The 54,751-nt window shown below is 72.4% G+C and carries 56 protein-coding genes and 1 pseudogene (1 of these 57 cut by a window edge); 26 read left to right on the top strand and 31 right to left on the bottom strand.

The features are described from left to right. A protein-coding gene (locus QSK22_RS19355; RefSeq protein ID WP_285495638.1) for a sensor histidine kinase crosses the window boundary here: on the top strand, window positions 1-395 show its end. Its footprint begins 1,000 nt before the window's first position; the window shows 395 of its 1,395 coding nt (coding positions 1,001-1,395); the start codon falls outside the window, past its left edge; its stop codon occupies window positions 393-395. Window positions 396-419: 24 nt separating this feature from the next. Here QSK22_RS19355 and QSK22_RS19350 read toward each other — a convergent pair whose 3' ends face one another. Both QSK22_RS19350 and sigE read right to left on the bottom strand, forming a co-directional pair. Beyond that, window positions 420-971 carry a YceI family protein gene (locus tag QSK22_RS19350; protein WP_285495637.1) on the bottom strand — a complete coding sequence of 184 codons (552 nt, stop codon included), beginning with the start codon at window positions 969-971 and terminating at the stop codon, window positions 420-422. A gap of 355 nt (window positions 972-1,326) precedes the next feature. Continuing rightward, complete coding sequence (gene sigE, locus QSK22_RS19345; protein ID WP_502872332.1) at window positions 1,327-1,872, bottom strand: RNA polymerase sigma factor SigE; 546 nt, start codon at window positions 1,870-1,872, stop codon at window positions 1,327-1,329. 313 nt (window positions 1,873-2,185) lie between these two features. Between sigE and QSK22_RS19340 the strand changes: the two genes are divergently transcribed. Beyond that, a complete protein-coding gene (locus QSK22_RS19340) occupies window positions 2,186-3,769 on the top strand; it encodes an acyl-CoA synthetase (RefSeq protein ID WP_285495636.1) in 1,584 nt (527 codons plus the stop codon). Window positions 3,770-3,933: 164 nt separating this feature from the next. Continuing rightward, window positions 3,934-5,442 (top strand): serine/threonine-protein kinase, encoded by a 1,509-nt coding sequence (locus tag QSK22_RS19335; RefSeq protein ID WP_285495635.1) that lies wholly within the window; start codon window positions 3,934-3,936, stop codon window positions 5,440-5,442. An 11-nt stretch (window positions 5,443-5,453) separates the two neighbouring features. Here the strand turns inward: QSK22_RS19335 and rho are convergent. Further along, window positions 5,454-6,632, bottom strand: a pseudogene (rho, locus tag QSK22_RS19330) (transcription termination factor Rho); the annotation flags it as partial. A gap of 400 nt (window positions 6,633-7,032) precedes the next feature. Here rho and QSK22_RS19325 point away from each other — a divergent pair. Next, on the top strand, window positions 7,033-7,530 hold the full coding sequence (locus QSK22_RS19325; RefSeq protein ID WP_285495634.1) for an enoyl-CoA hydratase/isomerase family protein: 498 nt from the start codon (window positions 7,033-7,035) through the stop codon (window positions 7,528-7,530). A gap of 12 nt (window positions 7,531-7,542) precedes the next feature. On the opposite strand, the gene QSK22_RS19320 is transcribed toward QSK22_RS19325, so the two are convergent. Both QSK22_RS19320 and QSK22_RS19315 read right to left on the bottom strand, forming a co-directional pair. Beyond that, window positions 7,543-8,712 carry a site-specific integrase gene (locus tag QSK22_RS19320; RefSeq protein WP_285495633.1) on the bottom strand — a complete coding sequence of 390 codons (1,170 nt, stop codon included), beginning with the start codon at window positions 8,710-8,712 and terminating at the stop codon, window positions 7,543-7,545. A 3-nt stretch (window positions 8,713-8,715) separates the two neighbouring features. Continuing rightward, the gene (locus QSK22_RS19315) at window positions 8,716-9,372 is read right to left on the bottom strand and encodes a helix-turn-helix domain-containing protein (RefSeq protein ID WP_285495632.1); all 657 of its coding nucleotides are present in this window, start codon (window positions 9,370-9,372) and stop codon (window positions 8,716-8,718) included. 104 nt (window positions 9,373-9,476) lie between these two features. Between QSK22_RS19315 and QSK22_RS19310 the strand changes: the two genes are divergently transcribed. The 7 genes from QSK22_RS19310 to QSK22_RS19280 all read left to right on the top strand — a co-directional run bounded on the left by QSK22_RS19310 (window position 9,477) and on the right by QSK22_RS19280 (window position 14,326). Continuing rightward, window positions 9,477-9,686, top strand: a complete 210-nt coding sequence (locus QSK22_RS19310) for a helix-turn-helix transcriptional regulator (RefSeq protein ID WP_285495631.1) — start codon at window positions 9,477-9,479, stop codon at window positions 9,684-9,686. Between the two features lie 71 nt (window positions 9,687-9,757). Then, window positions 9,758-10,513: a bifunctional DNA primase/polymerase gene (locus QSK22_RS19305; protein ID WP_285495630.1), complete on the top strand. Its 756-nt coding sequence runs from the start codon at window positions 9,758-9,760 to the stop codon at window positions 10,511-10,513. Further along, window positions 10,510-11,904, top strand: coding sequence for a DUF3631 domain-containing protein (locus QSK22_RS19300; protein WP_285495629.1), 1,395 nt, complete (start codon window positions 10,510-10,512; stop codon window positions 11,902-11,904). Before QSK22_RS19305 ends, QSK22_RS19300 begins: the two co-directional genes overlap by 4 nt. Then, complete coding sequence (locus tag QSK22_RS19295) at window positions 11,901-12,158, top strand: hypothetical protein (RefSeq protein ID WP_285495628.1); 258 nt, start codon at window positions 11,901-11,903, stop codon at window positions 12,156-12,158. The genes QSK22_RS19300 and QSK22_RS19295 overlap by 4 nt, the downstream gene beginning before the upstream one ends. A 228-nt stretch (window positions 12,159-12,386) precedes the next feature. Then, a complete protein-coding gene (locus tag QSK22_RS19290; protein ID WP_285495627.1) occupies window positions 12,387-13,661 on the top strand; it encodes a phage major capsid protein in 1,275 nt (424 codons plus the stop codon). Between the two features lie 145 nt (window positions 13,662-13,806). After that, window positions 13,807-14,061, top strand: coding sequence for a hypothetical protein (locus QSK22_RS19285; RefSeq protein ID WP_285495626.1), 255 nt, complete (start codon window positions 13,807-13,809; stop codon window positions 14,059-14,061). A 55-nt stretch (window positions 14,062-14,116) separates the two neighbouring features. Further along, window positions 14,117-14,326: a hypothetical protein gene (locus tag QSK22_RS19280; RefSeq protein ID WP_285495625.1), complete on the top strand. Its 210-nt coding sequence runs from the start codon at window positions 14,117-14,119 to the stop codon at window positions 14,324-14,326. Between the two features lie 50 nt (window positions 14,327-14,376). On the opposite strand, the gene QSK22_RS19275 is transcribed toward QSK22_RS19280, so the two are convergent. Continuing rightward, window positions 14,377-14,646, bottom strand: coding sequence for a hypothetical protein (locus tag QSK22_RS19275; RefSeq protein WP_285495624.1), 270 nt, complete (start codon window positions 14,644-14,646; stop codon window positions 14,377-14,379). Between the two features lie 176 nt (window positions 14,647-14,822). Here QSK22_RS19275 and QSK22_RS19270 point away from each other — a divergent pair, with 176 nt between their 5' ends. Beyond that, a complete protein-coding gene (locus QSK22_RS19270) occupies window positions 14,823-15,077 on the top strand; it encodes a GntR family transcriptional regulator (RefSeq protein ID WP_285495623.1) in 255 nt (84 codons plus the stop codon). Between the two features lie 244 nt (window positions 15,078-15,321). Here the strand turns inward: QSK22_RS19270 and QSK22_RS19265 are convergent, their stop codons facing one another. Continuing rightward, a complete protein-coding gene (locus QSK22_RS19265) occupies window positions 15,322-16,428 on the bottom strand; it encodes a DUF2637 domain-containing protein (protein ID WP_285495622.1) in 1,107 nt (368 codons plus the stop codon). 319 nt (window positions 16,429-16,747) lie between these two features. Here QSK22_RS19265 and QSK22_RS19260 point away from each other — a divergent pair, with 319 nt between their 5' ends. Beyond that, the gene (locus tag QSK22_RS19260; RefSeq protein ID WP_285495621.1) at window positions 16,748-16,972 is read left to right on the top strand and encodes a Clp protease/crotonase-like domain-containing protein; all 225 of its coding nucleotides are present in this window, start codon (window positions 16,748-16,750) and stop codon (window positions 16,970-16,972) included. A gap of 175 nt (window positions 16,973-17,147) precedes the next feature. Here the strand turns inward: QSK22_RS19260 and QSK22_RS19255 are convergent, their stop codons facing one another. The 4 genes from QSK22_RS19255 to QSK22_RS19240 all read right to left on the bottom strand — a co-directional run bounded on the left by QSK22_RS19255 (window position 17,148) and on the right by QSK22_RS19240 (window position 21,661). Next, a complete protein-coding gene (locus QSK22_RS19255; RefSeq protein WP_285495620.1) occupies window positions 17,148-18,041 on the bottom strand; it encodes a coiled-coil domain-containing protein in 894 nt (297 codons plus the stop codon). Window positions 18,042-18,180: 139 nt separating this feature from the next. Next, window positions 18,181-18,828: a LuxR C-terminal-related transcriptional regulator gene (locus tag QSK22_RS19250; protein WP_285495619.1), complete on the bottom strand. Its 648-nt coding sequence runs from the start codon at window positions 18,826-18,828 to the stop codon at window positions 18,181-18,183. A gap of 13 nt (window positions 18,829-18,841) precedes the next feature. Further along, complete coding sequence (locus tag QSK22_RS19245; RefSeq protein ID WP_502872335.1) at window positions 18,842-20,212, bottom strand: sensor histidine kinase; 1,371 nt, start codon at window positions 20,210-20,212, stop codon at window positions 18,842-18,844. A 171-nt stretch (window positions 20,213-20,383) separates the two neighbouring features. Beyond that, entirely contained in the window at window positions 20,384-21,661 is a 1,278-nt protein-coding gene (locus QSK22_RS19240; protein WP_285495617.1) for an MFS transporter, read from the bottom strand. Between the two features lie 88 nt (window positions 21,662-21,749). Between QSK22_RS19240 and QSK22_RS19235 the strand changes: the two genes are divergently transcribed. Then, window positions 21,750-22,127: an ArsR/SmtB family transcription factor gene (locus QSK22_RS19235; protein ID WP_285495616.1), complete on the top strand. Its 378-nt coding sequence runs from the start codon at window positions 21,750-21,752 to the stop codon at window positions 22,125-22,127. Window positions 22,128-22,352: 225 nt separating this feature from the next. Here QSK22_RS19235 and QSK22_RS19230 read toward each other — a convergent pair whose 3' ends face one another. Further along, window positions 22,353-23,027, bottom strand: a complete 675-nt coding sequence (locus QSK22_RS19230; protein WP_285495615.1) for a polysaccharide deacetylase family protein — start codon at window positions 23,025-23,027, stop codon at window positions 22,353-22,355. Window positions 23,028-23,306: 279 nt separating this feature from the next. Between QSK22_RS19230 and QSK22_RS19225 the strand changes: the two genes are divergently transcribed. Together QSK22_RS19225 and QSK22_RS19220 are read left to right on the top strand one after the other, a co-directional pair. Beyond that, complete coding sequence (locus QSK22_RS19225; RefSeq protein ID WP_285495614.1) at window positions 23,307-24,083, top strand: ABC transporter permease; 777 nt, start codon at window positions 23,307-23,309, stop codon at window positions 24,081-24,083. Between the two features lie 31 nt (window positions 24,084-24,114). After that, the gene (locus QSK22_RS19220) at window positions 24,115-25,449 is read left to right on the top strand and encodes an alanine racemase (RefSeq protein ID WP_285495613.1); all 1,335 of its coding nucleotides are present in this window, start codon (window positions 24,115-24,117) and stop codon (window positions 25,447-25,449) included. A gap of 283 nt (window positions 25,450-25,732) precedes the next feature. Here QSK22_RS19220 and QSK22_RS19215 read toward each other — a convergent pair whose 3' ends face one another. From QSK22_RS19215 to QSK22_RS19200, 4 genes are all read right to left on the bottom strand, one after another. After that, on the bottom strand, window positions 25,733-26,581 hold the full coding sequence (locus QSK22_RS19215) for a helix-turn-helix transcriptional regulator (protein WP_285495612.1): 849 nt from the start codon (window positions 26,579-26,581) through the stop codon (window positions 25,733-25,735). A 41-nt stretch (window positions 26,582-26,622) separates the two neighbouring features. After that, window positions 26,623-28,281: an AMP-binding protein gene (locus QSK22_RS19210; RefSeq protein WP_285495611.1), complete on the bottom strand. Its 1,659-nt coding sequence runs from the start codon at window positions 28,279-28,281 to the stop codon at window positions 26,623-26,625. Next, entirely contained in the window at window positions 28,278-29,963 is a 1,686-nt protein-coding gene (locus tag QSK22_RS19205; protein WP_285495610.1) for an AMP-binding protein, read from the bottom strand. Before QSK22_RS19205 ends, QSK22_RS19210 begins: the two co-directional genes overlap by 4 nt. Window positions 29,964-30,070: 107 nt before the next feature. After that, the gene (locus QSK22_RS19200) at window positions 30,071-30,682 is read right to left on the bottom strand and encodes a TetR/AcrR family transcriptional regulator (protein ID WP_285495609.1); all 612 of its coding nucleotides are present in this window, start codon (window positions 30,680-30,682) and stop codon (window positions 30,071-30,073) included. Window positions 30,683-30,748: 66 nt separating this feature from the next. On the opposite strand from QSK22_RS19200, the gene QSK22_RS19195 reads away from it, so the two are divergent. Next, the gene (locus QSK22_RS19195; RefSeq protein ID WP_285495608.1) at window positions 30,749-32,170 is read left to right on the top strand and encodes an MFS transporter; all 1,422 of its coding nucleotides are present in this window, start codon (window positions 30,749-30,751) and stop codon (window positions 32,168-32,170) included. On the opposite strand, the gene QSK22_RS19190 is transcribed toward QSK22_RS19195, so the two are convergent. The 4 genes from QSK22_RS19190 to QSK22_RS19175 form a co-directional block, all read right to left on the bottom strand. Beyond that, complete coding sequence (locus tag QSK22_RS19190) at window positions 32,167-32,616, bottom strand: hypothetical protein (RefSeq protein WP_285495607.1); 450 nt, start codon at window positions 32,614-32,616, stop codon at window positions 32,167-32,169. The genes QSK22_RS19195 and QSK22_RS19190 overlap by 4 nt on opposite strands. A gap of 275 nt (window positions 32,617-32,891) precedes the next feature. Continuing rightward, window positions 32,892-33,452 (bottom strand): copper resistance CopC family protein, encoded by a 561-nt coding sequence (locus tag QSK22_RS19185; protein WP_285495606.1) that lies wholly within the window; start codon window positions 33,450-33,452, stop codon window positions 32,892-32,894. Continuing rightward, on the bottom strand, window positions 33,449-34,165 hold the full coding sequence (locus QSK22_RS19180; RefSeq protein WP_285495605.1) for a YcnI family copper-binding membrane protein: 717 nt from the start codon (window positions 34,163-34,165) through the stop codon (window positions 33,449-33,451). The genes QSK22_RS19185 and QSK22_RS19180 overlap by 4 nt, the downstream gene beginning before the upstream one ends. A gap of 107 nt (window positions 34,166-34,272) precedes the next feature. Then, window positions 34,273-34,872 (bottom strand): MFS transporter, encoded by a 600-nt coding sequence (locus QSK22_RS19175; RefSeq protein WP_285495604.1) that lies wholly within the window; start codon window positions 34,870-34,872, stop codon window positions 34,273-34,275. Window positions 34,873-35,180: 308 nt separating this feature from the next. Here QSK22_RS19175 and QSK22_RS19170 point away from each other — a divergent pair, with 308 nt between their 5' ends. From QSK22_RS19170 to QSK22_RS19160, 3 genes are all read left to right on the top strand, one after another. Beyond that, a complete protein-coding gene (locus QSK22_RS19170) occupies window positions 35,181-35,327 on the top strand; it encodes a hypothetical protein (RefSeq protein WP_285495603.1) in 147 nt (48 codons plus the stop codon). A gap of 103 nt (window positions 35,328-35,430) precedes the next feature. After that, entirely contained in the window at window positions 35,431-35,583 is a 153-nt protein-coding gene (locus QSK22_RS19165; protein WP_285495602.1) for a hypothetical protein, read from the top strand. Between the two features lie 181 nt (window positions 35,584-35,764). Continuing rightward, window positions 35,765-36,181 (top strand): acyl-CoA thioesterase, encoded by a 417-nt coding sequence (locus tag QSK22_RS19160; protein WP_285495601.1) that lies wholly within the window; start codon window positions 35,765-35,767, stop codon window positions 36,179-36,181. Window positions 36,182-36,200: 19 nt separating this feature from the next. Here the strand turns inward: QSK22_RS19160 and QSK22_RS19155 are convergent, their stop codons facing one another. Together QSK22_RS19155 and QSK22_RS19150 are read right to left on the bottom strand one after the other, a co-directional pair. Continuing rightward, window positions 36,201-37,658, bottom strand: a complete 1,458-nt coding sequence (locus tag QSK22_RS19155; protein WP_285495599.1) for an amino acid permease — start codon at window positions 37,656-37,658, stop codon at window positions 36,201-36,203. 93 nt (window positions 37,659-37,751) lie between these two features. After that, a complete protein-coding gene (locus QSK22_RS19150; protein ID WP_285495598.1) occupies window positions 37,752-38,531 on the bottom strand; it encodes a PaaX family transcriptional regulator C-terminal domain-containing protein in 780 nt (259 codons plus the stop codon). Window positions 38,532-38,652: 121 nt separating this feature from the next. On the opposite strand from QSK22_RS19150, the gene QSK22_RS19145 reads away from it, so the two are divergent. Both QSK22_RS19145 and QSK22_RS19140 read left to right on the top strand, forming a co-directional pair. Then, entirely contained in the window at window positions 38,653-39,420 is a 768-nt protein-coding gene (locus QSK22_RS19145) for a crotonase/enoyl-CoA hydratase family protein (RefSeq protein ID WP_285495597.1), read from the top strand. Between the two features lie 74 nt (window positions 39,421-39,494). Continuing rightward, window positions 39,495-40,748 (top strand): cytochrome P450, encoded by a 1,254-nt coding sequence (locus tag QSK22_RS19140; RefSeq protein WP_285495596.1) that lies wholly within the window; start codon window positions 39,495-39,497, stop codon window positions 40,746-40,748. Window positions 40,749-41,138: 390 nt separating this feature from the next. Here the strand turns inward: QSK22_RS19140 and QSK22_RS19135 are convergent, their stop codons facing one another. Further along, window positions 41,139-42,221 carry a YihY/virulence factor BrkB family protein gene (locus QSK22_RS19135; protein WP_285495595.1) on the bottom strand — a complete coding sequence of 361 codons (1,083 nt, stop codon included), beginning with the start codon at window positions 42,219-42,221 and terminating at the stop codon, window positions 41,139-41,141. Window positions 42,222-42,414: 193 nt separating this feature from the next. Here QSK22_RS19135 and QSK22_RS19130 point away from each other — a divergent pair, with 193 nt between their 5' ends. Next, on the top strand, window positions 42,415-44,544 hold the full coding sequence (locus QSK22_RS19130; RefSeq protein ID WP_285495594.1) for a catalase: 2,130 nt from the start codon (window positions 42,415-42,417) through the stop codon (window positions 44,542-44,544). Window positions 44,545-44,970: 426 nt separating this feature from the next. On the opposite strand, the gene QSK22_RS19125 is transcribed toward QSK22_RS19130, so the two are convergent. The 3 genes from QSK22_RS19125 to QSK22_RS19115 all read right to left on the bottom strand — a co-directional run bounded on the left by QSK22_RS19125 (window position 44,971) and on the right by QSK22_RS19115 (window position 49,594). Next, the gene (locus tag QSK22_RS19125) at window positions 44,971-45,165 is read right to left on the bottom strand and encodes a hypothetical protein (RefSeq protein WP_285495593.1); all 195 of its coding nucleotides are present in this window, start codon (window positions 45,163-45,165) and stop codon (window positions 44,971-44,973) included. A 449-nt stretch (window positions 45,166-45,614) separates the two neighbouring features. Next, complete coding sequence (locus QSK22_RS19120) at window positions 45,615-46,484, bottom strand: arylamine N-acetyltransferase family protein (protein ID WP_285495592.1); 870 nt, start codon at window positions 46,482-46,484, stop codon at window positions 45,615-45,617. Then, a complete protein-coding gene (locus QSK22_RS19115) occupies window positions 46,481-49,594 on the bottom strand; it encodes an AfsR/SARP family transcriptional regulator (protein WP_285495591.1) in 3,114 nt (1,037 codons plus the stop codon). Before QSK22_RS19115 ends, QSK22_RS19120 begins: the two co-directional genes overlap by 4 nt. Before the next feature lie 118 nt (window positions 49,595-49,712). Between QSK22_RS19115 and QSK22_RS19110 the strand changes: the two genes are divergently transcribed. Beyond that, entirely contained in the window at window positions 49,713-50,561 is an 849-nt protein-coding gene (locus tag QSK22_RS19110) for an imine reductase family protein (protein ID WP_285495590.1), read from the top strand. Window positions 50,562-50,626: 65 nt separating this feature from the next. On the opposite strand, the gene QSK22_RS19105 is transcribed toward QSK22_RS19110, so the two are convergent. The 3 genes from QSK22_RS19105 to QSK22_RS19095 form a co-directional block, all read right to left on the bottom strand. After that, window positions 50,627-50,863 (bottom strand): hypothetical protein, encoded by a 237-nt coding sequence (locus QSK22_RS19105; RefSeq protein ID WP_285495589.1) that lies wholly within the window; start codon window positions 50,861-50,863, stop codon window positions 50,627-50,629. Window positions 50,864-51,167: 304 nt separating this feature from the next. Next, window positions 51,168-51,365, bottom strand: coding sequence for a ferredoxin (locus tag QSK22_RS19100; protein ID WP_285495588.1), 198 nt, complete (start codon window positions 51,363-51,365; stop codon window positions 51,168-51,170). A gap of 8 nt (window positions 51,366-51,373) precedes the next feature. Next, window positions 51,374-52,573, bottom strand: a complete 1,200-nt coding sequence (locus QSK22_RS19095) for a cytochrome P450 (protein WP_285495587.1) — start codon at window positions 52,571-52,573, stop codon at window positions 51,374-51,376. Between the two features lie 407 nt (window positions 52,574-52,980). Here QSK22_RS19095 and QSK22_RS19090 point away from each other — a divergent pair, with 407 nt between their 5' ends. Both QSK22_RS19090 and QSK22_RS19085 read left to right on the top strand, forming a co-directional pair. Beyond that, entirely contained in the window at window positions 52,981-53,271 is a 291-nt protein-coding gene (locus QSK22_RS19090; RefSeq protein ID WP_285495586.1) for a hypothetical protein, read from the top strand. A gap of 1 nt (window position 53,272) precedes the next feature. Further along, window positions 53,273-53,758 carry a hypothetical protein gene (locus tag QSK22_RS19085; protein WP_285495585.1) on the top strand — a complete coding sequence of 162 codons (486 nt, stop codon included), beginning with the start codon at window positions 53,273-53,275 and terminating at the stop codon, window positions 53,756-53,758. Here QSK22_RS19085 and QSK22_RS19080 read toward each other — a convergent pair. Beyond that, window positions 53,723-54,319: a hypothetical protein gene (locus QSK22_RS19080; RefSeq protein WP_285495584.1), complete on the bottom strand. Its 597-nt coding sequence runs from the start codon at window positions 54,317-54,319 to the stop codon at window positions 53,723-53,725. The two genes, QSK22_RS19085 and QSK22_RS19080, sit on opposite strands and share 36 nt — an antisense overlap. After that, window positions 54,319-54,564: a hypothetical protein gene (locus tag QSK22_RS19075; protein ID WP_285495583.1), complete on the bottom strand. Its 246-nt coding sequence runs from the start codon at window positions 54,562-54,564 to the stop codon at window positions 54,319-54,321. The genes QSK22_RS19080 and QSK22_RS19075 overlap by 1 nt, the downstream gene beginning before the upstream one ends. Window positions 54,565-54,751 lie beyond the last annotated feature (187 nt).

Raw genomic sequence — 54,751 nt, 5'->3', positions numbered from 1 at the left:
TGCGGGTGCGCGGAGTGCGGATGCAGTTGGAGCGGCTGCTGGGCAACCTGCTGGACAACGCCGAGCGCTACGCCGCGTCCCGCGTGCACGTGGAGGTGGCCCGCCGGGGGACGACGGCGCTGCTGCGGGTCACCGACGACGGTTCGGGCATCCCCGACGTCGACCGCGAACGGATCTTCGAGCGGTTCACCCGGCTGGACAGCGCCCGCAGCCGCGGCACCGGCGGCACCGGCCTCGGCCTGGCGATCGCCCGCGAGATCGCCCAGGCGCACGGCGGGTCGCTGCGCGTGGAGGACTGGCCCCGCGGCGCCCGCTTCGCCCTGCTCATGCCGCTGGACCCGCGCCGGCCCTCCGAAACGGAGCCAGGGCCGTCCGCGGAGCGCGGACGGCCCTGAGAAACGTCGCGGCGACGGGCCGCGTCAGGCGCGGACGGCCTGGATCTCCAGCTGGATGTCGACCTTGTCGCCGAGCAGCGCGCCCTCGCCCTTCAGCGGCACGTTGAACTCGATGCCCCAGTCCTTGCGGTTGATCGTGGTGGTGGCGGAGAAGCCGGCGCGGGTGCCGCCCCAGGGGTCCTCGCCGACGCCGTGGAACTCGACCTTCAGGGTGACCGGACGGGTGACGCCGCGGATGGTCAGGTCGCCGTCGAGCAGGTACTCGCCGTCCTCGGCCCGCACGCCCTTGGTGGCGAACGTCATCGTCGGGTGGTTCTCGACGTCCAGCACGTCGGAGGAGCGCACGTGCGCGTCGCGGTCGGCGTTTCGGGTGTCCAGCGAGGCCATCTTGATCTCGGCGGTGGCGGTGGAGTCGGCCAGCTCCTCGGCGATCTGGATGGCGCCGGAGAACTCGGTGAAGCTGCCGCGCACCTTGGTCATCAGGTGCCGGATGCTGAAGGTGACCTCGGAGTGGACGGGGTCGATGTTCCAGGTCCCGGCGGTCAGGCCGGGGGCGACGGTGGCGATGCTGCCCATGGCGGACTCCCTAAATGCTTGAAGATTCAACGACCGTGGCAGACATTAGTTGAGCCTTCAAGCGATGTCAAACGACGCCGGCGCCCCCTGCCGTCATCTCACCCGTGCCCGGCGTGTTCGCGGGAGGCGACATGCACGCCCTGAACCTGGGAGGGGCGGACGCCGGCACCTGCGCACGCTGGGGGCGACCCCTGCGCGGCGACCTCCACAGGGGCTGTCGAAGCTCGCGCGCCTCGTGCCGCGCCACGGGGTCCCCGCGCCCGACACGGCGCCCCTGCGCACGCCCGCCCCTGTGCACGCCTTTCGTATGGCGCGGTCCCCTCTCGCCCGCCGCGCGCCCCTGCCGGGGAACCGGTCAAGAGGAGGTGACGGCGGGGACGGAGGCTTCGGCGGGGCGGCGGTGCTCCAGCGCGGCGCGCAACTGGGCGCGGCCCCGGTGGATCCGGCTGCGGACGGTGCCGATCTTCACGCCCAGGGTGACCGCGATCTCCTCGTACGTCAGGCCCTCGATGTCGCAGAGCACCACGGCGGCGCGGTACTCGGGGGCCAGCGAGTCCAGCGCCTTCTGGATGTCGGCGTCCAGGTGCCGCTCGTCGTAGGACTGGGCGGGGCTCGGCTCGCGGCCCTGCAGCCGCTCGGCCGCGTCGTCGCTGAGCGAGTCGAAGCGGATGCGCTGCCTGCGGCGGGCGCGGTCGAGGAACAGGTTGGTCGTGATGCGGTGCAGCCAGCCCTCGAACGTGCCGGGGGTGTAGGAGGACAGCGACCGGAAGACCCGCACGAACACGTCCTGGGTCAGGTCCTCGGCGTCGTGCCGGTTGCCGGTCAGCCGGTACGCCAGCCGGAACACCCGCGTGGAGTGCTCGTTGACGATCTCCTCCCACGTCGGAGGCGTCCAAGCCATCGCGCCTGCGCTCACCACTACCCCCGTCTGATGCCAAATCGTTACGGTCAAGAATGCCGATGCCCAGATAAGAGCCGCGTAAGGACGCCGGGGGTGGCCGGATGCGGCAGCGCGCGTGCGGGCCCGCTGAACTGGGGCGTTGACGAGGCGGGATGCCGATCGCCGCGGACGCCGGTGTGACGGATCGTACATCCCCCCGCCCTGTGACCGATGTCATTGGACGAGTTGTCAGCAAGTATTGAGCGTCCCGGTGCCGCCAACGATGATCGAAACACAAGGAGCTCGTCCACCCCCGAGTCCGCGAGGTAGTGCCATGGCGCGCAGCTACAACCTGGCCGATCTGCTGGAAATCCTGGCGCAGGCGGGGCCGGACCGCCCGGCCCTGGTGGCGGGGCGGGCCCGCCTGACCTACGGCGAGTTGGACCAGCGGGCGTCCCGCGTCGGCCGGCACCTGGCGGCGGCGGGGGTGCAGCCGGGCGAACACGTGGCGATCCTGTCCTACAACCGGGCCGAATGGCTGGAGAGCATGTTCGGCGCCTTCAAGATCCGGGCCGTGCCGATCCCGGTGAACTACCGGTACGTCGCGGCCGAGCTGCGGCACGTGCTCGCCGACTCCCGGTCCGTCGCGCTGATCGGGGAGCGCTCCCTGCTGGCCCGGGTCGAGGAGATCCGCGCCGACCTGCCCGAGCTGCGGCACGTGGTGGTGCTGGAGGACGGCTCCGCCGACGAGGTGGTCGGCGCCGTGGAGTACGAGAAGGCGCTGGCCGACGCGCCCGACACCGCCTTCCCCGAACGGTCCAGCGACGACCGCTACATCATGTACACGGGCGGCACCACCGGCTACCCCAAGGGCGTCGAGTGGCGCTGCGAGGACATCTTCTTCGGCGCGCTCGGCGGCGGGAACGTCCTGGGCGACCCCGTGGGCAGCCCCGAGGAGCTCGCCGCCAACGCCGAGCAGCCGCCCATGGCCGTGCTGGACTGCGCGCCCGTCATGCACGGCGCCGGGCAGTGGGTGGCGCTCATGGGGCTGTTCAGCGGCGCCAAGACCGTGCTGTACACCGACCGCGCCTTCGACCCGGAGAAGGCGCTGCGGCTGCTGGCCGAGGAGCAGGCCAACGTGCTGATGGTCGTCGGCGACGTGATGGCGCGTCCGGTCGCGCGGGAACTGGCCACCGGTCGCCATGACACCTCCTCGCTGTTCGCGATCGCCTCCGGAGGTGCGCCGCTGACCGAGGCCGCCCGGCAGGAGCTCACCGCGCAGCTGCCGAACATCGTGTTCCTCGACAACTACGGCGCGTCCGAGACCGGCGCGTGCGGGCCGTCGGTCGGGTCCAAGGAAGGCACGGCCCGGTTCCAGATGAAGCCGGACATCACCGTGCTCGGCGACGACCTGCGGCCCGTGCGGCCGGGCCAGGTCGGTCGGCTGGCGCGCAGCGGCCACATCCCGATCGGCTACTACAACGACCCGAAGAAGACGGCGGAGACGTTCCACACCGATCCCGACGGCGTGCGCTGGTCGGTGCCGGGCGACTACGCGGTCCTGGAGGAGGACGGCACCATCACGCTGCTCGGCCGCGGCTCGCTCGTCATCAACACCGGCGGCGAGAAGGTGTACCCGGAGGAGGTCGAGGTCGCGCTGAAGGACCACCCCGACGTGTACGACGCGGTGGTGGTGGGGGTGCCGGACGAGCGGTTCGGGCAGCGGGTGGCGGCGGTGGTCGCGCCGCGTCCGGGCGCCTCGCCCACGCTGGAGGAGCTGGCCGAGCACTGCCGAGGCCGGCTGGCCGGGTACAAGCTGCCGCGCAGCCTCACGCTGGTGGACGAGGTGCGGCGCACCGCGGTCGGCAAATCGGACTACAAGTGGGCGCGGAGCGTACTCGCCGACAAGGCTTCCTAGCCGTTCGAACCGCCGCCTTGTATGTCGCATTTGCGTGGATCGTCCGTTGTAAGGGACGGCAATGATAACGGCAATGGCGGCGGTTCTCCCGGTAGGACACCGGTCAAAAAATCCTTCCGGCGCGGGGGGAATGCCTTGGTGCGGTTCGCGCGCATAACCACCCCATGGGGGGAGATCGGTGGATTCCGCTCGCGCAGCGGTATCACCTGCTCTCGGTGGTGGGCCGGGGCGGCATGGGCACGGTGTGGCGCGCCTACGACGAGATGCTCGACCGGGACGTGGCCGTCAAGGAAGTGCGCCTGCCCGAGGGGCTGACGCTTGGCGAACGCCGCGTGCTGTGCCGGCGGCTCATCGACGAGGCGCGCGCCACGGCGGCACTGCGGCATCCCGGGGTGGTCGTGGTGCACGACGTCGTCATCGAGGACGGCCGCCCCTGGATCATCATGGAGTACCTGCGGGCCCGGTCGCTGCACCACGTCATCGCCGAGGACGGGCCGCTCAGCCCGCGCCGCGCCGCCGAGGTCGGCTACGCCGTGCTGTCGGTGCTGCGCGCCGCGCACGACGCCGGCATCCTGCACTGCGACGTCAAGCCCAGCAACGTGCTGCTGTGCGACGACGGCCGGATCCTGCTCGCCGACTTCGGCCTGGCCGTCTACCTGCACGGGGGCCGCGACGCCGACACGCTGGTGTCGGGCATCCAGGGGTCGCCCGCGTACCTGTCGCCCGAGCGGGTGCGGGGGGACCGCGGCAGCGAGGCGTCGGACATGTGGTCGCTGGGCGCGACGCTGTACGCGGCGGTCGAGGGCGATTCGCCGTTCCTGCGCTGCCACGCGCTGGCGTCCATGGTGGCGGTCCTGCTGGGCGAGTACGAGCCGCCCCGGCGCGCCGGCCCGCTGGCACCCGTCATCGAAGGACTGCTGCGCCAGAACCCGGAGGAACGCCTCTCCCCGGCGGAGACGGCATGGCTGCTGCGATGCGCGCGCAGCCCGGACGCAAACGCGGTGACATTGCGCGTGGGAAGAAACCTGTGGACCGCCCTGCGGGAGGCGTTGGCCGGTTGGAGCGCCGCCGCCGTCATCGGCACCCGGCCGCGCATCGGGCTGGTGACGGCATGTGCGGTCGCGATGGTGACGCTGGGTGTGCTGGCGACCCGGTGGCACACCGTGGAGAAGACCGATGCCGCCGTGATGGCCGGGCACGACACCGCCGCGGTGCGTGCGGCGCCCGTGGCGCCCTTCCGGGGGGCCGCGTCGGCCGTGACCCCGCCACGCACCGTCCGCTACCACGAGAGCGACGGATACAGCCTCGCGGTGCCCAAAGACTGGAAACGCCAACGCAATGGGGCCGCCGTGCAGTGGACCGACCCTCTCGCCCAGCGCGGCCTGAGCATCACCCCCGTTTCCGGGGAGCCGCTCAGCGGTCTGCGTGCCGCGGAGCACCTCGCCCTGGCGGCGGACGAGTTCCCCGGCTACCGCAGGCTTCGCCTGGAAAAGGCGCGTGACGTCGCAGGGCACGCCGCGGAATGGGAGTTCACCTGGGGGAAGACGGCCGCGATGCACGTGCTGCGCACCCGCACGGCCGGTTTCGAGTTCTCCTTCTTCGCCCCCGCCTCGCACTGGGCGCCGAGCCGGCGCCTCTACGGAGACATCCTCGCAACGTTCCAGACGGAGTGAACGCCCGCGCTTCAGGCGGCGTCGGCCTGCTGCCGCATGCGCAGCAGGAACTCGGCGTTGGACGAGGTGCCCTTCATCCGCTCCATGAGCACCTCGACGGCCTGCTGCCGGTCGAGCCCCTGCAACGCCCGCCGCAGCCGCCACGACAGCTCCAGCTCCTCGGGGGACATCAGCAGCTCCTCGCGCCGCGTACCGGACGCCTCCACGTCCACGGCGGGGAACACGCGCTTGTCGGCCAGGCCCCGGTCCAGCTTGAGCTCCATGTTGCCGGTGCCCTTGTACTCCTCGAAGAACACCTCGTCCATACGGGAGCCGGTCTCGACCAGCGCGGTCGCCAGGATCGTCAGGGAACCGCCGTTCTCGATGTTGCGCGCGGCCCCGAAGAACTTCTTGGGCGGGTACAGGGCGCTCGTCGCCACACCGCCCGCCAGAACGCGCCCGTTGGACGGGGCCAGCAGGTTGTAGGCGCGTCCCAGGCGCGTGATGGAGTCCAGCATCACCACCACGTCCAGGCCCTGCTCGACGAGCCGCTTGGCCCGCTCGACGGCCAGTTCGGCCAGGGCCACATGCTCCTCGACGGGGCTGTCGAACGTGGAGTGCAGTACCTCGCCGCGGACGGACCGCCGCATGTCGGTGACCTCTTCGGGCCGCTCGTCGATCAGCAGCACCATCAGATGGCACTCGGGGTTGTTGGCGGAGATGGCGTGCGCGAGCGCCTGCAGGATCATCGTCTTGCCGACCTTGGGCGGCGACACGATGAGGCCGCGCTGCCCCTTGCCGATCGGCGCGACCAGGTCGATGACGCGGGTGGCCATGGCGCCGGTGTCCAGGCGCAGCCGCTCGTTCGGGAACAGCGGCGTCAGCTCGGCGAACTTGGGACGCCGCGCTGCCTCCCGGGGGGACAGGCCGTTGACGGTGTGCACCTCCACCAGGGTCGGGTGCTTGTCGCGGCCCTCCTGCCGGAGCGGCCGCGCCGTGCCGGACACGATGTCGCCGGGGCGCAGGTGGTGGGCCTTGACCTGCGCGAGCTGGACGTGCACGTCGCCGGGGCCGGGCGTGTAGCCGGCGACCCGCACGAACGCGTGCTTGTCGCGCACGTCCAGAACGCCCTGGAACGGGACGCTCGGCTGATTTTCGGTCTGCCGGGGGACGCGGGTCCGCCTCGCCGCACGGGAGGTCGGACGCCGTTCGGCGGCAGACGTGCTTTCGGAAGTGAGGGTTGCGGTAGCGGGCATGAAATTCCCTTCTGGGTGCATGTCGGCGCACAGGCCGCGTCACCCGGAGACGGCTCCCGTCATCTCGGTCCTACGCATCTTCGGGAGCGCAAGGAGGAACCGACCCGTCAGATCGGGCCGTTCGACGCGAACACCGGACACTCAGATGGCCCGGGCGGGGAAAATAGCTGGGTGGCCGCCGGTCGAACTCCGGGCGGAAATGCACGTCGTCTCCTCCATTAAAACACACGCCGTCCCACCAGCATTCCCTGCGAGCGGGCGGGATGTCTCGCCCACAGCGAGACGGCTCGTCCCGGAGGCGGCGCCGGCCACCGGGATCCGTACGATTGCCCGGGGTCGACACGGAAGGTGAGGGATGGGACTGCGGTATGCCGTCGACGCCGCCGCGGGCGTCGGCACGATCATCATCGACCGTCCGGACAAGCGCAACGCCATGACGCGCGCCATGTGGCTGGAGCTGCCCCGCCTGCTGGACGAGCCGGCCGCCGACCCGGCCGTGCGCGCCGTCGTGGTCACCGGCGCGGGCGGCGACTTCTGCGCGGGCGCCGACATCTCCGAGCTGACCGACGCCCGGCACCGCGGCCACCCGTCCACGGTGGCCGAAACGGCGCTGGCCGCCTTCCCCAAACCCACGATCGCCGCGATCGAGGGCTTCTGCGTCGGCGGCGGCTGCCAGCTCGCCGCCGCCTGCGACCTGCGCTTCGCCGCCTCGTCCGCCAGGTTCGGCATCACCCCGGCCCGGCTCGGCCTGGTCTACCCGGCCTCGGCCACCGCCCGCCTCGTCCGTCTGATCGGCCCGTCCGCCGCCAAATACCTTCTCTACTCGGCGCGGCATGTCCCGCAGGCCGCCTGACCTCGCGCTTCATCACCGCGCCCCCGCCTGGTTCCGTCTCTGTTCCGCGCGCTCGACGAGGACCGCCTCGACGGCCGCCCTCGTCGACTCGTCCCGGTCGGGCCACAAGTGCGCGTAGGTGTCGAGCGTGGTCTTGGCCGACGCGTGCCGTAGCCGAGCCTGGACGGTCTTCACGTCGGCGCCGGACGCGATCAGCAGCGACGCGTAGTAGTGCCGTAGGTCGTGGTACCGGAACCCGTCCGGGAGCCCCGCTACCTTGTCGCGCGCCGCAGCGAACGCGTCATTGAGCGTCCGGGGCGCGAGCTGACCGCCGCGTGCGCTCGTCAGGATCGTCGCGGCCGGGTACGCGGCCACCTGCGCCGACAGATGCTCGGCGAGCAGGCGCGGTATGGGGATGGGCGTCCGGGCCGCCTCCGTCTTGAGTTCGTCGGCCGGGTACTGGACGGCCGGGGAGATCACGCCCCGCAGGAAGTCGACATCGGCGACCCGCAGGCCGCACGCCTCGGCCGCCCGCAGGCCGGCGAACGCGGCGAGGAGGATGGCCACCCGGTACCGCTCCCCCATCGCGTCATAGAGCGCCCACACCTGCGCCGTGGTGGCGACGTACGGCCGTTGCTTCCCGGCGCCCGGGGACGTCCGCCGGGAGCATGGGGACCGCACGAGTAGCCCGTCGTGAACGGCGTCGCCCATGATCTGCGACAGCCGCGCGTGCAGGGCGTACACGTAGGAGTCCGCCGCGCCCTCGTCCTTGAGCCGGGCGCACCATGACCGCACGTGGGACGGCCGGACGGCCGACAGCGGCAGATCGCCGAACTCGGCGGTGATCTGTGCGATGTGGACTTCGGCCTGGCGGACGGTGGACGCCCGCCGGGTGCGGTACCCGGCGAGCCACGTGGCGCACCACTCCCTCACCGTCATCCGCGCCGACCTGGGGTCGATGTAGGCCCCGCGGCGGGCGTCGCTCTCCTGGTCGTCGGCGTACCGCTTGGCGTGCGCTTTGACCGCGAACGCCTTCGTGCGCTCCCGGCCGGACGGGTCGAGCCAGACCGCGAGCCAGCGTTTGGCGTCCTTGCTGCCGCCGTTGTCCGGGTGCCGCTTCGTCTTGACCTTGATCTTCCGCTTGCCCTCGGGGTCGTCCGGGTCCGTGACCTCGGAGAACCAGAGATCCCTAACCCTGGCCACCGCTCAGCCCTGCTCGCCGTCGCCGGGAAGCTCCACAGCCCGGATGCCATCCGGGTGCCGCGTCCAGCGGCGTCGGATCATCATGCGGGCATACCCGGCGTTGATCGCCGGGACGTCGCTGCCGGCCTCGAGCATCGCGTCCAAGATCCCGGCCAGCTCTTGAAGGTGGCGATCCCGCTCCTGCAAGTACTCGTCTGCCTCTTGCTCCTCGCCGTCCTTGCGCGCAAGCCGCGCGCTTCGGTCGGCTTGGTTGGCACGTTGTTCGGCGTCATAGGCCGCCCGGTGCCAGCGCGCCCGGACAACGCTCCGTTCGAACCGCACCGTGGGCAGGCCCTCGGCCGGACGCTCGCCAGCGAGCCACAGCACGAGGCGCCGGGGGTCGATGGACAGTTCGGGGGTCACGGCCAGTTCGTCGCCAGGGTCGGGCATCAGCAGCGTCACCGGTGACGTGTCGAGCGCGTGGGCGAGCACGAGCAGCTCCTCGACCGTGACCATGGCCCGGCGCCCGGTCTCCAAGTTCGCGATCGCCTGACGTTTCAGGCTCGGCATCCCGAGCTCGGCGCACCGGTCGGCCAGCGCTTGCGCGCTCATCCCGCCTCGCCGTTCCCGCAGCTCGCGCACCCGCTTGCTGATCACCGCCGTGGGCGTGACTTGTTCCATGGATGCACAGCTTAGGCGACTGGTTGACAAACGGCCACCGCTGTTGGGAATCTTTCAGCGTCGATCTCTCGCACTAACTGTGCATGAGATGAACAAGGAGAGCTATGCCCGAGACGTACCTCACCCCGAAGGACCTCGCCGAGCGGTACGGCGTGCCGCTCAAGACTGTCTACGCGTGGAACAGCGGGGGGGCCGGCCCCCGGTACATGAAGATCGGACGCCACGTCCGCTACCGGCTCGCCGACGTCATCGCGTGGGAGAACGAGCGCTACGCCGAGACCGGTTACGCCGAGAACGGTGGGGGCGCCGCATGACGACCGGCAACGGAAACGCCCCCAGCGTGCGGGCTGGGGGCGCACACGACGAGCACGGCGGTGCCTACGTCATGTCGAGTGTACGTGTGCGCGCCGCACTCGACTACGCCGCACGAGGATGGCCGGTGTTCCCCTGCAAGCCGGGCAGCAAGGAACCGGCGACCGCGCACGGGTTCCACGACGCCACCACCGACCCGGAGGTGATCCGGTGGTGGTGGCAGCGGATACCCGCTGCCAACGTCGCGATCGCCACCGGCGCCCCGGCCGTCGACGTCCTTGACGTCGACGTGAAGGCCGGCGGCACCGGGTACGCCGCGTTCAACCGGCTCAAGCGCGCCGGGATGCTCGCGGGCGCGCTGGCACTCGTCCAGACGCCGTCCGGCGGGCTGCACACCTACTTCGCGGGGACCGGGCAGAGGTGCGGCGCGCTCAAGCGCCACTTCCTGGACTTCAAGGCCACCGGCGGCTACGTCCTCGCCCCGCCCTCGACCGTGGGCGGCCGGGCGTACGAACTGCTCGACCGGCGCGACGCGTCCGGCGTCCTCGACTGGCCGAGCGTCACCCGGCTGCTCGACCCGCCGCGCCCGGCCGCACCCCGACCCCGCCGCCGTAGCGGCGACATCGCGCGACTAGCCGCCTGGATGGCCCGGCAGCCGGAAGGCAACCGGAACAGCGCCCTGTTCTGGGCCGCGTGCCGCGCCGCCGAGGAGGGGCAGCAGCACGCCCTTGATGAGCTGGTGAACGCCGCCGTGCACGCGGGCCTGGACGAGCGGGAGGCGCGCCGCACCGTCCAGTCGGCGCAGCGACGCATCGGGGGTGCGGCGTGAACCTGAACGACCTAGACGCCCCGCTCAAGCTCAACGGCGCGCAGCTGCTCGATGAACTGCGCGCAGCGTTCGTCCGGTACGTCATCCTCCCGTCCGACGAGGCATACGACGCGGTCACGCTGTGGACCGCCGCCACGCACGCACAACCCGCGTGGCAGCACGCCACCCGGCTAGTGATCACCGCGCCGGAAAAGCGGTGCGGCAAGTCCAGGTTGATGGACGTCATCACCGAGACGTGCCACGACCCGCTGATAACGGTGAACATCAGCCCGGCCGCGCTGGTCCGGTCGATTGACGACGACCCGCCGACACTGCTGCTAGACGAGGCCGACACCGTGTTCGGCAAGAAGGCCGCCGACGCCCACGAGGACCTGCGCGGGCTGATCAACGCCGGGCACCAGCGGGGCCGCCCGTACGTCCGGTGGGACGCCACACTGCGGCAGCCCGAGCACTGCCCCACGTTCGCCATGGCGGCCCTGGCCGGTATCGGATCGCTGCCCGACACAATCGAGGACCGGGCCGTCATCGTGAAGATGCGTCGTCGCGCGCCCGGTGAGCGCGTCCGGCCGTTCCGGACGCGCCGGGACGCCCCGGCCCTGCACGACCTGCGCGACCGCATCACCGCGTGGATACGGGGCCGCCTGGACGCGCTCACCGACGCCGAGCCCGACATGCCAGTGGAGGACCGGGCGGCTGACAACTGGGAGCCGCTCATCGCCGTCGCCGACGAGGCCGGCGGTGACTGGCCCGAGCGGGCGAGGAAGGCATGCAAGACGTTGACCGGGCAGGCCGAGGAAGACACCTCGGTCGGTGTGCGGCTCCTGGCCGACCTGCGCGAGGTGTTCGGCGACGCCGAAGCGCTGCACGTGGGCACGATCCTCAACGCGCTCCACAAGCTCGACGAATCGCCGTGGGCCGACTGGTACGGGCGCCCGTTCACCCCCCGCGACCTGGCCAAGATGCTCAAGCCCTACGGGGTCTCATCCAGGAAGGTGAAGATCAACGGCGTGGCGTTGCAGGGGTACCGGCGGGAGCACCTGCACGACGCATGGAGCCGCTACCTGCCGCCGCGTGACGACTCGCCAGACGGCCCCGGCGCTACGCAGAGTGACACCGACCCGCCGGGCCAGGAGGGAACTGGAACCTCCGGAACCTCCGGAACCTCGCAGGTCAACGGGGGTGCCACCGGTTCCGGTTCCGGATACGCAAACGGAACCGGAACCGGGGACCCCCACTCTGACCAGGGAAGTTCCGGAGGTTCCGGAGGTTCCGGATACCCCCCGCCCGGCGGGGAGTGCGCGGTGCCCGGTTGCACACAGTCACCGCGCCGGGCCTGCTGGACGTGCGCCGACCACATGACCCGCGAGCAGGACTACGGGAGCGCCGCGTGACCGAGGGAAACCTGTTCGACCGGCCTGTCGCCGAGTGGACCGACACCGAGATCGCCGTCGGCCTGGCCGTGCTCGGCTGCGAGATCGAAAAGGCCAAGGCGGCCGGTGACACCGCGCTCGCCGGCGTGTGGACCGCGTTGGCGATCGTGCTCGCCGAGCATCGGGACGCGCGGCGGGCGCTCGCACGGGCCGTCGACAGCGCCATGAGCCCCGTGCGGGTGCTGTGGGCTGACCTGCCAGACGACCCCGCGTAACCGCCTATGCTGGTGTCGTACGCGTTCATGGTCTGTTCCTTGCCGCGCCCGGCGGGCAGGGCGAACCCCACCCGCCCGGGCGTGACACGTGGAAGCGAACGAACGGCCGCTGGCAGCGCGCACCGCACCGGCCGTAGGAGCGGAAGCTCGGCCGCCGTGACCCTCCCGTCGAAGTGACGCATCCGCGCACACACGCATGCCTAAGAACGGGAGATACGGAGATACATCGTGATCATCACCAGCACCTACGAACGGCTGCTCCTCGACCAGCGTCAACGCCTCTGGGAGCAGATGAAGGCGCTGGCGGACCGCGCCAGCGCCGAGAGACGGGACCTGACCGCCGAGGAAGATCAGACGTGGGGCCGCCTGAGCCGCGACATGGACGACATCGACGAGCGGCTTCAGGCCGAGCAGCGGCGTGCCATGCGCGACCGCGACTCACAGGAGACCATCGCACGCATCCAGGGCCAGCCCGCCACGCGCGGTGTCCCCAGCCTCGCCGACGCGGGCCTAGTCGAGGAGTTCCGCCACCGGATCCGCACCCGCAGCCGTGAGCCCATCGACATCCGCTGGGACAGCCCGCGGTCCGGGTATCAGCCCGGCATCGAGCGGCGCGACCTGCTCACCACCACCGGCAGCGGCCTGACCGGGACAACGTTCTACGGCACGCTGCTGGAGCACATGGTCGAGGGGTCGGCCATCCTCGCCGCAGGCGCGACCCTGATCACCACTGGCACCGGCGAGCGGCTGGCCGTGCCCCGCACCACCGCCATGAGCACGGCATCGATCGTCGCCGAGGGCGCCCAGATCCCCGAGTCGGATCCGACCCTGGGGTCGGTGGTTCTGGAAGCCTACAAGTACGGGTTCACCGTTCAGATATCCAACGAGCTGGCCAACGATGCCACGTTCGACCTGCTCGGCTACCTGGCGCGCGAGGCTGGGACCGCCATCGCCAACGGGGCCGGCGCGCACTTCGTCGCCGGTACCGGCACCGGCCAGCCCAACGGCGTCGTCGGCGCGGCCACGACCGGCAAGACCGGCGCCACCGGTGTCAACGGCGCGTTCACCGCCGAGGACCTGATCGATCTGTACCACTCCGTCGCCGAGCCCTACGCGCGCTCGTCGGCCGCCGCATGGCTGATGAACAACAGCACGCTCGGTGCCGTGCGAAAGCTGCGCGACGACTCCGGAGGGACGGCGGGTACCGGCGGGTTCCTGTTCGACATCACGCCCCCGCCCGGGTCCGGAGCCGTGGGCACCCTGCTCGGCCGGCCCGTGTACGTGGACCCCAACGTCCCCGCTGTCGCTCCCGGTGCCAAGGCGATCCTGTTCGGCGACTTCTCCCGCTACTGGGTCCGGCAGGTCGGCGCTGTGCGCTTCGAGCGCAGCGACGATTACGCCTTCGACCGGGACTTGGTGACCTTCCGGGCACTGTGGCGTGCCGACGGCGACCTGATCGACACAACCGGCGCGGTCAAAGCGTTCGTCGGCGGCGCGTCCTGAGACCCGGGCTCGGGGCGCCGCAGTGCCGATGGAACGTGCGACGCCCCGAGCCCGACCAGCGTCGCGATTCTTTGAATCGGGAGGCCGCGACCCTGGCTCGCACTCAGCTTTCTCTCTCTGCGCTCGGCAAAAACGAGGAGGACCGGTGATCAGGGCTGCCGTTGACCGGCTGATCGGCACGCTCGGCGAGCTGGACGCCGAGCAGGTGGTGTATGCGGCGACGGCGCGGCGCTTGGCAGACCTGCTTGACGGCGATGACGCGCCCGGGTATGCAATGCCGCCGCTGGCGCGTGAGCTGCGGGCAGCAGTGGCCGCGCTCACGGAGGGGCGGAGAGCTGATCAGGGCGTCTCTGAGAACGATCTAGACCGTTTGTTCGTGGGGGCGTCGGATGAGCGCTGAGAGGCGCGTACGGGCGCGCGTGGCGCGTCTGGTGTGGCCGTCCAACCCTCACAGCGTGTCGCTCGCTCAGACGGCCGTCGGGCTGGCGTGTCTGATGGACGCGGGGGTTCCGGCGGAGCTGCTGCCGAGCACGCTGAGGGTGACCATGAGCCACTTGAGCGAGTGCGGCCGGGAGCCTGACGCGCTGGACCGGATCCGCGCGGACTACTGCCGTAAGGTGTTGGAGGTGTTCCGGCAGCAGGCGGGGCGGGCCGTCTGTGCATGACCCGCCCCACCGTCTGGTATCGCGGCCCTTGTGAGTCCCGTTACCGGGGTCTATGTGGTCGCCTCGTCGTCGGCGCGGCGTTTGAGATCGGCCTCGACCATGCCGCGGGCCAGCTCCTCGGCCGCGGCGACGATGGTCGCCTTGATGCGCTCGGCGGTGACCGCGAGCTCCAGCTCCCCGAAGGTGCTGGCGCCGACGAGCAGGCGGCATCCGTACTCGAGCTGATAGCGGGACAGGCCGCCGCGTCGCCGGGCCAGCCACCGGCCGTCGTCGTCGCAGGACACGTCCCACTCCGGTAGCTCAGGCAGTCCGTCTGCCATGTCGTCCTCCCATCGGTGCCGGCGGCGCGCGGGCCCCCGCCATGGAGATGCCTAGGACCTGCCAGAGGACGGGCAGCCCGCGCGCCGTGATGGCGAGACTACGTCACTTAGCAGCGCCTGTCAGCACGTAGCAGCACCTAATAAGCATTGACGCAGGTCAACTACTGTTTTTGATCGTGGGGATTGAGCTGGACGCGCCCGAGCCGCTGTACGCGCAACTCGCAGCGGTGATCCGGCAGCGCATCCAGGACGGCACGTACGCCCGGCGCATCCCGTCCGGACCCGCGCTCGCCGACGAGTTCGACCTGTCCATACCGACGGTTCAGCGGGCGCTCGGACTGCTCAAGGACGAGGGACTGATTGTCTCCGTGAAGGGTCGCGGGACGTTCGTGAAGCCCCAGCCGGGCGACCAGGCCGAGGACGGCGAGTAGGCCGGCCGTCTCTGCCGTGACGCTCAGCTCAATACCCTCCCGCAGGGTATTGCCTCTGAGCTCGCGGCCTGCACCGGTGCCCACTGTCTGCCTGCTCGACCAGGCGATGGGGCGTAAGGAGAGGGCGGACAAGATCACCGCTAATGATGACAATGTACACAATGAGAATGATCATGAGAGGCCGTCCGGCAATAGCAGAGAGCCCGCCCCCGGCATCGACCGGGTGGCGGGCTCTCCTTATGCGTCACGCGGTCGCGAGCACGCTCTCAAGGCCGGTCGCGCTCTCGCGACCGGACACGCCCCCCTCGGGGGTGCTCTCGCGAGCGGTCGCGACCGGCTCACGAGCGCTCTCGCGAGCGCTCTCGGCCTCCAGGGCGGCACGGACGCGAACGGCCCTCGGATGCCCGACCCGCAGCTCCCGGCGCAGCGCCCGGACCGAGGGCAGACCACCGGTCGCGAGCACCTCGGCGAACCGGTCCCGGGCGGTCGCGAGCACCTCGGCGAGATCATCCGGCCCCGCGACCGCGGTCGCGACCGGTGCGGGGTCGGTCTCGCGGGTGGTCGCGACCGGTGCGGGGTCGGTCTCGCGGGTGGTCGCGACCGGTGCGGGGTCGGCCTCGCGGGTGGTCGCGACCGGTGCGGGGTCGGCCTCGCGGGTGGTCGCGACCGGTGCGGGGTCGGCCTCGCGGGTGGTCGCGACCGGTGCGGGGTCGGCCTCGCGGGTGGTCGCGACCGGTGCGGGAGCGGTCCCGGTGGTCGCGGGCGGCTCGGGACCGGTCTCGCGGGTGGTCGCGACCGGTCCGGGAGCGGTCCCGGTGGTCGCGACCGGTGCGGGGTCGGTCTCGCGGGTGGTCGCGACCGCCGGGAGCACGTCCCACCACTCCATGCCCACTGGGCCGTCGGGCCACGGCTCGGGCTCGACCGCCTCCGCCTCTGCCGGCATCGCCATCGCCTCGGCGGGCCGGATGCCCTGCCGGGCCCTGATGAGCCCCATGAGCAGTTCGACGGTGAGGACGAGGGTCACAGCGGGCCACGCGGCCACCAGGGCGCCCACGACGCCGTGAGCCAGCCCGTGGGCCAGGTTCGCCGCGATGGTCGCCATGATGCCGAGCGCGAGCGCCAGGCGCGCCAGAGCGGGCGCCGGCACGCCTCGGCGGGCCGAGTCGAGCAGCACGAGGCCGGCGACGAGGAGCAGCCCGTCGGCGGTCACGGGGACGAGCAGGGCGGTCGTGCCGGTCTCGCCATGCTGGACGGCGAGCGTGTAGACGTGCCGGTAGGAGACCACGGCCGCGATGGCGGCGACCGTGACCACGACGAGCGCGGCGGTCGCTCGGATGAGATGATCGGACATAGTCAGCACTCCGTTCGCTGATCAGGCCCCGGCCGGCGGTGAGGGCGCTTGGTCGGGGCCGTTTCATGTCTGGCGCGGGGGGCGTGCCCGCGCGGCGGACCGCGCGCCCTCAGTTCCGTCTCAGTTCCGCTAGAGGTCTGGGAAAGGCGGGAAACGGTCGGAGGCGGTCGGAGTAGAAAAGCCTGGTCAGACGGCATACCGGCCGCCCGGCCCCTGGGCAGAGACCCGGGGTGGATAGTTCCTTCTCTACTCGGCGGACCTGGTCGACGCCGCCCACGCCCTGCGCATCGGCTTCGTCAACGAGGTCGTCGCGGGCGACGTGCACGCCCGCGTGGCCGAGTTCGCCGCCACTCTGGCGTCCCGCTCCCTGCTCACCCAGCACGCCGCCAAGCAGATCGTCGACGCCGCAGCCGTCGGCGAACCCATCGACGACCTGACGCGGACCTGGCAGGCGGAGGCCGCCGCCTCCGGCGAAGCGGACGAGGGCGTCACCGCCTTCCTCGACAACCGCTCACCTCACTTCACCTGGACCCCCACCCCCTGAGCACACGGCCACGGGCGCGCAGCGGCCGGCACATGGCCTGGGCCGCCTTCCGCGGCGCGGCTCCAGCGACGGTTTGAGCGCATCGGCAGGCGTGACGGTCATCCCGAAGTTCCTCCGGCGCGGTGGGGGCTCGCCCTTCCGTCTAGGCGGCCGGTGGCCGGTTCGCTGCGTCGTGTCAGGGGGCGGGCAGGCGGCAGAAGCGGCCCTGCGGGAGTTTCCGCAGTTGGGCGGCCGCCTCGGGAAGGTCGTGCAGCGTGTCGACGACCATGCCGTGCCGCAGCTCGGCCAGCGAGAGCACACCGCACAGCAGGCCGTCCCGGTCCCGCACGACGACCAGCGGCCCCAACTGCACACCCCCGGACTCCGCCGAGCCCAGGCAGGCCAGCAACCGCCGGGCGGTCTCAAGGAGCGGCTCTAGGGCATGCGGGCTTTCGTCCTCTGCGCCGTGGTCGCGGCCATGGCGCCGCGCGGCCTCGTCGCGGAGCGTGTTGAGGAGATCGAAGAAGTCGCGTTCCAGGGCGCGGGGGCTGCGGCCTGACAGGTAGTAGCGGGCGCCGTCGTCCAGCGGAGACCGCAGCTCGACGCCCAGGCCGAGGTGGCGGGCGAACCGCTCGTAGGTGTCGGCGAGGTCGGGGAGCGACGGGATGACGGTGCCCGCGACGGTGTCCACCGGGTCGGCGCCGAGGGAGGCGGCCACCGCCTGGTCGAGGCGGGCCACCAGGTGGCCGCGCAGGCGGGCGACCTCGCCCGCGAGCCGGTCGACGGTCTCGCGCTGCTCGGTCAGGCGGGCGGTGACCTCGGGCAGCACGCGCTCGTTGATCTGCGCGATGAGGGAGCGGATGCGCGCATCGGCGTCCTGCAGCGCCCGGTCGTGCGACGCATGGCCGTCGGCGAGCCGGTCCAGGTCGGTGCGCAGGCGCGTCAGGTCGTCGCGGGTGCGCCCCAGCGCCGACAGCCGGGTGCGGATGTCGGCGAGCTCGGGTGCGGACGACGGACGCCTGCGTTCAAAGGCCAGGTACAGTTCGAGGCCGGCGATCGCCAGGCAGAGCAGGACGAGAATCGCGGTCATGGCGGCCCCCCAAAGGGCTTTGCTCGCCTGAAAGATAGTGCACCGTCTGTCGGCCGCGACAGCCCGAAACCGCGTCGAGGCCGGTCTGCCTGCCAGAATTTACGGTCCTGGCCGCTTGGACGGACGCGCCCGACGAGGGTCAGCGGCCGTCGAGGTAGGCGAGGACGGCCAGGACGCGGCGGTTGTCGTCGTCGGACACCGCCAGGCCGAGCTTGCCGAAGATGTTGGCGGTGTGCTTGGCGACCGCGCGTTCGGTGATGACGAGCCGCTGGGCGATCGCGGCGTTGGAGCGGCCCTGCGCCATCAGCTCCAGCACCTCCAGCTCGCGGGGCGTCAGCCGGGCCAGCGGGTCGTCGTCGGCGCCGCGGGCGACCAGCCGCGCGATGACCTCCGGGTCCATCGCGGTGCCGCCGGCCGCCACCCGCCGCACCGCGTCGACGAACTGGGCCGCGTCGAACACCCGGTCCTTCAGCAGGTAGCCGACGCCGCCCGTCCCGTCGGACAGCAGTTCGCGCGCGTACAGCCGCTCCACGTACTGCGACAGGACGAGCACCGGCAGGCCGGGGATGCGGCGGCGGGCCTCCAGCGCGACCCGCAGCCCCTCGTCGGTGAAGGACGGCGGGAGCCGCACGTCCACCACGGCCACGTCGGGCCGGTGCTCCAGCAGCGCTTTGAGCAGCGACGGTCCGTTGTCGACCGCGGCGGCGATCTCCAGGCCGCCGGCCTCCAGCAGGCTGACCAGGCCCTCCCGCAGCAGGGCCTGGTCTTCGGCGAGCACGACCCGCATCAGCGGGCCGCGGTCACGTCAGCGTGCACGGCAGCTCCATCGTCACGATCGTCGGGCCGCCCGCGGGCGAGCTGAGGGCGAGGACGCCGTCGAATGTACCGAGTCGGCGCTCGATGCCGCGCAGTCCCGAGCCGTTCTCCGGGGACGCCCCGCCCCGCCCGTCGTCGGTGATCGTGATGCGCAGCATGCCGCCGTCGTGCCGCATGTCCAGCCAGACCCGGCGGGCACCCGAGTGCTTGACCGCGTTGGCGAGGACCTCCGAGACGGCGAAGTACGCGGCCGACTCCACCGGCGGTTCGGGACGTCCCGCCAGCTCGATGTCGGTCTCCACCTTCAGCGGCAGGTCCAGCGCGAGGGCGCGCACCGCGTCGGCCAGGCCCCGGTCGGCCAGCACCGGCGGGTGGATGCCGCGCACCAGGTCGCGCAGCTCGCGCAGCGCCGTCGCCGACGCCTCGCGCGCCTCGGCCAGGCCCCGGTCGGCCAGCACCGGCGGGTGGATGCCGCGCACCAGGTCGCGCAGCTCGCGCAGCGCCGTCGCCGACGCCTCGCGCGCCTCGGCCAGCAGGACGCGGGCCTTCTCCGGGTCCTTGTCGAGCAGGTGCTCGATCGCGCCGAGGCTCATGCCCATGGCGACGAGCCGGGCCTGCGCGCCGTCGTGCAGGTCGCGTTCGATGCGGCGCAGCTCGGCGGCGGAGGCGTCCACGGCGTCCGACCGCGTCTCGGTGAGGTGCTGGACACGCAGCTTCAGCCGCGACGCCTCGGTGGGGCCGAGCAGCACCCGTCCCCACCGCCCGTAGACGTTGAGCAGCTTCGGCCCGCTCAGGAAGCCGGCGACGATGAGAACCGTGCCGAGGACCGCGGTGGCCGGCTCCCCGGAGGCGTCGAGAGCGCGCGGGCCACCGATCTGGATGAAGCCGTACCAATCCTGGCCGCCGTGGACGGTGATGACGTCGGCCATGCCCCCGGCGAGCAGCCAGCCCCACACCCCGTACAGGATGAGCAGGGCGGGAAGCGCCGCTGTGAACGCCCCCACGAGCGGGTCGGCGGCCAGCCACAGCAGGTCGCGCCACGTGGCCGGATCGGACACCAGCCACCTGAGCCGGTGCAGCACACCCGTGAGGCCGCGCTCCGGTTCGGGCGCGGGCAGGTAGGGGCGCTCGATCCGGGTGTCCGTCCACTTGTTGATCTCTCTGCGGTAGACATCGGCCAGCGACCGCGCCAGGACCAGCACCGGCGCCAGCAGCAGCACTCCGACGCCCACGGGCGCCAGCGTCAACGCGCTGTTGAGCGCCACCAGCAGCAGTACGCCGGGCACCCACAGCAGCCATGTCCACAGTCCGCGCCAGGGCGCCATGGCCCGCTCGACCCACCAGGTGCGTCGCATCACTTCGCCGTCCACCGGAACCCCTTTGCATCGCCCGTATGCCTCAAGTGTCCGGCAGGACGGCCGTCGGCACAGTGTCGCGGAGCTCCGAACAGGGGGTGTACCTAGGTGCACCGTTGCGCGCCGCAGTCGGCACGGTCAGCGCACCGGTGCCGGACGCGAGAGAGCCGATCAGGACCTGCCGGCCTTCCCGATGGGCCGGCCGCCGCCCCGCGCCCGGCCGTCCCTCGGTGACGGGCCGGCCGCGACCGAACGGCGCAGGAGCACGCAGACTCCGCCGGCGACGGCGAGCGCGGCGAGGACGGCGGCGAAGGCGGTCGCGCCGGTGGTCAGCCCCACGGCGTCGCTGAGGTAGCCGGACGCCACCGGCAGCAGCCCGGCGGGCACGTAGCCGCCGACGTTGAACGCCGCGTTCGCCTCGGCCAGGCGGCTCGGCGGGACGCTGGAGTTCAGCAGCGACAGCCCGCCGAGCTGTCCCATACCCTGGCCCGCCCCCGCCAGCAGCGCGGCGGCGACCAGGGCGGGGACCGATGCGGTGTGCACGGCGACGGCCAGTGACGCCATGCCGAGCGTCGTGCTCGCCGCCCCGGCCGCCAGCACCGCGTGCCTGCGCAGGCCCCGCGCCGCGAACTGCACGCCGGTCGCGGCGGCGAACATCACGAACGCGGTCAGCCCGGCGACGACCCGGTTCGCCGTCCCGAGCAGCCCGGCCAGCAGGGACGGTCCGAGTGACAGCACGAACGAGGTCGCGGTGATACCGGGCGCGAACACCGCGACGCCGAGCGCGAGCCGCCACCCGTCACCGCGCGGCACCCTTGGCACGCGCACCCAAGAGCCGCCGGACGCGGTCGCGGCGGCGCGCGGCAGCGGCATGCGCCACACGACCAGGACCGCCGTCGCCAGCAGCACCGCCTCCACGGCGAACACGGTGACGGTCGGCGCGGGGAGCGTCTCGGACAGCACGCCCGCCAGCAGCGGGCCGAGCCCGGCGCCGGACACCATCGCGCACGAGGCGAGCAGTGCCGCCAGCCGGTCGCGGCCCGGTCCCGCCACGTCGGTCACCGCGGCCATGCCCGCGGACACGACCGCGCCTACCGCGATGCCCGTGCACAGCCGCGCGACGACCAGCGCGGCCACCGACGACGCGGTGGCGAAGACCAGACAGGCGGTCACCGCGACGGCGAGCGCGGGCAGCAGCACGGGGCGGCGTCCCAACCGGTCGGCGGCCACGCCGGACACCAGCAGCGATCCCAGCAGCCCGGCGATGTAGCAGGCGAAGACCACCGTCAGCGTGCCGCGGGAGAAGCCGATGTCGCGCTGCCACAGCACGTACAGCGGCGTGGCCGCGTTCGACAGCACGAACACCGCCGTCACAGGCCAGGCCGCCAGCCACACCCAGCGCGTAGGCGCCGCCCCGGAGCGTCCCGGGGCGGGCGTCGTCTCGGCCACGAGGCACCTCCTTGTACGAGTTTTCTCGAACTTAGCATGCAGTACGATTGAACTCGTACACCAGGTGAGTCGGGCCGAGGGGGAGCGCATGCGGCAGGCCGTGTCACCGGGCCCGTTCGTCGACGTGCCGGAACCGCCGGACCTGCCGGACCCGCTGCCCGAACCGGACGTCGCCGACCTGCGCCTCGACCGCGTCATGGCGGCGCTCAGCGACCCGCTGCGCCTGGAGATCGTGCGCAGGCTGCTGCTTGAACGCCAGGAGTTCGACCACCCGTGCGGCTGGTTCGGCTTCGACCGCCCCAAGTCCTCGCTCACGCACCACTTCCGGGCGCTGCGCGAGGCGGGGCTGATCCGCCAGCGCCAGTACGGCCTCGAACGCCGCAGCCACGTCCGCGTCGACGACATCGAGGTTCGCTTCCCCGGCCTGCTCGCCCTCGTGGCCTCCTGGACGCCGCCCGACGACTGACCGCTTCCCTTCCGGCGGGACGTTCACGGTGCAGCGGCTGCGAGGCAACCCTGGGCACGAGCGCTGCGGCCGACCCGGTGAACTCCGCTCCATGCGACGGGGCGGTCCGGCGAGCGGACGTCCCGAGACGCCCCGAGACGCCCCGGGGCGCGTCGGCGGGAGTCACCTGCGCGCCCCGGAGCAGTGCCGACAGAGCCGCTGCGAGGGCCGGAGCGCGCGGGGCGGTCAGAGGGCGACGAACGTCAGGCCGCGCTTCTTCAGTGCGGGGATGGCCTTGCGGAGCGCCGCCACGGTCTGGGAGCGGTCGCCGCCGCCGTCATGGCACAGCATGATGTTCCCCGCCTTCGACCCGACGAGCACCTTGCGGATGCGCGCCACCCCGGGACGGGCCCAGTCCCGGGGGTCGACGGCCCAGTCCACCGGCAGCATGTCGTGCTCGGCGGCCATGTCCAGAACGCGCTTGGACCAGGCGCCGCCGGGGGAGCGGAAGAACGTCGGCACGATGCCGGTCACCTGGGCGATGCAGTCGTGCGCGTCGACGAGCTCTTCGCGCAGCCGCTTGGCCGACAGACCGACGATCGACAGCGGGTGCGTCATGGTGTGGTTGCACACCTGGTGGCCGGCGTCGGCGACCCGGCGGGCCAGGCGGGGGTACTCCTTGACCTGCTCGCCGATCATGAAGAACGTCGCGGTGACCTGGTGCTCGGCGAGCACGTCCAGCACCTTCGGCGTGTACTCGGGGTGCGGGCCGTCGTCGATGGTGAGCGCGATCGTGTTCGGCGGCGGCGCCGGGGACAGGTCGGTCAGCTCGCGGATCGGGGTGTTGACCGCGGTGAGCGGCGACTGCGTCCAGGCGGGCGGACGGGGCGTAGGGGTCGGCGTCGGGGTAGGGGTGTGCACGACTGGTGTGCCCTGGGCGGCCTGGTCTGGTGGTGGGGCGGCCGTCCGGGTCGATGCCGAGCCCTGCCGGACGCCGTCGGCGCTGAGGGCCGCGAGACCGGCCACGCCCAAGAGCCACAGTGCCCTACGCCGAGAGGTCATGTTGAGTTGGAATTGCCCCACATGCTCCACGTTAGCGGTGACCCCAGGGGTCACGCCGGTGTAATCGGATCACAACGGTTTCGCCGACAGATGACCCTCTGGTGACGGGGCGGTGGCGGCGCACGGGAGGTGAACGTGATGAGCGCGGCACCCTCGGTCGGACCGCTGCTGGGGCTGGTGCTGGTGGCGCTGACGGCCGTCGCGGCGCTGCTGGTGCGGCTGGGCCGCCTCGGGTCGGCCCGGCGGGTCGCGGTCGCCGCGGTGCGCGCGGCGCTGCAGCTGGCGGCGGTGTCGCTGCTGATCACGGCGGTGCTCGGCAGCGCCGGCTGGACGGGCCTGTTCATCGCCGGAATGGTGCTGGTCGCGACGGTCACGGCGGGCCGCCGCGTCACCGGGTCGGCGCGCGGCCGCGCCTGGTGGGCGGCGGTGCCGATCGTGGCGGGGGTGGCGCCGGCGGTGGCGCTGCTGCCGGCCACCGGCGTGATCCCGCCGCGCCCGGTCGCGGTGCTGCCGATCGCGGGCATCTTCGTCGGCGGCGCGATGATCGCGACCGCGCTGACCGGCCGCCGCGCCCTGGACGAGCTGCACACCAGGCGCGGCGAGTACGAGGCGGGGCTGTCGCTCGGCATGCCGCCTCGGGACGCGGCGCTGGAAGTGTGCCGGCCGGCCGGGGCGCTGGCGCTCGTCCCGGTGCTGGACCAGACCCGGACGGTCGGCCTGGTCACGCTGCCGGGCGCGTTCGTCGGCGTGCTGCTCGGCGGCGCCGACCCGATCGAGGCGGGCGCCACCCAGCTGCTGGTGTTGATCGGCCTGCTGGCGGTGGAGGCGGTCGCCGTGCTGATCACCCTGGAGCTGGTGGCCGCCGGCCGGCTGCGCGACCACCGCCCCGACGGGCCGCCGGGCCGGGTGTACTGACCCGTGACGTCAGGAGATCGAGGAGGTCGGATTGGGAAGGGCCACCGATGACCGGGCCATCGACGATAGGGGCATCGACGATAGGGCCATCGACGATAGGGCCATCGACGACAGGGCCATCGACGACAGGGCCGTCGACGCGCTCGGGGCCGAACGGCTCGATTGGCGGTTCAAGGCGGTCCCGGCCGCGGCGGACGGCGCGACCGTCAAGGAGTACCTGCGCACCCGGCCCACGCTGGACGACTTCGGCACGCCGCTGCTGACCCTGGACGCAGGCGCCCTGGACCACAACATCCGCCTGATGGCGTCCTGGACCGCGGAGGCGGGTGTGCACCTGGCCCCGCACGGCAAGACGACCATGGCGCCCGCCCTGTGGCGCCGCCAGCTCGACGCCGGAGCGTGGGGCATCACCCTGGCCAACCTGCCCCAGCTGCGCGTCGGCCGCGCGTTCGGTCTGCGCAACGTGGTGCTGGCCAACACGCTGCTCGACCCCGCCGGGCTGGCGTGGCTGTCGCGCGAGCTGGACCGCGACCCCGGCTTCACGTTCCTGTCGTGGGTGGACGCCGTCCGCTCTGTGGAGCTGATGGACCGGGCGCTGCGCGCGGCGGGCGCGTCCCGTCCCGTGGACGTGTGCGTCGAGCTGGGCGGGCCCGGCGGCCGGACGGGCGTGCGCGACGACGGCGAGGCGGCGGCCGTCGCCGAGGCCGTGCGCAGGGCGCCGACCCTGCGGCTGGCGGGCGTCGCCGGATACGAGGGAGCCCTCGCCCGCGACGCCTCCGCCGAGGGGCGCGCCGCCGTGGACGCCTACCTGCGCAGGATGGCCGCCCTGCACGGGCGCCTGGCCTACGAGGTGGACGAGCCGGTCGTGTCGGCGGGCGGCAGCGCGTTCTTCGACCAGGTGGTGGACGTGCTCAGTGGGCTCGACGCGCGGGTGGTGCTGCGTTCGGGCGCGTACGTCGTGCACGACGACGGCTTCTACCGTTCCGTCTCGCCGTTCGCGCGCGGCACCGGGCGCGGCGGGCGGCTGCGGTCGGCGATGCACGCGTGGGCGCGCGTGGTGTCGCGCCCCGAACCCGCGCTGGCGCTGCTGGACGCCGGACGCCGCGACCTGTCGTTCGACTCGGGCCTGCCCGAGCCGCAGCTCGTCCGCGGCGCGGGCACCGCCCCCGTCGCCGGCGCCCGCGTGACCGCCCTCAACGACCAGCACGCCTTCCTCCGCGACGCCGACGTGCGGGTGGGCGACGTGGTGCGGCTCGGGCTGTCGCACCCGTGCACGGTGCTGGACAAGTGGACGCTCATCCCCGTCGTGGACGATGCCGGCGCCGACACCCCCGCCGTGGTCGATCTCCTCCGGACGTGGTTCTGACGCCCGGAGCCGGGTTCGCAGAGTTCACCGTCGTGTGTCGGGTCTTACGAACACATCTGTTTCTCAAACCTGTTAGCGTCATGGACGCACGTGGCAGGCGCCATGGGAGCCACTCATGGCCGCCGCTGAGCGATCGAGGCCCGGCGCGGGCTTGGCGACCGCAAGGCCGGCAGCACGCCGCGGGGGCCGAGCTGTTCGGCCGCCGTGGGCGCCGTCACCCCGCAGCGCGTCGCCGGGCCGCTCGATCGTCGGCGCGAGACCCGGCCCGGGGGCCCGGCAGGGGTCAGGGGAGCAGGCCCGCGCGGCGGGCCGCGGCGACGGCCTGCATGCGCGTGTGGGCGTCCAGCTTGCGCATGGCCGACCGCAGGTAGCTCTTGACGGTCTCGGGCAGCAGCCCGAGGCGCCGCGCCGCCTCGGCGTTGGTGCAGCCGACCGCCACATACGACAGCACGTCCAGCTCGCGCGGCGACAGCGCCGGACGCGGCTTGCCGCCGGATTCGCCCGTGTCGGCGCCGGCGGCGGCGAGCCGGGTGGACGCGGCCAGCAACCGGTCGCGCAGCGCCGGATCGGCGACCTGGTCGGCCAGGCCGCGCAGCTCGGCGTGCACGGCGCGGACCTCCTCCCAGCGCGCCGCCGTGACCTGCGGCTCCTCTGCGGCGGCCTCGCGCCGTACCCGGGCCAGCGCCTCGTCGGCCGCGTCCCGCACCGCCAGCTCCTGCTCCAGGTCGCGGGCCGTCTGCACGGCCGACACCACGACCCGGTCGGCCAGGCCGAGCGGCTCGCGCAGCGCCCCGTACAGCACGCCGCGCACCCGCCGCCGCACCACCACCGGGATCGCCATGACCGTCAGCAGGCCCTCATGCGTCACCGGCTTGTCGTAGTCGTGGGTGATAGACGCCGCGTGCGGATAGTCGCTGACCCATATCGGCCGTCCCGTGGCCATCGCCTTGCCGCCCAGCCCGGAACCCTGCCGCACGACCAGGCCGGACAGGGAGTCGGTGGTGTTGCCGACCAGTTCGCTGATGCGCAGCCGGTCCGGGCCGGTCAGCGCGCCGCCGAACACCACCGGCAGCCCCGTCGCCCGGTGCAGCGACAGGACGGAGGAGCGGAACGCGCCCGCGTCGTCTCCCATGTCGGCAAGCATGCCCTGACCGGCGCGATGACCGCCAGGCTTCAGGCGTGTTCGGTGGCGGCCGCATCGTGCAGGCCGAGGATCTCGATGGCCTCCTCGCGCATCTGCACCTTGCGGACCTTGCCGGTGACGGTCATCGGGAACTCGTCCACGACGTGCACGTACCGGGGGATCTTGTAGTGCGCCAGGCGGCCGGTGCAGAACTCGCGCAGCGCCTCGGCGGTCAGCGGCTCGGCGCCGGGGCGCAGCCGCACCCAGGCCATCAGCTCCTCCCCGTACTTGGCGTCCGGCACGCCGATGACCTGCGCGTCCACGATGTCGGGGTGGGTGTAGAGGAACTCCTCGATCTCGCGCGGGTAGATGTTCTCGCCGCCCCGGATCACCATGTCCTTGATCCGGCCGGTGATGTTGACGTAGCCCTCGGCGTCCATGACGGCCAGGTCGCCGGTGTGCATCCAGCGGGCCGCGTCGATGGCCTCGGCGGTCTGCTCCGGGTCGTTCCAGTAGCCGAGCATCACCGAGTAGCCGCGGGTGCACAGCTCGCCGGGGGTGCCGCGCGGCACGGTCACCCCGGTCTCCGGGTCGATGATCTTGATTTCCAGATGCGGGTGCACGGTGCCGACCGTGGACACGCGCCGGTCCAGCGAGTCGTCGGCGCGGGTCTGGGTGGAGACGGGCGAGGTCTCGGTCATGCCGTAGCAGATCGCCACCTCGGTCATGCCCATCCGCTCGATGACCTGCTTCATCACCTCGACCGGGCAGGGCGACCCGGCCATGATGCCGGTGCGCAGCGACGACAGGTCGTGGGTGGGGAAGGACGGGTCGTTCAGCTCGGCGATGAACATCGTCGGCACCCCGTACAGGGAGGTGCAGCGCTCGGCGGCGACCGCCTCCAGCGTGGCGCGCGGCTCGAACGACGGCGCCGGGATGACGATGCACGCCCCGTGGCTGGTGGCCGCCAGGTTGCACATCACCATGCCGAAGCAGTGATAGAACGGCACCGGGACGCAGATGCGGTCCTCCTCGTCGTAGCCGCACAGCTCGCCGACGAAGAAGCCGTTGTTGAGGATGTTGTGGTGCGACAGCGTCGCGCCCTTGGGGAACCCGGTCGTCCCGCTGGTGTACTGGATGTTGATCGGGTCGTCCGCGCCGAGCGTGGCGGCGATCTCGGTCAGCCGCGCCGGGTCGGCGGCGCGTCCCGACTCGGCCAGCGCCCGCCAGTCGTCGCCGCCGAGCAGCAGCACGTCGCGCAGGTCGGGGCAGTTCGGCCGCACCTGCTCGATCATGGCGGCGTAGTCGGAGGTCTTGAACGCGGGCGTGGCGATCAGCGTGCGCACGCCCGCCTGCTTGAGCACGTACTCCAGCTCGTGCACCCGGTAGGCGGGGTTGATGTTGACCAGGATCGCGCCGATCTTGGCGGTGGCGTACTGGACGATCACCCACTCGGCGCAGTTGGGCGCCCAGATGCCGACCCGGTCGCCCTTGCGCACCCCCAGCTCGTCCAGGCCGAGCGCGACGGTGTCGACCTCGGCGGCGAGCTGCTCGTAGGTCCAGCGGCGCCAGGTCGGGCGGTCGATGAGCGCGTCCCGGTCGGGGAAGCGCGCCACGGTGCGGTCGAAGTTGGCGCCGATCGTGTCGCCCAGCAGCGGCTTGGCCGAGGGGCCGGACGCGTACGAAAGCTCGGTCGTCTGCGTGGTCATCGCAGGTCCTCCTCCCGGAACTCGCCGGCGGGGCGGGCGTCGGCGTCGGGGTGCTTGGCCAGTTCGTCGCCCCGCAGCTGCACGCGGCGGATCTTGCCGGAGATGGTCTTGGGCAGATCGTCGGTGAACTCCAGCAGCCGGATGCGCTTGTACGGCGACAGCTGCGCCCGGCTGTGCGCGAAGATCGCGGCGGCGGTCTCGGCGGTGGGCTCCCAGCCCGCCGCGAGCGTCACGTAAGCCTTGGGCACCGCCAGCCGCACCGGGTCGGGTGACGGCACGACGGCGGCCTCGGCGACGGCCTCGTGCTCGATCAGCACGCTCTCCAGCTCGAACGGGGAGATCTTGTAGTCGGACGCCTTGAACACGTCGTCGGCGCGGCCCACGTAGGTGATGTAGCCGTCGGCGTCGCGGGCGCCGATGTCGCCGGTGTGGTAGCGGCCCCCGGCCATCGCCTCGTCGGTGCGCTCGGCGTCGCCGTGGTAGCCGACCATCAGGCCGAGCGGCCGCGGGTCCAGGTCGAGGCAGATCTCGCCCTCGTCGCCGGGTTCGCCGGTCACCGGATCGACCAGGGTGACGCGGTAGCCGGGCACCGGGCGGCCCATCGACCCGGGCCGCACCTGCTGGCCGGGGGTGTTGGCGATCTGGACGGTGGTCTCGGTCTGCCCGAAGCCGTCCCGGATCGTCACGCCCCACGCCTCGCGGACCCGTTCGATCACCTCGGGGTTGAGCGGCTCGCCCGCCGCGACCACCTCGCGCGGCGGGGACTGGAGCCGGGACAGGTCGGCCTGGATCAGCATGCGCCACACGGTGGGCGGGGCGCAGAAGCTCGTCACGCCGCAGCGGTCCATCTCGCGCAGCAGCCGTTCGGCGTCGAAACGCGTGTAGTTGAAGATGAACACGCACGCCTCGGCGTTCCACGGCGCGAACACGTTGCTCCAGGCGTGCTTGGCCCAGCCCGGCGAGGAGATGTTCAGGTGGACGTCGCCGGGCTGCAATCCGATCCAGTACATCGTCGACAGGTGCCCGGCCGGGTACGAGGCGTGCGTGTGCTCCACCAGCTTGGGCTGGGCGGTCGTACCGGAGGTGAAGTACAGCAGCAGCGTGTCGCTCGCGCGGGTGGCGCCGTCGGGGGTGAAGGTGTCGTCGGCCTCGTAGGCGGTGCCGTACGGCAGCCAGCCGTCGACCGGCTCGCCGACCGCGATGCGGGTGTAGTCGCCCTCGATGCCGTCGAACTTGCCGGTGTCGGCGGAGCGCACGACGACGTGCCGGGCCCTGCCGCGCGCCAGCCGGTCGCGCAGGTCGGCGGGGCTGAGCAGCGGCGTCGCCGGGATGATCACCGCGCCCAGCTTCATGACGGCCAGCAGCGTCTCCCACAGCTCCACCTGGTTGCCGAGCATGACGATGATCCGGTCGCCGCGCCGCACCCCGGCCGCGCGCAGCCGCTCGGCCACCTGGTTGGAGCGCCGCGACAGCTCGGCGAACGAGTACTTGGCCTCCGAGCCGTCCTCCTCGACGATCCACAGGGCGGGCCGGTCGTTGTTCTTGGCGATCTCGTCGAACCAGTCCAGGGCCCAGTTGAACTCCGTCAGCACCGGCCAGCGGAACTTCTCGTACGCCGTCGCGTAGTCGTCGCGATGGGCGAGCAAGAAGTCGCGAGCCGCTCGGAACTCCTCCGCCGCCATACACATCCTCCTCGGTACCCGGGCCGTCACCCCCTGGTTAGGAGGATGGTTGGGCATGACTGTGATGCGCGCCACCCCCGAACGGGGGTAGTCGCTGCGGGCGGTCGTCAGCGCGCGACGAACGTCGAGCGCAGGACGCGGGCCATGTGCTCGCCGACCTGCTCGGTGCTCCAGCCGCGTTCGTCCAGCAGCGTGTGGGTGACCCCGTTGGAGATGAGGGCCAGCAGCATGTCGGTGGCGGTGTCGACCGTCCATCCGGGCGCCAGGACGCCCTCGTCGTGCAGGCGCCGCATGAGGGCCTTGTTGGTCTCGTAGCGCCAGAACATCGCCGTCTCCCAGTGCCGGGCGGCGTCGGGGTCGGTGTGCGCGACGCGCTCGATGGCCCGCGCGACCGGCAGCACGCGCGCCATGAACTCGGCGTGCGCCCGCGCGAACCGGTCCAGCGCGGTGACGGCGTCGGGCGCGTCGCCGATCACGGCGAACCGGCCGGTCAGGTCCTCGGTCTCGTTGATGTGCCCGAACAGCTCGGTGATCAGTTCGCCGCGCGAGCGGAAGTGCAGGTAGACGGCGCGGCGGGTGACGCCCGCGCGTTCCGCGACCGCCGCCATGGTGACCGCCTCGACGCCCTGATCCTCGATCAGCTCGCGCGCGGCGCGCAGCAGGGCAGCCCGGGACCGGCGGCTGCGCGCGTTCCGGGGTGCGTCGATCTCCCGAGCCATGGCGGACATGCTCCCAGGTCTGCCCGCTCTTGCTGGAACTACACGATATGTGTACTTTTTCTGCACATGATGTGCAGTTCTGGGGAGGACGAGGTGCCGCAACCCGCCCGCGACCGCTGGCCGCTGGTCGCCGCGATGGGCCTGGTGGTGTTCATGGCGACCCTGGACACCAGCGCTGTCGCGGTGGCGCTGCCCGCAATGGAGCGCGACTTCGGCGTCCGCACGGCCGCCACCCAATGGGTCGTCCTCGGCTACCTGCTGCCGCTGGTCGCCGTCACGCTGCCCGCAGGCCGCTGGCTCGACCGGGTCGGCGCGCGGCCCGCCCTGGTCGCGCTGGTCGGCGGCTTCACCCTCGCCGGCCTCGCCGCCGGGGCGGCGCCCGGGCTCGCCTGGCTGGTCGCGGCCCGCGTCGTGCAGGGCGCGTTCGCCGGGACCCTGTTCGCCCTCATCCCCCTGATCACCACGCGGGCCGTCCGGTCCGGGCGGGTGGCGCGGGCGACGTCGCTGGTGATGACGCTCGGCCCGCTCGGCGCCGTCAGCGGCCCCGCGCTTGGCGGCCTGATCGTCCAGGCGTGGGGCTGGCCCGGGATCTTCTACGTCAACGGACCCCTGGGCGTCCTCGTCGTCGCGGTGGCGCTCGCCCAGCTGGCCCCCGCCGGCCCCCTGCGGCCTCCCACCCGCGACCTGCTCGCCGAGTGCGCCGTGCTGGCGGTGGCCACGGGCTCGCTCCTGCTCGGCTTCTCCCTCGCGGCGGGCCGCGGCCCCGGCTGGCTCGCCCTGTCCCTCGCCGCCGCGCCGCCCCTGCTGCTGTGGACGCGCATGGACGCGAGCCGTCCGGCGCGCGCCCTCGTCCGCACGCCGGGCGTCACCGGCCCGCTGCTGCTCGTGCTGCTCAACGCGGTCGCCGTCGCGCTGGTGGAGTTCCTCGCCCCGTTCTACCTGCAACGCGAACTCGGCCTGTCGGCCGCCGCCGCGGGCACCGCGATCCTGGCCTTCCCCGCGGGCATGATGCTGGCGGGGCCGCTCGGCGGCCTGCTCGCCGACCGCTGGAGCGCGTCCCGCACCGTCGGGCTGGGCGTGCTGGTCGGCGGCCTGGGTGCCGCGCTGATGATCCCGCTCGACCCCGCCTGGAGCCCCGCCGACCTGAGCTGGCGCCTGGCCGTCACCGGGGCGGGTACCGGCCTGTCCACCGGCCCCAACTTCGCGATGCTGATGCTGAACGCACCCGGCGAGGCGCACGGCACGGCCGGGGCCGCGCAGAGCCTGGCCCGGCAGCTCGGCTTCTCCCTGGGGCCCGCCCTGGCCACCACCGCCTGGGCACTGTCCGGCTACGCCCTGTCGGGCATGCGCGGGGGCATGGCCCTGGCCGCCGCGGCGAGCGTCGTGGCGCTCCTCGTCCACTGGCGCACCGGCCGCTCCTCATCGCCCGCCGCGGCCCCGGCGGACCGCCGCGTCCGGCGCCCGCCCGTCTCCCCGAAGCGGTGCTAGACCTGCTTGCCGTACGTCGCCGCCATCAGCGCGATCACGGCCACCAGGATCACCGTGCACAGGAAACCGCCGATCCAGATCATCGTCAGCCGGTCGGGCTTGATCTCGGTGTCGGGGTTGCGCTGCTGGGCCACGTAGTGCCGGACGATCCGGCCGCGGACGGGATAGAGGGCGAACGGGAAGGCGGCGAAGACGACGCTGTACAGGAACAGGATCTGCGGTGCCGGTTCGGGCCGCAGCAGGTTCACCAGCAGGACGACGGCCGAGAACAGCGGCGTGAGGATGTAGAGCCCCCACCGCGCCTGCCTGGTCTGCTCTTCCACCTTGCCGCGCAGTTCCTCCGGAAGGTCGAGGCCGGAGGCCAGCCGCCCCATGGTGACCATGAAGAACACCGTCACCCCGACCACGATCACCCACCATCCGGACTCAGGAATCGAAAACAGCATCACCGTCAACTTCCGCCGCTCCAGTGCGTGCACTTTATCCCGTCGGCCGCACCGGCCGGGCTCGGCTCGGCCGACGGTGTGGGCGCCGGGGGCGTGCGGCGTGCTGCGGACGGGCGGTGAGGTGCGCGACGCCGGGCCCGCAGGATCTCTACGAGCGCATAGCCGCCCTGGCCGCCGCGACTGTGCGGCCCCTCGGGCGGTGCTTTTTGAGGGCCGACAGAACGGGCGACGCCCGCCCCACCTGGGGTGGTGGGGCGGGCGTCTGCGTCGGCGCGTCAGTCCTCGCGGGGACGGCGGGCCCAGGCCACGCCGCCCGCCACGGCGGCGACGACCACCGCGGCCAGGCCGATCCACAGCCAGCCAGAGGACCCGCCCTCCTCGGACTGGCTGCTCGCGCCCTGCGTCGACGGGGCCGCCGGAGCGGGGGCCGACGAGGCGGGCGCGGCGGACCCGGCGGGCGAAGCGGACCCGGCCGGCGAGCCCTTGACCGTGAACTTGTAGGTGCCCTTGATCGGGTGGCCGTCGCTGGAGACCACCCGCCACGCCACGGTGTACTCGCCGTCGGGCAGCGTCCCGTTCAGCGCCTGGGTGACCTTGTTGTCGGACGCCTCCGGCGCCCCCGACTGCACCGCCGTGCCCTTGGCGTCCGTCACCACCACCTGCGGCAGCCGCACGGTGTTGGTGTAGGTCAGGACGATCTCCGACGGCGGCTCGACCGTGGCGCCGGACGCCGGCTCGGCCTCCTTCAGCGCGTCGTGCGCGAACGCCGGCGGCGCCGCCACCCCGACGGCGAACAGCGCGATCAATCCCGCCAGCAGGACCCGCAGCCCCCTCATGACCGGCTCCTTCCTCGGGCCAGGCCGAACCCGCCGACACCGGCCCCGATCAGACCTGCGGCCAGCCCCAGGCCGCCGAGCAGCCGCGCCGTTCCATCGGACGCCGACCCGTCGTCGGCCTTGGCGGTGACCGCGCCGGCGGCCTGCGTGGCGGTTGCCTTCGGGGTCAGCTTAAGTTCGGGGGCCGGGTGCTCCGGCTCCTCGGCGCCGGTGCCCGGGTCCTGGTCCCACTTGACGACCTCGCCGTTGGAGTACTTCTGCTCGGCCTTGAACAGCACCCGGTCGACGCCGGTGGGCAGCGGCCCCAGCGAGACGTCGAACTCCTCGAACTGGCCGGGATCGATCTTGCCGCCGGTCCAGGTGATCCGAGAGACCACCTCCGACAGCTCACCGCCCTCGATCTTCACCGGCGTGCTCAGCTTGGTCTTCTCGACGGTGACCTTCCATCCGGGGGTGGGCCGGACGGACACGCTCGTGATCGGGTGGTCGGTGGGCAGTTCGACGCGCAGTTCGGTGGTCGAGGCGTTGTCGCGCTCGTTCGGCACGCGGAACGACACCTTGGTGTACGACCCCTGCTCGGCCGACCGGGGGTTGGCGGTGACATGCGCGGACGCGGCGGTGGCCAGGGCGGCGACCGAGACGGCGGCCAGCCCGCTCACCACGGCGGCCCGGCGGGCATGCCGGAAAGTACGTACGGACGTCGGAAGGGACATCGCAAAGAACTCCGTTCGAGACGTACGGGAACGCACCGGGGATGCCATGCGGACAGGCGGCGCCCGGTGTGAAACGGCTCGTACGGCGCCCGGCTCGGCCCCGGCGGTCAGCCGGCGGCGGCGAGCGCCCTCGAACGGAGAGGAGGCCCCCGGCGCACCACGGGGAACCGCAGCACCCGGTCGGTCGGCGGCGTCTCGTCGTCCACCGGGGCCGGACGCGTCCGGACGGGCGGTGCGGCGGCCTCGACATGCAGCAGCGCCAGCAGCAGCCGAACCGGCCGGTCGGCCGCGGCCCGCAGCCGCCGGGCCAGGGACCACGCCGCGCGTTCGCCGCGCCGCAGCCACCAGGCCGACACGACGGCGGCGAGCACGTGCGCGAGCGTCATGCCCGCGCCCGACCCGTGCGCGGTGTCCTGCGGCATCACGGCCGGGTGGTGCTGCATGGGCGACGTGGCGTCCACGTACAGGCTGTGCAGCGCGAACTGCCCGCCCAGCAGTCCGCCGAGGATGGTGGCCAGGGAGCGTTCGTGTCCGGCCAGCGCCAGTGTCACCGCGAGTACGCCGCCGAAGCCGGTGAGCACCGCCCACAGGGGGATCACCAGCTGTGACGTCGCCGTGTGCCCGAGCGTCGACAGCGACACGCACACGGTGGCGAACACCACCGCGCGCGAGACGCGGAAGAACGGGCTCGGCGGATGCGCGGTCATTGCGAGGTTATCGTCCCATCCCCGCACCGGCATCTCCAAGAGACCCCTGGTGAGCGGCAATCCCCGCGAAATGCCCAACATCTGGTGCCAGTGCGTTGTTCCACATCAACATGTAGGGTGAGTGCCCCGTGCTGGTAACGCCCCCGCCCGCCCCGGCGGGGGCGTCGCGCGAGCGCGGGCAGGCACCTGCCCGCGCCGCCGGTCGCCCGGACGAGCCCCCAGGTTGTCCTCGCCCTCCGTAGCGGAACCATCCGCGTCTGCGAACCGTTGGACGGGGTGAGGCGCCCGCCGGGCGGCAGGAGGAAACCGTGGCTTCGCTCAGCGACCGGCTCAAAAAACTCGCCAACAGCCCGCAGGGCCGCAAGGCCCGAGAGAAGGCCGAACAACTGGCCCGCGACCCCAAGACCCAGGAGAAGGTACGCGGGCTGCTCAAGAAGGTGAACAAGAAGCATTGACCGGGGATACGGCGGGCAGACCCCGGATGGTTCGGGCGGCACCCGCCGTGACCGCCCGCCTCGACGGCGACCGGTCGGCGACCTCCCGGCCCGAGGAGGAGACATGCCCACGCTCATCGACCGGATCAAGCGGTATGCCAGTGGCCCGCAGGGGCGACGGCTGCGCGCCAAGGCCGAGCGCTACGCCCGCGATTCCCGCATCCAGGCGAAGGTGCGCCGGCTGATGGCCCGCCTCCGCGGCGGCCACCGCCACTGAACACCCGTACCGCGTCCGCACCCCGCCGTACGGGGCTGCGCTGAGGAAAACCAGTCCTTCGGCCACGACTATCCCGGCATCACGCACCCTGCCGGACGGGAACGCGGTCTGTGCCGCACCCGCCGTACGAGGCCCGCACCCGTCACAGGGGGGTGCTAAGGCCGCTCCTACACTTGCCGCCGTGAACCGGGATGAGTACGCGCACTGGGAGACCGTCCCCACGCGGTGGAAGGACAACGACGTCTACGGGCACGTCAACAACGTCGTCCACTACGCGCTGATGGACACCGTCATCAACGAGTGGATGATCAAGGCGGCCGGTTTCGACCCCGCGACCAGCCCGGCGATCGCGCTGTGCGTGGAGTCGCACTGCGTCTACAAGGCCGAGGTGTCCTTCCCCGACACCATCAGCGTGGGCGCCCGCATCGGCAAGCTCGGCCGGTCGAGCGTGCGCTGGGAGATCGGCATGTACCGGTCGGACGGCACGCTGGTCGCCGAGGGGCACTTCGTGCACGTGTTCGTGGACCGGGACGCGCGCCGTCCGGTGGAGATCCCCGAGGCGGTCCGCGCCGAGATGGACCGGCTCGTCGTCGCCTGACCGCCCCGGGGAGCGGCGGCTACTCGCCCGCGGTCTTTCCGGCCGGGGCGCCGCCGCGGGCCAGCAGCGAGTGGCGGCGGCCGTAGGCGAAGTAGACCACGCAGCCGAGCACGAACCACACGGCGAACCGCAGCCAGGTCTCCTGCTTGAGGAACGTGATCAGCCACAGCGAGAACACCACCCCGACGATCGGCACCACCGGCATGCCCGGGGTGCGGAACTGCCGGGGCAGCTCGGGACGCCGGTAGCGCAGCACGACCACCGCGACGCACACCACGATGAACGCCAGCAGGATGCCGATGTTGGTCAGCTCCGCGGCCTCCCCGATGGGCAGGAACCCGGCGATCAGCGCCGAGCCCGCGCCGAGGATCCAGGTGATGCGGGTCGGCACCTTGCGGGTGGGGTGGGTGCGGGCGAACCAGCCCGGCAGCAGCCCGTCGCGGCTCATCGAGTACCACACCCGGGCCGCCCCCATCATGAACGTGAACAGCACGGTCAGGATGCCGAGGATCGCGCCGACCGCGATGACGAACCCGACCGTCTCCAGGCCCGCGTCGTCGAACGCCGAGGAGAACGCGGCGTTGGGGTCGATGTGCCGGTAGTCGACCATGCCGGTGAGCACCAGGCAGGCCAGCACGTACAGCACCATCGAGATCGCCAGCGAATAGACGATCGCCTTGGGCATGTGCCGCCGGGCGTCGTGCGACTCCTCCGCGGCGGTCGACATCGCGTCGTAGCCGAAGACGGCGAAGAAGACCGTGGCGGCCCCGGTGAACGCGCCGTCCAGCCCGAACGGCAGGAACGGCGAGTAGTTCCCCGTCTTGATCTTGAACGCGCCGACCGCGATGACCAGCAGCACGATGCCGACCTTCAGGTACACCAGCGCGGTCTCGAACCGGGCGGCGCTCTTCATGCCCAGGTTGAGCACGTAGGCGATGAGCAGGCACAGCAGCAGCGCGAACAGGTTGACCTTGTAGCTGCCGCCCGCCACGCCCTCGGGTTCGGTGCCGGGCGCGCCCATCATCCACAGCGGCAGGTCGATGTCGAGGAAGCCGAGCAGGTCGTTGAAGTAGCCGGAGATGCCGATGGCCACCACCGCCACGATCGCGGTGTACTCCAGCAGCAGGTCCCAGCCGATCGCCCAGCCCGCGAACTCGCCGAGCACCGCATACCCGTAGGTGTAGGCCGATCCGGCGCGGGGGATCAGCCCGGCGAACTCGGCGTAGGAGAACGCGGCGGCGGCGCTGGCCACCCCCGCGATCAGAAATGAGATCAGGACTCCGGGACCGGCGGTCTCGTTGGCGACGGCGCCGGCCAGCGAGAAGATGCCCGCGCCGATGATGCCGCCCACGCCGATCGCGGTGAGCTGCCAGAGTCCGAGGGTGCGCCGCAGGCCGGTCGCTGCCGCCTCGTCCTCGATCTGCTCGATCGGTTTGCGGCGGAGCATCGCGCCCAGGGCCTTGTGGGCCACGGCCATGTCTACCTCCTTCGCGTGACCTGCTCGTTCCCAGCGGTCACGGTCACGGGAGGAGGGTGACGCCGAGATCCGCCCGAGGCAATGCCGGAAAGATCACGATTTCGCAAGCCGCCCGCCGATCGGCTCGGCGGCCGGCACGCATTCGGCGAGCAGCCGTTCCAGTCGCGCCTCGCACCGGGCGTACCGGGCGCGCAGTCCGGGGCCCGGCCAGTCGGCGGGCAGCAGCTCGTCCGGCAGCAGGGGGTCGCGCAGCAGATGGCCCAGCACCGCCGCGGACACGGTGAACCGGTCGGCCAGGGACGTGGCGCGGTCGAGCGCGTCCAGCAGGGCCTTGGCGTCGGCGGCCCAGGCGGTCAGGTCCCACAGCGTCGCGGTCAGCTGCTTCGGGTCGCATTCGGGACGGCCCCGCAGGTACGTGCACTGCCGCAGCACGACGTCGGGCCGGGGCCGGGCCAGGTTGGCGGGCCGCAGCCAGGTGCCCTCGCGCAGCTCCGCCATCCGCAGCGCCTGCATGGCCTGGCGCAGCGCGGCCCGGTCGGCGGCGGGGCGCCGTTCGGCGGTGACGAGGGCGATCTCCCAGGTGCCGTCCCACGGCAGGGTGCGGGGGGAGCGGGCCTCGTCCAGCCGGGCCTGGCGGCGCAGCAGCCGCTCGCTCAGCTCGTACATGCCGTCGACGTGCACCAGGTCGCCGGCGGCCACCATGCGCGACAGCGCGACCCGGACGGTGCCCTCGGCGATGCCGAACAGCGCCCCGACGCGCACCAGGTGCCGGGCGCGCAGCCGGGGCGGATGCAGGCCCAGCAGGGTGCTGAGGACGACCGAGCGGGCGGTCAGCGGTCGCAGGCTCACCGCCTTGGCGAGGGTGTTCGTCATGTCGGCGAGACATTACCCGCTGTGACCGTGTCATGACGGCCGCTTGACCATGCGGGTCAGGCAGATCTCACCGTCCGGAAACTCCTGCTCCCCGGACCCGCGGCCCGTAGTGTCGGGCGTCATGACGGCTGTGCGGGTGGAGCGGGACGGGCCGGTCACCACGGTGATCCTTTCCCGTCCGGAGGTGCGCAACGCGGTGGACGGCCCGACCGCGGCCGAGCTCGCCGACGCGTTCCGCGAGTTCGACGCCGACCCCGACGCATCGGTCGCCGTGCTGTGGGGCGAGGGCGGCACGTTCTGCGCGGGCGCCGACCTCAAGGCTGTCGGCACACCGCGCGGCAACCGCGTCGAGGCAGACGGCGACGGGCCCATGGGCCCCACCCGGATGCGGCTGGGCAAGCCCGTCATCGCGGCGGTCGCCGGGCACGCCGTCGCGGGCGGTTTGGAGCTGGCGCTGTGGTGCGACCTGCGGGTGGTGGAGTCCGACGCGGTGTTCGGCGTGTTCTGCCGCCGGTGGGGCGTGCCGCTGATCGACGGCGGCACGTTCCGGCTGTCGCGGCTGATCGGCCGCAGCCGGGCGATGGACCTCATCCTGACCGGACGGCCGGTGCCCGCCCGGGAGGCGTACGACATCGGGCTGGCCAACCGGCTCGTCCCGCCGGGCACGGCGCGGCGGGCCGCCGAGGACCTGGCCGCCGAGATCGCCCGCTTCCCGCAGGCCTGCCTGCGCGGCGACCGCCTGTCGGCGCTGGAGACCGAAGGCCTGGACGAGGAGCAGGCGCTGGCGGTGGAGTACGGGCACGGCGTGCGTTCGCTGGCGGACGCCGCCGACGGCGTCGCCAGATTCACCGCCGGACACGGCCGCCACGGCACGTTCACCGACCTTTGACCGAGAGCTGACCGAATGACATTCGGCGGTGCTAGCGTCCTTTACGGGCGGCTTCACTGACACGAAGGGGAGTCATGACTCCGAGCGTTGCAGAGGCGGGCCTGACCCTGGCCGACCCCGCCGCGTACGCCGACGACGACCGGCTGCACGCCGCGCTGGCCGTGCTGCGCCGCGAGGCGCCCGTGCACTGGGTGGAGGCGCCGGGCTACAACCCGTTCTGGGCCGTGACCCGGCACGCCGACATCATGGAGATCGAACGCGACCACCACCTGTTTTTGAACGCGCCCCGTCCGCTGCTGGCCACCGCCGAGATGGACGAGATCAACCGGCAGCGCGCGGAGCAGGGAATGGGGCTGCGCACCCTCGTCCACATCGACGACCCCGACCATCGCGTGCTGCGCGCCATCGGCGCCGACTGGTTCCGGCCCCGCGCCATGCGCGCCATGGAACCCCGCGTCAAGGAGCTCGCCCGCCGCTACGTCGACCGCATGCTCGAACTGGGCGGGGAGTGCGACTTCGTCCAGCAGGTCGCGGTGCACTACCCGCTGTACGTGATCCTTTCACTGCTCGGGCTGCCCGAGTCCGACTTCGACCGCATGCTCAAGCTCACCCAGGAGCTGTTCGGCAACGCCGACCCCGACCTGCAGCGCGGCGACTCCCCGGAGGAGGGGCTTGCGGTCCTGCTGGACTTCTTCGCCTACTTCAACGAGCTCACCGCGTCCCGCCGCGCGAACCCGACCGACGACCTGGCCTCGGCGATCGCCAACGCCCGCGTCGACGGCGAACCGCTCAGCGACATCGACACCGCCTCCTACTACGTGATCATCGCGACCGCCGGGCACGACACCACCAGCTCGACGATCTCCGGCGGGCTGCGCGCGCTGATCGAGCACCCCGACCAGCTGGACCGGCTGCGCGCGGACCCCGGCCTGATGCCGCTGGCGGTGGAGGAGATGATCCGCTGGGTCACCCCGGTCAAGGAGTTCATGCGCACCGCAGCCGAGGACTGCGAGGTGGGCGGCGTCCGCGTCCGCGCGGGCGAGGCGCTGCTGCTGTCCTACCCGTCGGCCAACCGCGACGAAGACGTCTTCGATGATCCGTTCCGCTTCGACGTGGGCCGCGACCCCAACAAGCACCTGGCGTTCGGCTTCGGCGTCCACTACTGCCTGGGCGCCGCGCTGGCCCGCATGGAGGTGCGCGCCTTCTTCGACGAGCTGATCCCCCGCCTGACCTCCATCGAACTGGCAGGCGAACCCGAAAACGTCGCCACCACCTTCGTAGGCGGCCCCAAATACCTTCCCATCCGCTACAAACTCACCCCCGCATGAGCCGGGCGCACGCATGCCCCTCCCATAGCTCACACGTGCACGACGACGACGCGCTGATCCTTGGGGCGGTCCGGCTCTTCCACGAGCCGCGACAGGTCATCCGGGTCGCTGATGAGCAGCACGACCGGGCGGGGCATGCTGAGCGGTCACGGCCACCAGCGAGTCGATGGCACACCGGTGACCTGACCCGCCGCCCGGGGGTGACGCGGGCGCGCTGCACCTGTGGGCGGGCGTCTCTTACCGCCTGGCATCCACCGCCCCGGCCCCGAAGTCGTCACCGCCCTGGCGGCCGATTAGAGGGCTCGCCGCCGGTGTGCGCGCTGCGGGCCGCCCGTCACGCGGGTGTTCGGCTGCCGCGTCTGCCGGGATTCATGCCGTGCCGGCGGGCGGTCAGGGGGCGGGTTTGCTGCTGGTGTGTGTGCTGCGGGGACGCTCGTTGCGGCGGTGCGCGTCCTCAGCAGGTTCGGCGTGGGGGCGTCCGTTGCGGGAGTGTTCGGCGTACGACTCGCGGTCTTCGGGGGAGAATTTGCGGGTGTCGCGGGGCTCGGCGACGGGCTCGACCGTCTCGGGGGCGCCTGCGGCGATCTTGCGGGCGCGGGACAGCTCGGCGTCCAACTCGGCGCCGAGCAGGACGGCCAGGTTGGAGATCCACAGCCAGACCAGGAAGATCACGGCGCCGGCCAGTGCCCCGTAGGTGGCGTTGTAGGAGCCGAAGTTCGCCAGGTAGACCGCGAACCCGCCGGACGCGACGATCCACAACGCGATCGCCACGGCGCTGCCGGGGGTGATCCACCGCCAGCCCGCCTGGCGGACGTTGGGCGCAGCCCAGTACAAGGTCGCCACCGCGATGATCACCACCAGCAGGATCACCGGCCACTTGGCGTAGTTCCAGCCGGTGACGAACGCCGAGCCGAGGCCCAGCATTCGGCCGGCCTGCTCGGCGAGGCGTCCGGTGAACGTCACCGCGAGCGCGCTGGCGCCCAGCAGGACGACCATCAGCAGGGTCAGCCCCACCCGCAGCGGCGCCAGCTTCCACAGGGGGCGGCCTTCGGGGACGTCGTAGACCGCGTTGACGGCGCGGATGAACGCCGCCACGTACTTGGACGCCGACCACAGCGCCACCAGCAACCCCGCGGCCGCCAGCACGCCGGCGGTGGGCGCGGTGTCGCGCAGCCCCTCCACGATGCTGATCAGCACGTCGCGCAACTGGCCCGGTGCGAGCTGGCGGATGTTGTCGGTCAGCATCTGCGTCCCGGACTGGCCCGACAGGCCCACCAGCGACACCACCACGATCAGCGCGGGGAAGATCGACAGCACGCCGTAGTAGGTGAGCGCGGCGGCCCAGTCGACCAGGTTGTCGTCGCGGAACTCGCGGAAGGTGCGTTTGGCGACGCCCCACCAGGCGTCCCGGCCGAGCCGGGTGGGCCGGTCCGGCGCCTTCCGCGAGGGGCCGTCGCCGGTCTTTTTCGCCATGTCGTCATCCTTCTCGGCCGGGGCTGGACGGGGCGGTCGGGGGATGAGGGTCCTCCTACCCGGCGAGGCGAGGCCGATGCACCGGGTAATGCGCGCATTCATGCGATTGATCGCGTCTTCCGGTGTATTCAGCGGTTTGTCGGGTAGGGCGCGCGGCATCCGACCGACATCCGACGAGCTGAGGACGACGATCATGTCGAGCTCCGGTGACCACGCCGACAAGCAGCGGCAACTCGACGAGTTCCGGGTGGATCCGCGCGACTCCGCGCTCACCACCGACCTGGGCGTACGGGTCGACGACACCGACAACTCGCTCAGCGTGGGGGAACGCGGCCCCACGATCATGGACGACTTCCACTTCCGCGAGAAGCTCACCCACTTCGACCACGAGCGCATCCCCGAGCGGGTGGTGCACGCGCGCGGCGCCGGCGCCTACGGGCACTTCCGCGTGTACGACGACTCGCTCGCCGAGTACACCGTCGCGGAGTTCCTGCGCGACCCCTCCGTGGAGACCGAGGTGTTCGTCCGGTTCTCCACCGTCGCCGGGTCCCGCGGATCGGCCGACACCGTACGCGACGTGCGCGGCTTCGCCACCAAGTTCTACACGCGGCAGGGCAACTTCGACCTGGTCGGCAACAACATGCCGGTGTTCTTCATCCAGGACGGCATCAAGTTCCCCGACTTCGTGCACGCGGTCAAGCCCGAGCCGCACAACGAGATCCCGCAGGCCTCGTCCGCCCACGACACCCTGTGGGACTTCGTGCAGCTGCAGCCCGAGACCATGCACATGATGATGTGGCTGATGTCCGACCGGGCGCTGCCCCGCAGCTTCGCCATGATGCAGGGCTTCGGCGTGCACACCTTCCGGCTCGTCAACGCCGAGGGCCGGGGCACGTTCGTGAAGTTCCACTGGAAGCCCGCGCTCGGCACCCACTCCCTGGACTGGGACGAAACCCAGAAGATCGCCGGAAAGGACCCCGACTTCAACCGGCGCGACCTGTGGGAGTCCATCGAGGCGGGCAACTACCCCGAGTACGAGCTGGGCGTGCAGCTTGTGCCCGAGGCCGACGAGCACAAATTCGACTTCGACCTGCTCGACGCCACCAAGATCATTCCGGAGGAGCAGGTGCCGGTGCTCCCGGTCGGCCGGCTGGTGCTGGACCGCAACCCGGAGAACTTCTTCGCCGAGACCGAGCAGGTGGCCTTCTGCCTGGGCAACGTCGTCCCCGGCATCGACTTCACCAACGACCCGCTGCTGCAGGCGCGGCTGTTCTCCTACCTGGACACCCAGCTGATCCGGCTGGGCGGGCCCAACTTCACGCAACTGCCGGTGAACCGCGCGGTGGCCCCGGTGCGCAACCACCACCGCGACGCCTACCACCAGACGCAGATCCACCAGGGCCGGGCCGCCTACCACAAGAACTCGCTGTCGGGCGGCTGCCCGGCGATCGGCGCGGGCGTCGACGGCGACGGGGTGTACCGGCACTACCAGGAGCGGGTGGACGGCACCAAGATCCGCAAGCGCAGCGAGAGCTTCGCCGACCACTACAGCCAGGCCACGCTGTTCTGGAACAGCATGTGCGACTGGGAGAAGGAGCACATCGTCTCGGCGTTCCGCTTCGAGCTGGGCAAGGTGGAGCACCGGCACATCCGGGAGGGCGTCGTGGAGCAGCTCAACCACGTCGACCACGACCTGGCCACGCGGGTCGCCGAGGGCATCGGCGTGGAGCCGCCCAAGGCCCCGGTCGTCGCCAACCACGGTCGCAGCTCGCCCGCGCTCAGCCAGGCCAACTCCCCGGCCGACACGATCAAGGCCCGCAAGGTCGCGATGCTGGTGGCCGATGGGGTGGAGGCGGCCGATGTCAACGCCGTCCGCGAGGCGCTCACCGAGGAGGGCGCGGTCTGCGAGGTGCTCGCCGCCCACGACGGTGCCGTGCGCAGTGCCGACGGCGACCAGGTGGAGGTGACCCGCGCGCTGCCCACCGTGGCGTCGGTGCTGTACGACGCGGTGGTGATCCCCGGCGGCGAGGAGAGCGTGCGCACCCTGTCCGAGGACGGCGACGCACTGCACTTCGTCGCCGAGACCTACAAGCACTGCAAGGCGATCGGCGCCCTGGACGCCGGTGTCGAGCTGCTCGGCCGCGCCGGCTTGTCCACCTTGCAGATCGCCACCGAAGGCCTGGTCGAGGTGGACCAGGGCGTGGTCACCCGCCGCGGCGCAGGCGCACCCGGCGGCCCGGACGACAACTTCAAACGCGAACTGATCAACGCCATCGCCGCGCACCGCCACTGGACCCGCAACAAAGCCCACGTTGCCGCCTGACCAGCACCACCCCACCCACCGAACGCCCGACCCGATGCCAACCGTGGGGGTCAGAACCTGTTGCGAAGCGTGGTGAGCGGCAGCGTGTCGCACGCCGGATGCAGTGCGGCCGCGAACCGGCCGTTCAGGCTGGCCACCGGCGCCGGCCCCGCGTCAGCGGCGGCCGACCACCCGGGTCCGATGGGCTTGCCACCCGGGCCGATGGGCTCGCCGCGTGGGTTTGTTGGGCTTGCCACCCGGGCCGATGGGCTCGCCGCGCGGGTTTGCTGGGCTTGCCGCGTGGGTTTGATGGGCTCGCCACCCGGGTTCGACGGGCTCGCCGTCCGCTACCAGGCCAGTCGAGGGTTTCCGAGTGGTTCACGTGACGGCGTGTTCTCCTTGGACCACGCCGTCACGTGCACGTCCTGCGTCACACGGCAAGCGAATTCACGGAATCTCGGTCTGTGGGCTGTACCCCTCGTCCTCGCCACCGGGGGTTTCCGCCTCGGCGATCGGGGGCTTGGTCGAGCTGGTGGTGTGCTCGTCGCCGAAGTCGTGGTCCTCTTCCTGCGGTGCTCCGGCCTCGGCCCGCCGGTCCGCAAGGGGCCGGGAATCTTCAGCGGCGTGTCGGCGTTCGCTCATGATGAGCCGGTACCCGGCAGCAGGAATCCAACCCTGCCGGGTACATGGGACGGGGCCTCGCCGTGGGGGGAGCGGCGAGGCCCCTTAGACTTCCACGCCCCGGGCTGCACTACCGGGCCGTGTGGGAGGACGATAACCCAGCACGCCCAAAGATGGAAGATTCTTCATCTACCGACGGGTACACCGTCGGAATTCCGGCGCGCCCGCGAAGCCGTCCCCGCTGAGTGGTGTGGCGGCATGCTGCACGGACGGGCGGAGGAGACCGCCCAGGTCGAACGGCTGCCGCGGCGGGCGTGCGACGGCCGCGGCGGCGTCCTGGTCGTCCGCAGGAAGGCCGGAATCGGCAATCCGCGTTACTCGATCATGCGGCATGCTCGCCGCGTCCGAGTCCGGCGGGCGGCCCGCCTTGCGGGTGCTGCGCGCCACCGGCGCCGCGAGTGGATCTCCGGTCAGTCGGCGAGCGACGCCGTCAGCCGGGCGGCGTCGGCCTCGTCCAGGACGATCCCGAACACGTCCGCCAGCACATCCGGCACCTCGCCCGGGCTCAGCTCGCGCTTGTCGGCCGGGCCGTCCGGGCGGAACGTGGTCAGCGTCAGCCCGTCCAGCACATGGTGAGCGTCGGCGGAGTAGCGCTGCACGAACGGGCGGCTGGTGAACGGCGAACGCGGGTGCGTCGAGACGTAGTGGTTGGCCACCTCGTAGTCGATCGGGAACGCCGGGCTCTCGGTGAAGTTGTGCCGATCGGCCCAGTCGCCCGCCGTGCCCGGGGCGGGCGCCTGCCACAGCGTCCACAACGCCACGTGCGGCACACGCTCGTCGACGGGCCCCAGCCGCTCCAGCCGGTAGCGCCAGCCCTCGCCCTGGGTGGCGGAAGCGCCGTCGGTGAACTCCAAAGGCTTCAGCGGTCCGGCGCCGAATCCCACGTCGCACAGCCAGACGCGGCCGTCGTCGGTCTGCACCCGCAGCAGCGCATGCGTGCCGGGCCTGATCTTGTTCTCCGCGCCCATCGTGACGCGCCCGATCAGCGCGGTGAAGCGGAAACCGAACCGTTCCAACGCCGCCGCGAACAGCCGGTTGTGCTCGAAGCAGTAGCCGCCGCGCCGTCCGCGCACCATCTTGTCCTGCAGGGAGGCGATGTCGAGCGGCACCCCCCGCCCCAGCAAGATCTCCAGGTTCTCGAACGGGATGGACGTGACGTGCGCGCGGTGCAGCGCCCGCAACGCCGCGGGCGTGGGCGATACCGGGCCGTCAAATGCGAGGCGTCCCAGGTAGGCGTCCAAATCGAGGGCGTCGCCGTCCCAACGGGTCGAGAACGTCATGCCCGAAAAACCGCTATGTGACGGTCGGCATTCCCGCGAGTGAACGTGGCGGCGAAACCGTCCGCGCCGAGGGCGGCCAGGCAGCGGGCGGCGGCGCGGTCCACGTCACCGCGTTCGGCGGGCGGCAGCGGCGCGCCGACGGCCTCCCGCGCCGCGGCGGCCGCACCGAGCAGCCGGGCCGCATGCGCGTGCTCGCCCGCCAGCGAGTACGCCCCGGCCAGCCCCTCCAGCGCCAGCGCGATCGCGCGCGGGTCGCCGAGGGACCGGGCCGCCTCATACCCCTCCCGGTGACGGGCCAGGGCGGTGGCGGCGTCGCCCCGCTCCTCGGCGATGTAGCCGAGCTGGGCCATGACGAGCGCGATGCCCGGCGTCCCGCCGACGCCCCGCAGCCACTCCAGCGGCGCCCGCAGGTGCGCCTCGGCGGCGTCCAGGTCGCCCGCGCGGCGCGCCACCAGGCCGAGCCCGATCTCGGCGAACTCCTGCGCCGCCTTGGCGGACCGGTCCACCGCCAGGCGCCGGGCCCGTTCGTGCAGTTCCCCGGCCTGCGCCAGATCGCCGGTCAGCAGCGCGATCCGGCCCAGCGCCGACAGCCGGAACGACACCTCGCTCCACATGCCCAGGTCCTCGGCGAGCGGCAGGGTCTGCCGGACCAGCCGCGCGGCCTCGGCGTAGTCGCCGGTGATCTCGGCCCGGTGGGTGAGGGCGTGGGCGGCCTCCAGCCGTCCCCACTCGTCGCCCAGCTCGGTGAACAGGCGCAGGGCCTGCTCGGCGTCGCGGCGCAGCCCCGCCAGATCGCCGCGGCCGATCGCCAGTTTGGCGCGGGTGCTCAGCGCGGCCGCCTCGCCCCACCGGTCGCCGTGCGCGCGGAAGACGGCCAGCGCGTCGTCCACCCGCCGAAGGTGCCGGACGTGGTCGCCGTACCCCCAGAACACGAAGGTGAGGAACCAGGCGGCGCGGGCACGGGCCAGCGGCGCGCCCAGATCGTCGTAGGGCTTCAACGCGGCGGCGATCGTCTCCTCGGCGACCGTCCCCCCGTGCGAGACCAGCGTCATCCCGGCCAGCCACGTCTCGGCGTCGGCTCGCGCGACCGCTGGCCCGCCGCCCTTGGACAGCGCCAGCGCCAGGCAGCGCCGCGCCTCGCCGAACCGGCTGCGCAAAAACCAGTACCAGGTCAGCGCGTTCACCAGCCGCAGCGCGTCGTCGCCGCCCGCGTTGTCGAGCGCGACGCGCAGATTGGCGCTCTCCCGGTCGAGCCGCTCCAGCCATTCGCGCTGCCCCGGCCCGCGCAGCCGCGGCGCCGCCCGCTCGGCCAGCCGGATGTAGTACGCCGTGTGCCGCCGCCGGATCCGCTCGTCCTCCCCGGTGTCGCGCAGCCGCTCCCGGCAGTACGCCGTGACCGACTCCAGCAACCGGTACCGGGGGCCGGGCGCGACGACGACCAGCGAACGGTCCACCAGGCGGGGCAGCACGTCCAGCACGTCCACGCCGTCCTCCGCGCACACCTCCTCGGCCGCCTCCAGCGTGCAGCCGTCGGCGTGCACCGCCAGCCGCCGCAGCACGAGCCGTTCGGCCTCCGTCAGCGGCTCCCAGCTCCAGTCGATCACCGCGCGGAGGGTGCGCTGCCGGGCGGGCGCGTCGCGCGGACCCGCCGCCAGCAGCCGGAACCGATCGTCCAGCCGCGCGGCCAGCTCCTGCACGCCCAGCGCCCGGACCCGGGTGGCGGCCAGTTCCAGCGCCAGCGGCAGCCCGTCCAGGCGGCGGCAGATCGTCGCGACCGCGGACCGGTTGTCGGCGTCCAGCGTGAAGCCGGAGGCCGCGGCGGCGGCGCGTTCGGCGAACAGCCGCACCGCGCTCGGCTCGTCCAGCGGCGGCACCACGTACAGCCGCTCCCCGGACAGCACGAGCGGTTCGCGGCCGGTGGCCAGGACGCGCAGCTTCGGTGCGTCCTCCAGCAGGCGGCCGGCCAGCGCGGCGACGGGCTCGACCACGTGCTCGCAGTTGTCCAGGACGAGCAGCGCCTCCCGGCCCCGCACCGCCTCGGCGAGTCGGCGTTCGGGCGGCATGTCCGGGCCCGGGTCGTCGCACACGCCCAGCGCGGCGGTGAGGACGTCGGCGACGTCCGCGGCGGTGGCGGTGCGGGGCAGCGGCGCCAGCTCGGCCAGCCACACGCCGTCGGGGAAGTCGTCCGCCGCCCGCGCCGCCGCCTCCAGCGCCAGGCGCGTCTTGCCGACACCGCCCGGCCCGGTCAACGTGACCAGCCGGTGCTCCGCCACCAGCGCGCGGACGTCGGCGATGGCGTCGTCGCGGCCAACCAGGGTGTTCAACGGCGCGGCAGGCAGGTTCGTGCGCCTGCGGACGGGCGCCAGTGACGGCGACCGCCGCAGCATCGCCTGGTGCAGGCCTGCCAGTTCCGGCGACGGGTCCACGCCCAGCTCCTCGGCCAGCCGCCTGCGCAGCTCCTCGTACCCGGCCAGCGCCTCGCCCTGGCGTCCCGCCCGGTACAGCGCCAGCAGGTGCGCGGCCCGCAGCCGTTCCCGCAGCGGATGGGCGGCCACCGCGCCCGCCAGGTCGGCGGCGAGCCGCACGTGGTCGCCCAGATCGAGCCGCGCCTCGGCCTGCTCCTCCAGCGCGGCCAGCCGCTCCTCCTCCAGCCGGGCGATCGCCGGCTGCGCGAACGGGGTGTCGGCGACGTCGGCGAACGCGGGTCCGCGCCACAGCGCCAGCGCGTCGGCGAGCAGGCGTGCTCTGCTGTGCGGGTCGGCGGCTTGTCGTGCCCGTGCGGCGAGCGCGGTGAACCGGCCCGCGTCCACGGCGTCGTCGGCCACCCGCAGCGTGTAGCCGGACGGCCCGAACACCACCAGCTCGCGGCCACCGGGCTCGGCGTCCTCCAGCACCCTGCGCAGCTGGGAGATGCGCGCCTGCAAGGTGCCGGACGGGTTGCGCGGTGTCCGGTCGCCCCACAGGTCGTGGACGAGGCGGTCGGCGGGCACCGGCCGTCCGGGCGTCACCAGCAGATCGGCAAGCAGCGTCCGCACCTTCGCCTCGGGCACGCGCACCGGTGCACCTGCGTCCGTCCAGACCGCCAGCGGACCGAGCACCCCGAAACGCACCGTGTCAGGGTAATCCGCCCCGCACCCGTAGCTGATCCGTAGCCGACCCGAAGCCGATCCGAAGCGCCGGCGTCCACGCTCGGACCGCACCGACCACACGACCATGAAGGGAACCGCGATGTCCGCACCCGTGACCGTGCTCGGACTGGGCGCCATGGGCTCGGTGATGGCCGAGGTGTTGCTGCGCAACGGCCACCCCGTCACCGTCTGGAACCGCACGGCGAGCAAGGCCGACCCGCTGGTTGCCAAGGGCGCCGCCCGGGCCGACTCGGCCGCCGACGCCGTGGCCGCGTCCGACCTGGTGGTGATCTCCCAGATCGACTACCAGGCCATGTACGACTCCCTGGGCGGAGACGTCCCCGGCTTGCGCGGCAAGGTGCTGGTCAACCTCAGCGCCGACACCCCGGCGGAGCTGCGCCGGGCCGCCGCCTGGGCGTCTGCGCACGGGGCCGAGCTGCTGGCCGGGGGCATCATGGTGCCGCCGCCCGGCATCGGGCGGCCCGGCTCCTGCACCTTCTACAGCGGCTCCGAGACCGCCCTGGAACGGCACCGCGACACGCTCGCCTCGCTCAGCGAGATCGTCTACGTCGGCGCCGACCACGGCCTCGCGATGATCTACTACAAGGCGCTGCTCAACCTGTTCTGGACGATCCTGACCGGCTACAAGCAGTCCGCCGCGCTGCTGCGGTCGGCGGGCCTGGCCGCCAAGGACCTGCGGCCGTTCGTCGCGAAGACGCTCACCGACCTGGCCGGCGACGGGCCGCTGGGGTTCGTCGCCTTCCTCACCGAGCAGATCGACGGCGGCGTGTCGGACGACGAGGGCGTTCTCAGGGTCCGGGTGGCCGACATGGCGCAGATCGTCCACGCCTTCCAGGACGCCGGGATCGACACCGGCGTCGCCGAGGCGTACCTGGACCTGTTCCGCCGCGACCTGGACAGCGTCCTCAAGGCCGCCGAGAAGCCCTGACCGCCGTCTGAGTGCCGCTGTGACGCGCGCATCGATAGGAGTGAGGTTCCTGGGACTGAGGTGAGTCACAGGACCGGGCCTCGGAGAGGGGGCTGGCGGCCGAACCACCGCTTGACCAGCGTCCCCTGCGGCAGCCCGGCCGGCACCTCCACCGCCCAGCGCGACTCCGCCCTGCTCACCGGCTCCTCCAACGCGCGCACCAGTATGGGATGCGCGCCTCCCGCGGCGCGCAACGCCTCGGCCAGCGCGGCCACATGCCGGTGCCCGCGCGGGGCGGTGCGGCGATCGAGGGCGTCGCGCACAGTCCGGGACGCTCAGCAGGGCGGCGCTCGCGGCGTCGGTGACGATCTGCTCGGCGCGTTCGGCGAACGGGAACCCCTCGTTGTCGGGGGAGCGCAGCCAATAGAGCGGGATGTCGGCGTTGAGGTGGTCGTCCTGCGCGACGGCGGGATGACCGCCCGGCGTGGTCGTCCACCGCAGGTCCGTCCTCCGGCCCTTGGGGCCCGTTCTGGAAGCGGCCAGAAGTCCGGCTCGTCCATCCGCGTGCGCAGTGCGTCGGGTAGCGGCATGCGCGGCGACCTAGATGATCCCCCCGACGCCGCGCCCTCAGGGTTCGGCGATCCGGATGGCGCCGGACGGGCAGAGCTCGACGGCGCGCCGCACGGCCTCCCGCAGCTCCTCGGGCGGGTCGTCCCGCAGAAGCACCACGGTGCCCTCGTCCTCGTCCTGGTCGAAGACGTCCGGGGCCGTCAGCACGCAGTTGCCCGCGGCGATGCACACGTCGCGATCCGCTATGACCTTCATACCTTCCCCTACCACGTGACGGGGAGGCGGTGCACCCCGTAGATCGTCATGTCGGAGCGCATCGGCACCTCCTCCGGCGGGACCGCCAGGCGCAGCGTCGGGAAGCGCCGCAGCAGCGCCGGGTAGCCGATGCGCATCTCGGCGCGGGCGAGCTGCTGGCCGAGGCACTGGTGCACGCCGTGCCCGAACGCCATGTGCCCGGTCGCGTCGCGGGTGAGGTCGAGCCGGTCGGGGTCGGGGAACTGGGACGGGTCGCGGTTCACCACGGGCACGCAGACGGCTACGGACTCACCCGCCCTGATCATCCGGCCGTCGATCTGGACGTCCTCCAGCGCGGTCCTTATCGGGCCGATGTGCACGATCGACAGGTACCGCAGCAGCTCCTCGACGGCACCGTTGACCGCCGCCGGGTCGTCCCGCAGCACCGCGAGCTGATCGGGGTGGGTGAGCAGTGCGTAGGTGCCCAGGCCGAGCATGTTGGCGGTCGTCTCGTGCCCGGCGATCAGCAGCAGCATCGCCACGCCGGTCAGCTCGTCGTCCTTCAGCTCGCCCGTCTCGACCAGGCCGCTGAGCAGGTCGTCGCCGGGCTCGACGCGCTTGCGCCGCACCAGCTCGCCCATGAAGGACAGCACCCGGTGCATCGCGGCGAACATCTCGTCGGCCGAGATCTCCAGGCTGAGCAGCTCCCGGCTGTCGTCCTGGAACCGGCCCCGGTCCGCGTAGGGGACGCCGAGCAGCTCGCAGATCACCATGGACGGCAGGGGCAGCGCGAACTTCTCCACCAGGTCGGCGGGCGGCCCGGCGGCCTGCATGGCGTCCAGGAACCCGCGGGTGATCTCCTCGATGCGCGGTTGCAGCCGCTTCATCCGCCGGACGGTGAACTGGCCGGTCAGCAGCTTGCGGAAGCGGGTGTGCTCGGGCGGGTCCATGCGGATGAAGAACCCGGGCGGCAGCGCGAACCGCGGGTCCTTCTGCCTATCCAGCAGCTGCATGCGGCCGGGAACCGGCAGATGCATATGCTCGGGGCGGTTGCTGAACCGGGGGTCGGCCAGCAACGCGCGTGCGGCCGCGTGACCGGTCACCAGCCAGCCGCGATGGCCGTCGGCGAAGGTCATGCGGTGTATCGGCGCCCGCCGGGCCAGCGCGGTGGCCTCGCCCGGCGGGTCCAGCGGGCGTCGGCGTGAGATCGGATAGGTGACGTCGGTCATGGCGCACCGCCTTGGTTACGACGTACCGCTTCTCCGCACAACGTATCGCCGCAATCCCGGCCACCCCGGATTTCTTGCCGCACCGTGACCATGCTTTAGCGCGTTTTTCGGGACGGATCACTAGTTCCCCGGCATGACGATGCCTCTCGCGTTCGTTCTCGCGACCATCCTCACCCGCCCGCCCACCACGCCTCGACCGGGCACAGCGACCGCACCCGTCCCGTCTACGTCGGCGGGACGGGTGCGGAGGCCGACTGGGGCTACCCGCACGCCCGGCTGACGGTGGAGGTCCCGGCGGGGCTGCGCGTCCCCGCCGACGCCGCCCGGTTCGCCTCGCTGGACGACCTGAACAGCCGCCCGATCGTGGACCGCCTGGCCGCACCGAGATCCTGTTTCCGCCGGACATCATGGCCGCGTCCGACGACCGCCCCGAACGCGGCGACCGGGTGGAGGCCGTGGTGTTCCGCCGCTGCGAGCAGGGCAGCAACCGTGACGGCGAGCTGCGCGTCCAGGCCCTCGCCACGCCGTCCGGCCGCGTGGTGTTCTGCTCGGCCGGCACCCGCACCCACTACGCCGACGGCTGCCCCGGCGGGTCGTCCGCACCCGCCGGCCGCGACGACGGGGGACGCTTTACTCGGCGGCGCGGTCGTCGCGGGCATCGGCGCGGCGGCCGCCGTCGCCGCGTGGCGGGACGGTGAGATGCTCGACGCCTTCCTGCGTGCGCTGGAGGACACCCCCGTGGCCCGCGCCGTCCGCGAGGGCCCGACGCTCTACCCGGCGGTCGAGCTCGCGCACCTGGCGGGCCTGGCGGTGCTCATCGGCTCGGTGACGGCGTTCGACCTGCGCCTGCTCGGCGTCTCCCGCGCCCTGAGCGTCCGCGCCCTCGGCGCCCACCTGCTGCGGTGGACGTGGACGGGCTTCGCGCTCGTCGCCGTGTCCGGCCTGCTGCTGTCGGCCGCCAACGCCACCGCGCTCGCGGCCGACACCGCCCCTCAGGTGAAGCCGACCGTGATCGCCCTGGCGGGCTGCAACGCCGCCGTCTTCCACGACGCCCACGCCCGAACGCTCGCCTCGTGGGACACCGGCACCGCACCCCCGCCTTTCGTCCGCCTGACCGGTGCCGTCTCCCTGCGCCTGTGGCTGATCGCCCTAACCTGCGGCCGCCTCATCGCCTACATCGGGTGACTCGGCGGGCTTGTCGATAGGACGCTTGTAGTAGACCCAGGGCGAGTCGTAGTTGGACGGGGTGATGAGCTGCCATCCCGCCTCTTCCATCCGGCGGCGGCGTTTCCGCGACGGCCACCAGAGCCTGCGGTGCTCCCACTGGTGGGGGGACGCCTCCACGACATGGAAGAAGGGACCGTAGTCGACCGAGTGCCAGCCCCGGCGGCCCTCCGCCTCCAGCGCCTGCATCTCGGTGAACGCGGTGACCGGACGCAGCTCCTTGCGCACCCCGCTCGCCCCGGACGCCCCGCGGGCCGGGGTGCCGAACCGCTGCTGCGCGGCCTGCCGGCTCACGCCCAGCACCCGGCCGACGTCCTCCCAGCTGTGCCCGGCGGCACGGGCCCCGTTGATGGACTGGCGCAGCATCCTGCTGGTCTCCTCGGCGGCGACCCTGGCCGCCGCCACCAGCCGCAGATGGTCGTCCGGGTCGTCGTCGCGGACCTGCGCCCCGGCGGCCAGCACCGCCTCCACGATGGCGTCGCGCAGGGCCCCGGCCTCCTGCTCGTCCAGCCGTTCCGACATCACGGGCGCTCCCGCCGCACGTCGCCGGCCGGGAAGGGTTCCAGCTCGTCCAGCCGGGCCGCGTCCGCCTGTTCGCCGCCGGCGAGGGTCGCCGCCCGGCGCGCCACCGCGCCGACCGCCGCGAGGACGGTGCAGGCCACGACGGCGAGCAGGACCGGCGAGTCCTGAACGGACACCAGCGTGAGGATCAGCGCCGGGAAGACGAACACGGACGGCCACACAAGCTTCCAGGTGACCTGTTCCATTCGTCAATGATTCCTTGACGCAACCTCAATGTCAAGGATTCATTGACATGCCCTGGAGCGCTAGGTGTGCTGTTCGGGGACGTTGGTGACAGGCGACACGCCGTGGGTGGTTGTTGAACGACAGGAGGGCCTTCTGGTTTCGGTGTGGATTGCGACGACATCTGCACCGACGTCCAGGAGGCCCTCG

Source organism: Actinomadura sp. NBRC 104425 (assembly GCF_030269545.1).
In the GTDB taxonomy this organism is placed as follows: Bacteria; Actinomycetota; Actinomycetes; order Streptosporangiales; family Streptosporangiaceae; genus Spirillospora; species Spirillospora keratinilytica.
The sequence above is the reverse complement of the archived record's forward strand: the minus strand, read 5'-3'. Positions and strand labels throughout refer to the sequence as shown.

What these genes read in the sequence shown, in the direction of transcription:
- QSK22_RS19080 (WP_285495584.1), bottom strand. Translation starts at nt 54,319, where the DNA reads ATGTCGGAACGGCTGGACGAGCAGGAGGCCGGGGCCCTGCGCGACGCC.
- QSK22_RS19225 (WP_285495614.1), top strand. Translation starts at nt 23,307, where the DNA reads ATGAGCGCGGCACCCTCGGTCGGACCGCTGCTGGGGCTGGTGCTGGTG.
- QSK22_RS19250 (WP_285495619.1), bottom strand. Translation starts at nt 18,828, where the DNA reads ATGCGGGTCGTGCTCGCCGAAGACCAGGCCCTGCTGCGGGAGGGCCTG.
- QSK22_RS19175 (WP_285495604.1), bottom strand. Translation starts at nt 34,872, where the DNA reads ATGACCGCGCATCCGCCGAGCCCGTTCTTCCGCGTCTCGCGCGCGGTG.
- QSK22_RS19110 (WP_285495590.1), top strand. Translation starts at nt 49,713, where the DNA reads ATGTCCGCACCCGTGACCGTGCTCGGACTGGGCGCCATGGGCTCGGTG.
- QSK22_RS19120 (WP_285495592.1), bottom strand. Translation starts at nt 46,484, where the DNA reads ATGACGTTCTCGACCCGTTGGGACGGCGACGCCCTCGATTTGGACGCC.
- QSK22_RS19235 (WP_285495616.1), top strand. Translation starts at nt 21,750, where the DNA reads ATGCGGCAGGCCGTGTCACCGGGCCCGTTCGTCGACGTGCCGGAACCG.
- QSK22_RS19310 (WP_285495631.1), top strand. Translation starts at nt 9,477, where the DNA reads ATGCCCGAGACGTACCTCACCCCGAAGGACCTCGCCGAGCGGTACGGC.
- QSK22_RS19090 (WP_285495586.1), top strand. Translation starts at nt 52,981, where the DNA reads ATGGCCGCGTCCGACGACCGCCCCGAACGCGGCGACCGGGTGGAGGCC.
- QSK22_RS19165 (WP_285495602.1), top strand. Translation starts at nt 35,431, where the DNA reads ATGCCCACGCTCATCGACCGGATCAAGCGGTATGCCAGTGGCCCGCAG.
- QSK22_RS19100 (WP_285495588.1), bottom strand. Translation starts at nt 51,365, where the DNA reads ATGAAGGTCATAGCGGATCGCGACGTGTGCATCGCCGCGGGCAACTGC.
- QSK22_RS19155 (WP_285495599.1), bottom strand. Translation starts at nt 37,658, where the DNA reads ATGGCCGTGGCCCACAAGGCCCTGGGCGCGATGCTCCGCCGCAAACCG.
- QSK22_RS19275 (WP_285495624.1), bottom strand. Translation starts at nt 14,646, where the DNA reads ATGGCAGACGGACTGCCTGAGCTACCGGAGTGGGACGTGTCCTGCGAC.
- QSK22_RS19245 (WP_502872335.1), bottom strand. Translation starts at nt 20,212, where the DNA reads ATGCGACGCACCTGGTGGGTCGAGCGGGCCATGGCGCCCTGGCGCGGA.
- QSK22_RS19190 (WP_285495607.1), bottom strand. Translation starts at nt 32,616, where the DNA reads ATGCTGTTTTCGATTCCTGAGTCCGGATGGTGGGTGATCGTGGTCGGG.
- QSK22_RS19305 (WP_285495630.1), top strand. Translation starts at nt 9,758, where the DNA reads ATGTCGAGTGTACGTGTGCGCGCCGCACTCGACTACGCCGCACGAGGA.
- QSK22_RS19135 (WP_285495595.1), bottom strand. Translation starts at nt 42,221, where the DNA reads ATGGCGAAAAAGACCGGCGACGGCCCCTCGCGGAAGGCGCCGGACCGG.
- QSK22_RS19210 (WP_285495611.1), bottom strand. Translation starts at nt 28,281, where the DNA reads ATGACCACGCAGACGACCGAGCTTTCGTACGCGTCCGGCCCCTCGGCC.
- QSK22_RS19215 (WP_285495612.1), bottom strand. Translation starts at nt 26,581, where the DNA reads ATGGGAGACGACGCGGGCGCGTTCCGCTCCTCCGTCCTGTCGCTGCAC.
- QSK22_RS19335 (WP_285495635.1), top strand. Translation starts at nt 3,934, where the DNA reads ATGGGGGGAGATCGGTGGATTCCGCTCGCGCAGCGGTATCACCTGCTC.
- QSK22_RS19195 (WP_285495608.1), top strand. Translation starts at nt 30,749, where the DNA reads ATGATGTGCAGTTCTGGGGAGGACGAGGTGCCGCAACCCGCCCGCGAC.
- QSK22_RS19140 (WP_285495596.1), top strand. Translation starts at nt 39,495, where the DNA reads ATGACTCCGAGCGTTGCAGAGGCGGGCCTGACCCTGGCCGACCCCGCC.
- QSK22_RS19095 (WP_285495587.1), bottom strand. Translation starts at nt 52,573, where the DNA reads ATGACCGACGTCACCTATCCGATCTCACGCCGACGCCCGCTGGACCCG.
- QSK22_RS19150 (WP_285495598.1), bottom strand. Translation starts at nt 38,531, where the DNA reads ATGACGAACACCCTCGCCAAGGCGGTGAGCCTGCGACCGCTGACCGCC.
- QSK22_RS19130 (WP_285495594.1), top strand. Translation starts at nt 42,415, where the DNA reads ATGTCGAGCTCCGGTGACCACGCCGACAAGCAGCGGCAACTCGACGAG.
- QSK22_RS19125 (WP_285495593.1), bottom strand. Translation starts at nt 45,165, where the DNA reads ATGAGCGAACGCCGACACGCCGCTGAAGATTCCCGGCCCCTTGCGGAC.
- QSK22_RS19145 (WP_285495597.1), top strand. Translation starts at nt 38,653, where the DNA reads ATGACGGCTGTGCGGGTGGAGCGGGACGGGCCGGTCACCACGGTGATC.
- QSK22_RS19315 (WP_285495632.1), bottom strand. Translation starts at nt 9,372, where the DNA reads ATGGAACAAGTCACGCCCACGGCGGTGATCAGCAAGCGGGTGCGCGAG.
- QSK22_RS19075 (WP_285495583.1), bottom strand. Translation starts at nt 54,564, where the DNA reads ATGGAACAGGTCACCTGGAAGCTTGTGTGGCCGTCCGTGTTCGTCTTC.
- QSK22_RS19205 (WP_285495610.1), bottom strand. Translation starts at nt 29,963, where the DNA reads ATGGCGGCGGAGGAGTTCCGAGCGGCTCGCGACTTCTTGCTCGCCCAT.
- QSK22_RS19085 (WP_285495585.1), top strand. Translation starts at nt 53,273, where the DNA reads ATGCTCGACGCCTTCCTGCGTGCGCTGGAGGACACCCCCGTGGCCCGC.
- QSK22_RS19325 (WP_285495634.1), top strand. Translation starts at nt 7,033, where the DNA reads ATGGGACTGCGGTATGCCGTCGACGCCGCCGCGGGCGTCGGCACGATC.
- QSK22_RS19185 (WP_285495606.1), bottom strand. Translation starts at nt 33,452, where the DNA reads ATGAGGGGGCTGCGGGTCCTGCTGGCGGGATTGATCGCGCTGTTCGCC.
- QSK22_RS19200 (WP_285495609.1), bottom strand. Translation starts at nt 30,682, where the DNA reads ATGGCTCGGGAGATCGACGCACCCCGGAACGCGCGCAGCCGCCGGTCC.
- QSK22_RS19180 (WP_285495605.1), bottom strand. Translation starts at nt 34,165, where the DNA reads ATGTCCCTTCCGACGTCCGTACGTACTTTCCGGCATGCCCGCCGGGCC.
- QSK22_RS19350 (WP_285495637.1), bottom strand. Translation starts at nt 971, where the DNA reads ATGGGCAGCATCGCCACCGTCGCCCCCGGCCTGACCGCCGGGACCTGG.
- sigE (WP_502872332.1), bottom strand. Translation starts at nt 1,872, where the DNA reads ATGGCTTGGACGCCTCCGACGTGGGAGGAGATCGTCAACGAGCACTCC.
- QSK22_RS19265 (WP_285495622.1), bottom strand. Translation starts at nt 16,428, where the DNA reads ATGTCCGATCATCTCATCCGAGCGACCGCCGCGCTCGTCGTGGTCACG.
- QSK22_RS19255 (WP_285495620.1), bottom strand. Translation starts at nt 18,041, where the DNA reads ATGACCGCGATTCTCGTCCTGCTCTGCCTGGCGATCGCCGGCCTCGAA.
- QSK22_RS19340 (WP_285495636.1), top strand. Translation starts at nt 2,186, where the DNA reads ATGGCGCGCAGCTACAACCTGGCCGATCTGCTGGAAATCCTGGCGCAG.